At 71.5% G+C, this 57,671-nt stretch carries 52 protein-coding genes and 1 pseudogene (2 of these 53 only partly in view); 13 read left to right on the top strand and 40 right to left on the bottom strand.

From position 1 onward, the window contains the following. Positions 1-395, bottom strand: the 5' portion of a protein-coding gene (locus tag NE234_RS09000) for an aconitate hydratase (protein ID WP_252778425.1). The gene continues 2,416 nt to the left of window position 1, outside the view; only the first 395 of its 2,811 coding nucleotides appear in the window; the start codon lies at positions 393-395; its stop codon lies beyond the left edge, outside the window. A 236-nt stretch (positions 396-631) separates the two neighbouring features. Between NE234_RS09000 and NE234_RS09005 the strand changes: the two genes are divergently transcribed. Together NE234_RS09005 and NE234_RS09010 are read left to right on the top strand one after the other, a co-directional pair. Continuing rightward, complete coding sequence (locus NE234_RS09005) at positions 632-1,234, top strand: PadR family transcriptional regulator (RefSeq protein ID WP_252778426.1); 603 nt, start codon at positions 632-634, stop codon at positions 1,232-1,234. 36 nt (positions 1,235-1,270) lie between these two features. Further along, a complete protein-coding gene (locus NE234_RS09010) occupies positions 1,271-1,798 on the top strand; it encodes a DUF1707 SHOCT-like domain-containing protein (RefSeq protein ID WP_252778427.1) in 528 nt (175 codons plus the stop codon). Positions 1,799-1,937: 139 nt separating this feature from the next. Here NE234_RS09010 and NE234_RS45850 read toward each other — a convergent pair whose 3' ends face one another. The 7 genes and pseudogenes from NE234_RS45850 to NE234_RS09035 all read right to left on the bottom strand — a co-directional run bounded on the left by NE234_RS45850 (position 1,938) and on the right by NE234_RS09035 (position 8,219). Next, a complete protein-coding gene (locus NE234_RS45850) occupies positions 1,938-2,213 on the bottom strand; it encodes a hypothetical protein (RefSeq protein ID WP_406566978.1) in 276 nt (91 codons plus the stop codon). Further along, positions 2,168-2,356 (bottom strand): annotated as a pseudogene (locus NE234_RS45855) (hypothetical protein); the annotation flags it as partial. The gene NE234_RS45850 and the pseudogene NE234_RS45855, both read right to left, overlap by 46 nt. A gap of 12 nt (positions 2,357-2,368) precedes the next feature. Beyond that, positions 2,369-3,568: an RNA-guided endonuclease InsQ/TnpB family protein gene (locus tag NE234_RS09015; protein ID WP_252778428.1), complete on the bottom strand. Its 1,200-nt coding sequence runs from the start codon at positions 3,566-3,568 to the stop codon at positions 2,369-2,371. Between the two features lie 166 nt (positions 3,569-3,734). Then, the gene (locus tag NE234_RS09020; protein ID WP_252778429.1) at positions 3,735-4,901 is read right to left on the bottom strand and encodes an ROK family transcriptional regulator; all 1,167 of its coding nucleotides are present in this window, start codon (positions 4,899-4,901) and stop codon (positions 3,735-3,737) included. Between the two features lie 56 nt (positions 4,902-4,957). Further along, complete coding sequence (locus NE234_RS09025; RefSeq protein ID WP_252778430.1) at positions 4,958-6,271, bottom strand: sugar ABC transporter permease; 1,314 nt, start codon at positions 6,269-6,271, stop codon at positions 4,958-4,960. Positions 6,272-6,278: 7 nt separating this feature from the next. Then, positions 6,279-7,064, bottom strand: a complete 786-nt coding sequence (locus NE234_RS09030; protein ID WP_252778431.1) for an ATP-binding cassette domain-containing protein — start codon at positions 7,062-7,064, stop codon at positions 6,279-6,281. Positions 7,065-7,124: 60 nt separating this feature from the next. Beyond that, entirely contained in the window at positions 7,125-8,219 is a 1,095-nt protein-coding gene (locus NE234_RS09035) for a sugar ABC transporter substrate-binding protein (RefSeq protein WP_252778432.1), read from the bottom strand. A gap of 312 nt (positions 8,220-8,531) precedes the next feature. Between NE234_RS09035 and gndA the strand changes: the two genes are divergently transcribed. Continuing rightward, the gene (gene gndA / locus NE234_RS09040) at positions 8,532-9,956 is read left to right on the top strand and encodes an NADP-dependent phosphogluconate dehydrogenase (protein WP_256528491.1); all 1,425 of its coding nucleotides are present in this window, start codon (positions 8,532-8,534) and stop codon (positions 9,954-9,956) included. Between the two features lie 63 nt (positions 9,957-10,019). Here gndA and NE234_RS09045 read toward each other — a convergent pair whose 3' ends face one another. The 7 genes from NE234_RS09045 to NE234_RS09075 form a co-directional block, all read right to left on the bottom strand. Next, the gene (locus tag NE234_RS09045; protein WP_252778433.1) at positions 10,020-11,177 is read right to left on the bottom strand and encodes a GDSL-type esterase/lipase family protein; all 1,158 of its coding nucleotides are present in this window, start codon (positions 11,175-11,177) and stop codon (positions 10,020-10,022) included. A gap of 195 nt (positions 11,178-11,372) precedes the next feature. Then, entirely contained in the window at positions 11,373-13,967 is a 2,595-nt protein-coding gene (locus NE234_RS09050) for a polynucleotide kinase-phosphatase (RefSeq protein WP_252778434.1), read from the bottom strand. Continuing rightward, positions 13,964-15,403 (bottom strand): 3' terminal RNA ribose 2'-O-methyltransferase Hen1, encoded by a 1,440-nt coding sequence (locus NE234_RS09055; RefSeq protein ID WP_252778435.1) that lies wholly within the window; start codon positions 15,401-15,403, stop codon positions 13,964-13,966. The genes NE234_RS09050 and NE234_RS09055 overlap by 4 nt, the downstream gene beginning before the upstream one ends. Positions 15,404-15,449: 46 nt before the next feature. Further along, a complete protein-coding gene (locus tag NE234_RS09060) occupies positions 15,450-16,172 on the bottom strand; it encodes a hypothetical protein (protein ID WP_252778436.1) in 723 nt (240 codons plus the stop codon). Between the two features lie 105 nt (positions 16,173-16,277). After that, positions 16,278-17,894, bottom strand: a complete 1,617-nt coding sequence (locus tag NE234_RS09065; RefSeq protein ID WP_252778437.1) for a serine/threonine protein kinase — start codon at positions 17,892-17,894, stop codon at positions 16,278-16,280. A 70-nt stretch (positions 17,895-17,964) separates the two neighbouring features. Next, entirely contained in the window at positions 17,965-18,891 is a 927-nt protein-coding gene (locus tag NE234_RS09070; RefSeq protein WP_252778438.1) for an LLM class F420-dependent oxidoreductase, read from the bottom strand. Between the two features lie 45 nt (positions 18,892-18,936). Next, positions 18,937-20,991 carry a hypothetical protein gene (locus NE234_RS09075; RefSeq protein ID WP_252778439.1) on the bottom strand — a complete coding sequence of 685 codons (2,055 nt, stop codon included), beginning with the start codon at positions 20,989-20,991 and terminating at the stop codon, positions 18,937-18,939. Positions 20,992-21,183: 192 nt separating this feature from the next. On the opposite strand from NE234_RS09075, the gene NE234_RS09080 reads away from it, so the two are divergent. After that, positions 21,184-21,399, top strand: a complete 216-nt coding sequence (locus NE234_RS09080) for a hypothetical protein (protein ID WP_252778440.1) — start codon at positions 21,184-21,186, stop codon at positions 21,397-21,399. A 35-nt stretch (positions 21,400-21,434) separates the two neighbouring features. Here the strand turns inward: NE234_RS09080 and NE234_RS09085 are convergent, their stop codons facing one another. The 4 genes from NE234_RS09085 to NE234_RS09100 form a co-directional block, all read right to left on the bottom strand. Beyond that, a complete protein-coding gene (locus tag NE234_RS09085) occupies positions 21,435-21,806 on the bottom strand; it encodes a hypothetical protein (protein ID WP_252778441.1) in 372 nt (123 codons plus the stop codon). Between the two features lie 125 nt (positions 21,807-21,931). Then, entirely contained in the window at positions 21,932-22,387 is a 456-nt protein-coding gene (locus tag NE234_RS09090) for a PaaI family thioesterase (protein WP_252778442.1), read from the bottom strand. Positions 22,388-22,466: 79 nt separating this feature from the next. After that, a complete protein-coding gene (locus NE234_RS09095) occupies positions 22,467-23,720 on the bottom strand; it encodes a class I SAM-dependent RNA methyltransferase (RefSeq protein WP_252778443.1) in 1,254 nt (417 codons plus the stop codon). Next, a complete protein-coding gene (locus NE234_RS09100; protein WP_252778444.1) occupies positions 23,707-25,743 on the bottom strand; it encodes an APC family permease in 2,037 nt (678 codons plus the stop codon). The genes NE234_RS09095 and NE234_RS09100 overlap by 14 nt, the downstream gene beginning before the upstream one ends. A 171-nt stretch (positions 25,744-25,914) precedes the next feature. Here NE234_RS09100 and NE234_RS09105 point away from each other — a divergent pair, with 171 nt between their 5' ends. Both NE234_RS09105 and NE234_RS09110 read left to right on the top strand, forming a co-directional pair. Next, positions 25,915-26,583: a potassium channel family protein gene (locus NE234_RS09105; RefSeq protein WP_252778445.1), complete on the top strand. Its 669-nt coding sequence runs from the start codon at positions 25,915-25,917 to the stop codon at positions 26,581-26,583. Then, positions 26,583-27,242 carry a potassium channel family protein gene (locus NE234_RS09110; RefSeq protein WP_252778446.1) on the top strand — a complete coding sequence of 220 codons (660 nt, stop codon included), beginning with the start codon at positions 26,583-26,585 and terminating at the stop codon, positions 27,240-27,242. The genes NE234_RS09105 and NE234_RS09110 overlap by 1 nt, the downstream gene beginning before the upstream one ends. Positions 27,243-27,254: 12 nt before the next feature. On the opposite strand, the gene NE234_RS09115 is transcribed toward NE234_RS09110, so the two are convergent. The 6 genes from NE234_RS09115 to NE234_RS09140 form a co-directional block, all read right to left on the bottom strand. Continuing rightward, positions 27,255-28,079, bottom strand: a complete 825-nt coding sequence (locus tag NE234_RS09115) for a DUF3159 domain-containing protein (RefSeq protein ID WP_252778447.1) — start codon at positions 28,077-28,079, stop codon at positions 27,255-27,257. Beyond that, positions 28,076-28,483 carry an OB-fold nucleic acid binding domain-containing protein gene (locus NE234_RS09120; protein ID WP_252778448.1) on the bottom strand — a complete coding sequence of 136 codons (408 nt, stop codon included), beginning with the start codon at positions 28,481-28,483 and terminating at the stop codon, positions 28,076-28,078. Before NE234_RS09120 ends, NE234_RS09115 begins: the two co-directional genes overlap by 4 nt. A 55-nt stretch (positions 28,484-28,538) precedes the next feature. After that, positions 28,539-30,527, bottom strand: coding sequence for an APC family permease (locus NE234_RS09125; RefSeq protein WP_252778449.1), 1,989 nt, complete (start codon positions 30,525-30,527; stop codon positions 28,539-28,541). Between the two features lie 137 nt (positions 30,528-30,664). Next, positions 30,665-31,339: a response regulator gene (locus NE234_RS09130; protein ID WP_252778450.1), complete on the bottom strand. Its 675-nt coding sequence runs from the start codon at positions 31,337-31,339 to the stop codon at positions 30,665-30,667. Then, positions 31,336-33,858, bottom strand: coding sequence for a sensor histidine kinase (locus NE234_RS09135; RefSeq protein ID WP_252778451.1), 2,523 nt, complete (start codon positions 33,856-33,858; stop codon positions 31,336-31,338). The genes NE234_RS09130 and NE234_RS09135 overlap by 4 nt, the downstream gene beginning before the upstream one ends. Positions 33,859-34,032: 174 nt before the next feature. Further along, the gene (locus NE234_RS09140) at positions 34,033-34,923 is read right to left on the bottom strand and encodes a LysR substrate-binding domain-containing protein (RefSeq protein WP_252778452.1); all 891 of its coding nucleotides are present in this window, start codon (positions 34,921-34,923) and stop codon (positions 34,033-34,035) included. Positions 34,924-34,994: 71 nt separating this feature from the next. On the opposite strand from NE234_RS09140, the gene NE234_RS09145 reads away from it, so the two are divergent. Next, positions 34,995-36,077 (top strand): YeiH family protein, encoded by a 1,083-nt coding sequence (locus NE234_RS09145; protein ID WP_252778453.1) that lies wholly within the window; start codon positions 34,995-34,997, stop codon positions 36,075-36,077. Positions 36,078-36,201: 124 nt separating this feature from the next. Here the strand turns inward: NE234_RS09145 and NE234_RS09150 are convergent, their stop codons facing one another. The 14 genes from NE234_RS09150 to NE234_RS09215 all read right to left on the bottom strand — a co-directional run bounded on the left by NE234_RS09150 (position 36,202) and on the right by NE234_RS09215 (position 53,448). Beyond that, positions 36,202-37,197, bottom strand: a complete 996-nt coding sequence (locus NE234_RS09150) for a sodium:calcium antiporter (RefSeq protein WP_252778454.1) — start codon at positions 37,195-37,197, stop codon at positions 36,202-36,204. Positions 37,198-37,243: 46 nt separating this feature from the next. Further along, entirely contained in the window at positions 37,244-39,079 is a 1,836-nt protein-coding gene (locus tag NE234_RS09155) for an APC family permease (protein WP_252778455.1), read from the bottom strand. Between the two features lie 90 nt (positions 39,080-39,169). Continuing rightward, positions 39,170-41,776: a sensor histidine kinase gene (locus NE234_RS09160; protein WP_252778456.1), complete on the bottom strand. Its 2,607-nt coding sequence runs from the start codon at positions 41,774-41,776 to the stop codon at positions 39,170-39,172. 73 nt (positions 41,777-41,849) lie between these two features. Next, positions 41,850-42,773 (bottom strand): potassium-transporting ATPase subunit C, encoded by a 924-nt coding sequence (locus tag NE234_RS09165; RefSeq protein ID WP_252778457.1) that lies wholly within the window; start codon positions 42,771-42,773, stop codon positions 41,850-41,852. A 1-nt stretch (position 42,774) separates the two neighbouring features. Then, positions 42,775-44,958, bottom strand: coding sequence for a potassium-transporting ATPase subunit KdpB (gene kdpB, locus NE234_RS09170; protein WP_252778458.1), 2,184 nt, complete (start codon positions 44,956-44,958; stop codon positions 42,775-42,777). Beyond that, positions 44,958-46,619: a potassium-transporting ATPase subunit KdpA gene (gene kdpA, locus NE234_RS09175; protein WP_252778459.1), complete on the bottom strand. Its 1,662-nt coding sequence runs from the start codon at positions 46,617-46,619 to the stop codon at positions 44,958-44,960. The genes kdpB and kdpA overlap by 1 nt, the downstream gene beginning before the upstream one ends. After that, on the bottom strand, positions 46,619-46,708 hold the full coding sequence (kdpF, locus tag NE234_RS09180) for a K(+)-transporting ATPase subunit F (RefSeq protein WP_252778460.1): 90 nt from the start codon (positions 46,706-46,708) through the stop codon (positions 46,619-46,621). The genes kdpA and kdpF overlap by 1 nt, the downstream gene beginning before the upstream one ends. A 72-nt stretch (positions 46,709-46,780) precedes the next feature. Next, a complete protein-coding gene (locus NE234_RS09185) occupies positions 46,781-47,275 on the bottom strand; it encodes a hypothetical protein (protein ID WP_252778461.1) in 495 nt (164 codons plus the stop codon). Positions 47,276-47,463: 188 nt separating this feature from the next. After that, positions 47,464-49,212: an IlvD/Edd family dehydratase gene (locus tag NE234_RS09190; RefSeq protein ID WP_308206863.1), complete on the bottom strand. Its 1,749-nt coding sequence runs from the start codon at positions 49,210-49,212 to the stop codon at positions 47,464-47,466. Between the two features lie 68 nt (positions 49,213-49,280). Further along, entirely contained in the window at positions 49,281-49,736 is a 456-nt protein-coding gene (locus NE234_RS09195; RefSeq protein ID WP_252778463.1) for a VOC family protein, read from the bottom strand. A gap of 85 nt (positions 49,737-49,821) precedes the next feature. After that, positions 49,822-50,394: a Uma2 family endonuclease gene (locus tag NE234_RS09200; RefSeq protein WP_252778464.1), complete on the bottom strand. Its 573-nt coding sequence runs from the start codon at positions 50,392-50,394 to the stop codon at positions 49,822-49,824. 134 nt (positions 50,395-50,528) lie between these two features. Next, positions 50,529-51,353, bottom strand: coding sequence for a DUF3710 domain-containing protein (locus NE234_RS09205; RefSeq protein ID WP_252778465.1), 825 nt, complete (start codon positions 51,351-51,353; stop codon positions 50,529-50,531). A gap of 3 nt (positions 51,354-51,356) precedes the next feature. After that, positions 51,357-51,854 carry a dUTP diphosphatase gene (dut, locus tag NE234_RS09210; protein ID WP_252778466.1) on the bottom strand — a complete coding sequence of 166 codons (498 nt, stop codon included), beginning with the start codon at positions 51,852-51,854 and terminating at the stop codon, positions 51,357-51,359. Positions 51,855-52,158: 304 nt separating this feature from the next. After that, positions 52,159-53,448 carry an AI-2E family transporter gene (locus tag NE234_RS09215; RefSeq protein ID WP_252778467.1) on the bottom strand — a complete coding sequence of 430 codons (1,290 nt, stop codon included), beginning with the start codon at positions 53,446-53,448 and terminating at the stop codon, positions 52,159-52,161. A 300-nt stretch (positions 53,449-53,748) separates the two neighbouring features. Here NE234_RS09215 and NE234_RS09220 point away from each other — a divergent pair, with 300 nt between their 5' ends. The 6 genes from NE234_RS09220 to NE234_RS09245 are packed head-to-tail and all read left to right on the top strand — an operon-like array spanning position 53,749 to position 56,761. After that, positions 53,749-54,360 (top strand): hypothetical protein, encoded by a 612-nt coding sequence (locus NE234_RS09220; protein ID WP_252778468.1) that lies wholly within the window; start codon positions 53,749-53,751, stop codon positions 54,358-54,360. Continuing rightward, complete coding sequence (locus NE234_RS09225) at positions 54,360-54,905, top strand: MauE/DoxX family redox-associated membrane protein (protein WP_252778469.1); 546 nt, start codon at positions 54,360-54,362, stop codon at positions 54,903-54,905. Before NE234_RS09220 ends, NE234_RS09225 begins: the two co-directional genes overlap by 1 nt. Then, a complete protein-coding gene (locus NE234_RS09230) occupies positions 54,902-55,450 on the top strand; it encodes a thioredoxin domain-containing protein (RefSeq protein ID WP_252778470.1) in 549 nt (182 codons plus the stop codon). The genes NE234_RS09225 and NE234_RS09230 overlap by 4 nt, the downstream gene beginning before the upstream one ends. A gap of 23 nt (positions 55,451-55,473) precedes the next feature. Beyond that, a complete protein-coding gene (locus tag NE234_RS09235; protein ID WP_252778471.1) occupies positions 55,474-56,025 on the top strand; it encodes a hypothetical protein in 552 nt (183 codons plus the stop codon). Next, entirely contained in the window at positions 56,009-56,188 is a 180-nt protein-coding gene (locus NE234_RS09240) for a hypothetical protein (protein WP_252778472.1), read from the top strand. The genes NE234_RS09235 and NE234_RS09240 overlap by 17 nt, the downstream gene beginning before the upstream one ends. Positions 56,189-56,206: 18 nt before the next feature. Next, the gene (locus tag NE234_RS09245) at positions 56,207-56,761 is read left to right on the top strand and encodes a hypothetical protein (RefSeq protein ID WP_252778473.1); all 555 of its coding nucleotides are present in this window, start codon (positions 56,207-56,209) and stop codon (positions 56,759-56,761) included. On the opposite strand, the gene valS is transcribed toward NE234_RS09245, so the two are convergent. Then, on the bottom strand, positions 56,752-57,671 hold the end of the coding sequence (valS, locus tag NE234_RS09250; protein WP_252778474.1) for a valine--tRNA ligase. It continues 1,609 nt past the right edge of the window; 920 of the gene's 2,529 nt are visible here — the last part of the coding sequence; its start codon lies beyond the right edge, outside the window — the gene reads right to left on this strand; it ends in the stop codon at positions 56,752-56,754. The genes NE234_RS09245 and valS overlap by 10 nt on opposite strands.

The raw sequence follows: 57,671 nt of genomic DNA on the forward strand, positions 1-57,671 counted from the left end.
AACGGGTTGATCTTCGCAGGGTCGCCGCCGAGGTCCCGGACGGCCTCCCGCATCGTCGCCAGGTCCACGACACACGGAACGCCGGTGAAGTCCTGCATGATCACACGGGCCGGCGTGAACTGGATCTCCTGGTTCGGCTGGGCGTTCGGGTCCCAGGCCGCCAGCGCGCGGATGTGCTCACCGGTGACGTTCGCGCCGTCCTCGGTGCGGAGCAGGTTCTCCAGCAGGACCTTCAGGCTGTACGGGAGGCGCGCCGAACCCTCGACGGCATCCAGCCGAAAGATCTCATAGGACGCCTCGCCGACGCGCAGCGTCTGGCGGCTGCCGAAGCTGTTCAAGTCTTCTCCTCCTCTACGCGCTCCCCGAGCCTGCACGCGCTCACCGAGCGCGATCATCGCTCGTTCGGCGTACGCGGGGATTCATGGGTGGATACGTCAGGATCCTGCCCCAGCCACCCGCTTCCGCGCGCACTGAGGCTCGCCTAACTTCGCCGAGATTTCTCTCGACATCAAGGTATCACGAATATCTCGACATCAAGGTATCGACCCTTCTGCTTGACACCGAGCGTTTCCGATATATCGTTCGAGTATCGCGAACGCTCAAAGATGGTTCTCGGAAGGGAGTACCGAACATGCACAACGCGACATTCGACTCTCCGTGGCAGGCCTGGGCCGCCGCCGGTCGCCGTGGCGGCCGGGGCGGACGTGGCGCGGGCAGGCGCGGCGGTCCGTGGGGTCCCCCCTTCGGCCCGTGGGGCGGCCCGCCGCCCTGGGCCGAAGGCAGGGCGAAGGCCCGGCGCGGCGACGTACGCGCGGCGATCCTGGCCCTGCTCGCCGAGGGGCCGCGCAACGGCTACCAGCTCATCCAGACGATCGAGGAGCGGAGCCACGGCGAGTGGCGGCCGAGCCCCGGCGCCGTCTACCCGGCCCTGCAGCAGCTGACCGACGAGGGGCTGATCGAGGGCGATGAGGGCGAGGGCCGGAAGACGTTCCGCCTCAGCGAGGCCGGCCGCGCGTACGTCGAAGAGCATCCGGAGGAGGTCAGCGCACCCTGGGAGGCGATGACCTCGGACGTCCGCGACGACGTACGGGACCTGTTCAAGACGGCGGCCGGCGCCGGCGGGGCCGTGATGCAGATCGTCCGGACCGGCTCGGAGGCCCAGGTCGCCCAGGCCAAGGAGATCCTGGCGGAGACCCGCCGCCGCCTCTACCACCTGCTCGCCGAGGACGAGTGACCCGGCGCCGGAGCGAGGACGAAAGTAGGTGAGCCGATGAACGGCGAGCTGCGGATCGGGGACGCGGAGCGGGACGCCGTGGCGTCGGCCCTGCACGAGCACTTCGCGCAGGGCCGGTTGGACCGGGAGGAGCTGGACGAGCGGCTGTCGGCGGCGCTCGCCGCCAAGACCGTCGGCGACCTGCGGCAGGTCACCCGGGACCTGCCCGGGAGCCCGGACCCGGTCGCGCCCGTGGCCGCGGCGGGCCGGTCGGCCCGGTCCCGCCGGCACTGGGACCGCCCGCACTGGGACGGTCCCCCTTGGGGCGGGCCGCGGTGGCAGGGGCCGCTCGGGGCCGAGCACTACCGGGGCGGGCCGCCGTGGGCCGGGCATGCGGCGGGGCGGATGGCGTACCGGGGGCACCCGCGGTTCGCGCCGCGCGCCGGCGTGTTCCTCGTCGCGTTCCTCGCGGTCGTGGCCCTGACCCGCGGCTGGTTCCTCGTCCCGATGTTCGCCTTCATCTGGTGCGCGATGGCGTTCACCTGGATCCGGCACGGGCGCCGCCGGCACCGCCTGAGCAGGTGACCGCCCCGCGAGCGGGCGCCGGATGGCGGGACCCCGGTGAGAGGCCCCGCCGGAGACGGGTGGCAGGGTTTCGACAAAGGGACCCCGCCGGAGACGGGGTGACGGGGTCCTCCGTGAGGAGGCCCCGCCACCCGCGCCGTCACTGGGCGGTGACGGCGAACCGGTCGAACTGCGCGTTGATGTACGAGTCCAGCGCCACGCCCGACTGGCCGTGGCCGTAGGTCGCGTCGGTGACGGCGGCGACCTCCTTGCCGTCGATCAGCGCGCCGACCGCCGTGCCCTGGAACCGCAGCGCCAGGCGGTGCCAGGTGCCGGTGCCGAGGGCGGGTCGTGCTGGCCGGTGATCCGGCCAAGCAGTTCGGCGGAGCCGGACTGCTCGAGCAGGACGTCCGTGCTCGTCTCGTAGTCGGTCCAGGAAGCGTCACCGACCAGGGTGAGCGGCGCCGGGACCTTCGTCCACTTGCTGGGCTGCCTGGTGATGACCTGGCGCAGGCACTTGCCGCGGTTGAACGCCGCCGGCCAGTTGTTGACATCCTCTCCCGCCCGGAGGCGGAGGATTCCAACCTGTTCTCACCCAGAGGTGAGAACAGGTTGAGGTTCGCGGCTCACGGCCCCGCCCAGTGGCTGGAGGGCTCCCCGCGCTGTCACGGCATGTCCTGCCGCGATGTCTCTGATGTTCTTTGCCGCGTTCACATCCGCGTGATCGACATGCCCGCAGGCGCGACAACGAAAAACCGCTTGGCTCTCACGGTTTCCCGCAGCGCAGTGCCAACAGGCATGACAGATCTGAGACGTGTACGCGGGGTCGATCTTCTCCACCCGGCCCGGCGCCTTCTGCTCCAAGCGGGTGGCCAGCAAGCCCCAGCCGGCCGCGTGAATGGAGCGGTTGAGTCCCGTTTTGGCCCGCACGTTCGTGCCTGGGACATCGATGGTGCCACGCGCGGACCGCACCATGTTCTTAATTCTCAGGTCCTCCACCCCGATGAGATCGAACCGGCGGGCCAGATCAGTGGAAGTCTGCTCCACCCAGTCCTTACGCCGATCGGTCTCACGCGCCTTCAACCGGCCGATCGCCATCTTGACCTGTGCCCGCCGATTTGACCCAGGCTTCGCGCGCGCCAACTTGCGCTGCAGCCGCCGCATGCGGTCGGACTCGCTCACGCGCAGACCAGGCACGGACAGCCGCTCACCGGTGGACAAGGCGGCCGAGACGGTCACGCCACGATCGATACCGACGACTAGTCCCGCCCCTGGCTTGTCGACGGGTGGCGGGATCACCGCGAATGCAACGTGCCAGCGCCCCGCCCGATCCTGCCTCACCCGAAACGATCTAGCCTCCTCAGGGATTGGACGGGACCAGCGGAACCGCACCCAGCCCACCTTCGGAATCGACACCTCACCGGCCTTGCGGGACAGACGGCGCACATCCCAGTGCTTGCCGCGCTGCCCGACGATGCGAAACCCCTCATGTACACCCGCCTTACGCCACGTCGGCCGCCGATGCGTCCCGGCGAAGAAGTTACTCATGGCGTGGGCGAAGTCCCGCAACGCCTGCTGCTGCACCGTCTGCGACCCCGCCGCCAACCACGCGAACTCTCGCCTCGCCTCGGTCAGCTGGCGAGACTGCTCCGCATAACCCGGCGCGTTCTTGCGGCCCGGCCGCCAATGCTGATGCTGCTCGATTGCCAGATTCCACACAAACCGGGCATGCGAACAGTGGTCCAGCAACGCCCGCTCCTGAACGGGCGTAGGCACAAGCCGGAACCGCATTCCCGCACCTTGACCGCAACTACCGACAAGCGAAGGAGGAAACGGCCGCTTTCCCGGCCGGAAGGCCGGGATCTCCAGACCAAAAGCGAATGAATACCGTCATACGGCCGTCGACGTACTCGTGGTACGTCGAGAGCCTGCACGACGAGCCGATGCCGAGCAGGAGTCAGGCGGCGAGGCTGGTGAGGACCCCGATCGGGTCCTCCAGGAGCGGCGCGAAGGCCAGCTCGGCGGCGCCGATCAGCTGGGCGTCCGAGCCCAGCACGGAGGCCGCCATCCGTACCTGCTCGCGCGGTGCCACGAGGGTCGACCGGGCGACGCTCTCCCGTACGACGTCCTCGGTCAGGGCGAACAGCTCCCCGAGCGGCCCGCCGAGCACGACGATGTCGGGGTTGAAGGTGTTGACGAGCATGCCGACGCCGATCCCGAGCCAGCGGGCCACCCGCGCGGCGGCCGCCACGGCCTTGGGCTCTCCGGCGGCGACCTCGGCCAGCACCGCGCGGTAGACCTCCAGGCCGCCGCTGGCCGGCCGGCCGGCGGCGATCAGCAGGGACTCCACGCCGGTCTCGGTCTCCAGGCAGCCGACCGAGCCGCACCGGCAGAGCCGCCCGTTCGGATTGACGCGCAGGTGCCCGATCTCGCCCGCGTATCCGCCGCGGCCGCGCAGCGGTCGCCCGCCGACGAGGATGCCGCCGCCCAGGCCGATCTCCCCGGAGATCACGACGACGTGCTCGTAACCGACGGCGGCGCCGCGCCAGTGCTCGGCGAGCGCGCCGAGGTCGGCGTCGTTGGCGAGGAAGGCCGGCAGGTCGAGCCGCTCCCCCAGCCGGGCGCCGAGGGGCTGGTCGATCCAGCCGAGGTTCGGGGCGAAGCGCAGGAGTCCGTCGTTCAGGCGGACGACGCCGGGGACGGACAGGCCGACGCCGACGCAGCGGGCGCCGTCCGGCGCCACCTCGCGGAGGAGGCCAGAGGTCTCGACGATCGCGTCGACCGTCGTGTCGAGGTCGCTCCAGTCCCGCCCGGGGTCGGCCTCGACCCGGTCGAGCACGCGCCCGCCGAGTCCGACCCTCGCCACCACCATGTGCCGGACGCCGAGGTCGACGGCGAGGACGTAGGAGGCCTCGGGGCGGGGCACGACCTCCAGTGAGGGCCGGCCGGCCCGCCCCCGAGCGCTCGCGGAGCGCTCGAGGACGAGACCCGCCTCGACCAGTTCGCTGACCAGGTCGCCGATGGTGCTCCGGTTGAGCCCCATCTCCGCGGTCAGCTGGGCCCGGGACCGGCATCCGTGCCGGTGCACCTCCGTCAGGATCGCGCCCAGGTTGTGACGACGCACGTCGTCCTGGGTCGATCCGCGGATGCGCCGCCGTGTCACCGGGCCGCCCACGGAGCTCAGCGGCCGGTCGCGGAGCGCCGGCGCCGGGCCAGAGCGTCGATGCTCGCGGCGAGCAACAGGAACCCACCCGTGATCAGGTAGTTCGCGTACGCCTTCGCACCCAGCAGGCCGAGACCGTTGTCGATGATCGCGATGACCAGACCACCGAGGATCGCGTCACGCGCCTTGCCCTTGCCGCCGAACAGGCTGGTGCCGCCGATGACGGCGGCGCCGACCGCGTACAGCAGCGTGTTGCCGGCACCGGCGTCCGGGGTGACCGAGTTCAGTCGGGAGGCCGCCACGATGCCGCTGATCGCGGCGAGCAGCGAACCGATCATGAACACGGACATCCGGATGCGGTTGACGTTGATGCCGGCCCGTCGGGCCGCCTCGGCGTTGCCGCCGACCGCGTACACGTGACGGCCGTAGGCGGTCCGGCTCAGGACGAACGTGCAGATGATGAGCAGGACCGCGACCAGGGGCACGCCCCAGGGAATGCCGCCGAAGAACGGCGCCAGCGGGGTACGCGCACGGTTCAGGTTGAGGATGTACGCGCCGCCCAGGAGCGCGATCGCGACCAGGACGACCTGGACGACGACGAGCGCCAGGGGCTGGTTGGACAGGCCCTTGGAGTTCTGCCGCTGCCAGCGCAGCAGCCTGACGGCGGCGAACAGGAGGAGGCAGACGATCGCCATCGTCCAGCCCAGCCAGACCGGCATGTACTTGTTGGCCAGCGCGTAGACGACCTTGTCGTGGACGGGAACGGTCCCGCCCTCGCCGATCAGTTTCAGCGCGATGCCCTGCAGGCCGAGGAACAGCGCCAGGGTCACGACGAACGATGGAATGCGCACGATGGCGACCAGCGCGCCGATGGCGGCGCCGATGACCAGACCGGTCACGGCCGCGGCGAGCACCGCGACGTACCAGGGCTGGCCTCCGTCGACCAGGAGCTTGCCCATCACCGCGGCGCACGCGCCGCTCGCGACGCCCGCCGACAGGTCGATCTCGCCGAGGAGCAGGACGAACACCAGGCCCATCGCGAGGATCGTGACGGGCAGCGCCTGCACGAGCAGGTTCGCGATGTTGCCCTTGCTGAGGAACGTCTCCGGGCGCAGCCCGTAGAACAGGATGATCAGGACGACGAGCCCGAACACCGCCGGCAGCGCGCCGAGGTCTCCGGACCGCAGTTTGACGACGTAACCGCTGAGCGCCGAAGACACCGTCTGCTGACGGGTGTCGGCCGAGAAGTCCGAGTCCGCCAGGGTGGCCGTCGCCGCCCGCTTCTCGGGCGCCGGCTCGACCACGTTCGGCTCGGGGGTTTCGGTGGACATGTAAACCTCAGATGCTTTCTGCCGCGGTCGAGGGGGCGAGGCCCAGGTCACCCGAGCGGCCGGTGGTGATCAGCTCGACGACCTGGCTGTGGGTGACCTCGGACCGTTTGACGTCGGCGGCGACGCGGCCGAGGTACAGGCACGTGATCCGGTCCGCCACCTCGAAGACGTCGTTCATGTTGTGCGAGATCAGCACGACGCCGTGGCCGGTCTCCGCGAGACGGCGCACGAGGTCGAGGACCTGCCGGGTCTGCGCGACGCCGAGGGCCGCGGTCGGCTCGTCCAGGATCACGACCTTGGACTCCCACAGCACGGCCTTGGCGATCGCGACGGTCTGCCGCTGGCCGCCGGACAGGCTCGCCACCTGCTGGCGGACCGACTTGACGGTGCGCACCGAGAGCCTGGCCAGCGTCTCGCGGGCGGCCTGCTCCATGCCGGCCTCGTCCAGGACGATGCCCTTCTTGCGCTCCCGGCCGAGGAACATGTTCTGGGCGATGTCGAGGTTGTCGGCCAGGGCGAGGTCCTGGTAGACGATCTCGATCCCGAGGTCGGCGGCGTCGCGGGGGCCGCTGATGCTCACCGGCTTGCCGTTGAACCGCACCTGGCCCGAGTCGATCGGGTGGATGCCGGCGATGCACTTGATCAGCGTGGACTTGCCGGCGCCGTTGTCGCCGACGAGGGCGGTCACCTGTCCGGGGTAGACCGCGAGGTCGATGTCGTGGAGCACATGGATGGCTCCGAAGCTCTTGTTGATCCCCGCCAGCTCGAGGGTCGGGGTTCCGTTGTCAGACAACGCTGCGTACTCCCTAAAAGGCGCGATGGGGCGCCCGGTGACCCGGGCGCCCCTCGTCCCTTACTGAATTCCGGCGGCCTTGCACTTGGCGGCGTAGGCGCCCTTGCAGAGGTCGGCGGCGGTGATGCCGCTGCCGCCGTCGGTGACGACCTGCTTCACGTTGTCCTTGGTGATCAGGACCGGGTTCAGCAGGATCGACGCCACCTGGCGGTGGCCCTGCGGGTCGTTGGAGGTCGCGTTGGTCTGGGGCTTCTGGCCCTTGGCCAGCGCCGTGACGACCTGGACGAGGCTGTCGGCCTCCAGCTTGTTCGGCTTGTAGACCGTCATGCACTGGGTGCCGTCGAGGATGTTCTGCAGGCCCTGGACGGTCGCGTCCTGACCGGTCACCGGGACGTTGCCGGCGTGGTTCTTCTTGAGGATCGAGATCGCGGCGTTGCCGAGGCCGTCGTTGGCGGCGAGGACGCCGTCGACCTTGCCCTTCTGCTGCGTGTAGATCTGCTCGAAGATCGTGGCGGCCTGCTGGTTGTCCCAGTCGGGCACGGCCTGCTCGGCGACCTTGGTGTAGTTGGACACCTTGTCCAGGACCTCGTGCGCGCCCTGCTTGAACAGGGTGGCGTTGTTGTCCGTGGGCGAGCCGTCCAGGTAGACGATGTTCGACTTCTTGTCACCGAGGCACTTCTGCAGGCCCTGGCCCTGGACCCGGCCGACCTGGACGCCGTCGAACGACACGTAGTAGTCGGCGGACCCACCGAGGGTCAGCCGGTCGTAGTCGATCGTCTGGACGCCCTGAGCCTTGGCCTTCTGCTCGATCGCCGCGCCGGAGTTGGAGTCGAGGTTGACGATCGCCAGCATGGTCACGCCGCTGGTGATCATCTGGTCGGCGATCGTCTGCATCCGCTGCTTGTCGCCTTCGGCGTTCTGGATGTCGGCGGGGATGCCGGCGGCCGCGAACTCCTTCTTGAGCACCGGGAGGTCGAAGTTCTCCCAGCGGACGGAGGACTTCGTGTCCGGGAGGATGACGCCGACCTTGGCCTTCGCCTTGGCCGAGCCGCCACCCTTGGAGTCGCTCTTGTTGTCGCTGCCGCCGCAGCCGGCGAGGCCGGCGGTCGCCATGGCCGCGAAAGCGGCGATACAGGCCGTGCGCTTGAAGATCACGTCGACACCTTCTTCGGGGGTCCCCAGGAACGGTTTGTTTGGGCGCACAACGTATTCCGCTGGCCTGAGTTCGTATAGGGGTAGGAAGCCGGAGAAATCCGACGGTTACGACATCGAAATCTTCTCGTCACATAACACTCAGCAGGCGGCGAGTCACTCAGGGCAACCGATTCGGCGAAGCCGTTTTCGGGCATCCCGTGACGCCGCCCTCCGGATCGCTCGCCCGATGGGCGGGAAACTGTTTTCCCAGGTACGCCGCGGAATGCGAGCCGGGCGCGTGGCCGCCGGGGCGGGGCGGTTAGTGTCGGCATCATGGGTAGCCAGATCGGTGTCACCGGGCTCGCCGTCATGGGCCAGAACCTCGCGCGCAACATCGCGCGCCACGGGTTCCCGGTGGCCGTGCACAATCGAACCGAGAGCCGCACCAAGCAGCTCATCGAGCACCACGGCGACGAGGGCGACTTCACGCCCGCCTACTCCCTGGAGGAGTTCGTCGCCGCCCTGGACCGGCCGCGCCGGATCATCATCATGGTCAAGGCGGGCGCGCCCGTCGACGCCGTGATCAAGGACCTCATCCCGCTGCTCGACGCCGGCGACATCATCATCGACGGCGGGAACTCGCACTACGAGGACACCCGGCGCCGCGTCGCCGAGCTCGCCGAGCACGACCTCCACTTCGTCGGCGCCGGGATCTCCGGCGGCGAGGAGGGGGCCCTGAACGGGCCGAGCATCATGCCGGGCGGCCCGCGGGAGGCCTACACCCCCGTCGAGCCGATCCTCACCGCCATCGCCGCGCAGGTGGACGGCACGCCCTGCTGTGCCTACATCGGCCCGGACGGCGCGGGCCACTACGTGAAGATGGCCCACAACGGCATCGAGTACGCCGACATGCAGCTCATCGCGGAGGCGTACGACCTGCTCACGCACGCCGCCGGGCTGAGCGCCCCGGAGATCGCGCGCGTCTTCGAACAGTGGAACGAAGGCGACCTGGAGTCGTTCCTCATCGAGATCACCGCCAAGGTGCTCGCGCACACCGACGAGACCACCGGCGGGCCGCTCGTCGACGTGATCCTGGACGAGGCCGAGCAGAAGGGCACCGGCCGCTGGACCGCCCAGTCGGCGCTGGAGCTCGGCGTCCCGGTGACCGCGATCACCGAGGCGGTGTTCGCCCGCGCCCTGTCCGCCCGCAAGGACGAGCGGACCAAGGCGTCGAAGATCCTGCCGGGTCCGTCCGCCGGGCAGGCGGGAGACGACTTCGTCGACGCGGTGCGCGACGCGCTCTACGCCTCGAAGGTCGTGGCCTACGCGCAGGGCTTCGAGCAGATCCGCGCCGCGTCGAAGGAGTACGACTGGGACGTCCAGCCGGGCACGCTGGCGACGATCTGGCGCGGCGGCTGCATCATCCGCGCCCGGTTCCTCGACCGGATCAAGGACGCCTACGACCGCGACCCGGAGCTGTCCAACCTCCTCCTGGACGACTACTTCCGCGACGCCGTCGCGGGCGCCCAGGACGCCTGGCGGAAGGTCGTGCGCACGGCGGTGGAGCTGGGCGTGCCCACGCCCGCGTTCTCCTCGGCGCTGGCCTACTACGACGGCTTCCGCCGCGAGCGCGGCCCCGCCTCGCTCCTCCAGGGCCTGCGGGACTTCTTCGGCGCGCACACCTACCGCCGCACCGACCGCGAGGGCGTCTTCCACACGCTCTGGTCCGAGGACGGCCGCGAGGTCTCCGCGGACTGAGCCCGGCCGCAGTGGTCCACCCGGCCGCCGGTGTCCGTACGGACGCCGGCGGCCGGTCGCGTGTCAGCGGGCGAACGGGCCGCCGGCGCCGAAGGCGTACGCTGCGAAGCGCTCCCCCATCCGGCGGTACCCGGCCGCGTTCGGGTGCAGCGCGTCGGGCAGGTCGGCGACGTCCGACTCGCCGAACAGCTCACGCCCGTCCAGGTAGTGCAGGTTCGGGTCCGCGGCCGAGCGCTCGCCCACGATCCGGTGCAGGACCTCCCGGATCACCGAGAGGCTCAGGGCGCCCTCGGCGAGCCGCGCCGCGTCGCCCGCCGTGCGGAAGCGCACGGTCCCGTCCTCGATCTCGGGGAAGGTCGGCCCGGGCAGGTCCTCCACCATCGGGCACAGAATCGGCGAGACGACCAGCAGCGGCGTGTCCGGATGGCCCTCGCGCACGGTGTCGAGGAAGCCGTGGACGGCGGGCTCGAAGACCCGCAGCCGCATCGTGTCGCCGTTGACCACGTTGATGCCGAGCTTGAGGCTGATCACGTCGGCGGGCAGGTCGCGGATCGTCCGGGCGGTGAACGGATCGAGCATGGCGTTGCCGGCCAGCCCGAGGTTGAGGACGTTCACGTCGGCGGCGCGCGCGGCGACGACCGGCCAGGTGCCGAGGGGATCGTCCGCCTCCATGCAGTGGCTGATCGAGCTGCCGTGGTGGACCCAGCGCGGCCGGGGATCGGGCTCCGGCGGATGCACCGGCCCGTCCGCGCGCAGCGCGATCAGCTCGACCTGGGCGCTCTGCGGGAGCCAGATCTCGACCTGCTTGCGCCCGGGGGGCAGCGGCCCGAAGCGCACGGTGGCGGGCTCGCCCGGCGTGACGTCCGGGGGCTTGACCCCGGACGGGTCCAGTGCCAGCACGTTGCCGTCGGGCGTGGGGACCCGCTCGGCCGGCACGCCGTCCACGACCAGCGCGAAGACGCCGCCGGGGTTCGGCTCGCCCGTGAAGGCCAGCGTCTTGGTGGTCAGCACGTCGAGTTCCAGCCCCGTCGCCTCGGTGGCGAACACCATCCGGACGCCGGACGGCATGGCCACCACCAGCTCGCAGAACGGGCTCGGGATCTGCGGCCTCGTCCAGCTCGGCAGCCGCCGGGGCCGGAGCCCGGCCGCGGTGCGCTCCAGGTCCAGCGCACCGCGGATCTCGACGGGGCCATCGAGCAGGGGGACGTCGGCAGGTGGCATTCGATCGACCTTTCGTTCCGGGAGGAGCGGCCACCACCGAACGTACGGCCCGGGGGACGCCGCGCGGAAGGTCGCGGAGACGTCGCGTCGAAGGTCACAGGGACGCCGTGCGGGAGGACTTGGAGGCGCCGTGCCGAAGGCCACGGGGACGCGGCGCGGAAGGTCGCGCCCGCGACCTTCCGCGCGTTCCCCTGGTCAGAGGCGGGGGTCGACCGGCTCGGACTCGAGCGCGAGCACGCCGAACACCGCCTGGTGCACCCGCCAGAGCGGCTCTCCGGCCGCGAGCCGGTCGAGGGCCTCCAGGCCGAGGGCGTACTCCCGCATGGCCAGGGACCGCTTGCGGCCCAGCGACCGCTGCCGCAGCCGGTCGAGGTGCTCCGGCTCGGTGTAGTCCGGTCCGTAGATGATCCGCAGGTACTCCCGGCCCCGGCACTTCAGACCGGGCTGTACGAGGCGGCGCTCCCCGTCCGGCCCGGCGGCCGCCGGGCCCGCACCGCCCCCGGCCGGCGGCAGCGGCTTGACGACCATGCCCTCGCCGCCGGCCGCGGTCAGCTCCGTCCACCACGCGACCGCCGCGGCCTCGTCGCCGTTCAGGTCGACGACGTGCGACCGCGTCGGCGCGAACAGCTCCCCGTCGGCGGCGGCCAGCCGGTCGGCGACCTCCAGGTGCCACAGGTGGTCCCGCTCGGCGTACGAACGGCCCTCTCCAGCCAGCACCTGGAACGGGGCCAGGCGCAGCCCCTTCAGCCCCTCCGTCGGCCAGCAGTAGTGCGCGTAGGCGTCCCGGAACAGCTCCGCGTTGGCCGATCGGCGCGCGACGCGGTCCCGCAGCGCCGCCACGTCGAGCCCCCGCGCGGCGGCGCGGTCGAGGACGTCGGCGGCCACCGGCAGGGCGGCGCGGGCCGCCGCGCCGGTCGCGGCGTACTGGGTGCGCAGCAGCTCGACGGCCTTGGCCGACCAGGGCATCAGCTCGCAGTCCAGCACGAGCCACCCGGTCCCGAGCTCGGCGAACAGGCCGCCGGCGGCCGCCCGTACCCGCGCCAGGAACTCCTCGGTCATCGCCGGGTCCGGGAAGAACGCCCGGCCGGTCCGCGTGTACACCGCCCCGGTCGTGCCGTCGTCGGCCCCGAAACGGTCGGCGGCGGTCCGCTCGTCGCGGGCGACGACCACGACGGCGCGCGAGCCCATGTGCTTCTCCTCGCACACGACCCGCGCGACGCCCTGCCGCCGGTACGCCTCGAACGCCTCCGCCGGGTGCTCCAGGTACCCCTCCAGCGCGGACGTCGGCGCGGGGGCCATCGTCGGCGGCAGGTACACGAGCCAGCGGGGGTCGACGCCGAACCGGCTCATGACCTCCAGGGCCGGCCAGACGTTCTCATCGCGGACGTTGACGCGGCCCATGAGCCGGGTCTCGACCGCCTCCCGTACGTCCGTGACGCGCAGCACGCCGGACTCCCGGTGCGAGCCGGGCGCGGCCCCGGCCTCCGGGGCCAGCGGGCGGACCGGCTCGTACCAGACCTCGTGCGCCGGGACCGAGACGAGCCTCTTCTCGGGGTAGCGCAGCGCGGTCAGCCGGCCGCCGAAGACGCAGCCGGTGTCGACGCACAGCGTGTTGTTGATCCACTCCGGCTCGGGCACCGGGGTGTGGCCGTACACGACCATCGCCTCGCCCCGGTAGTCGTTCGCCCACGGGTACCGCACGGGCAGCCCGTACTCGTCGGTCTCCCCGGTCGTCTCGCCGTACAGCGCGAACGACCGTACGCGGCCCGACGCCCGCCCGTGGTAGGCCTCCTTGAGCCCGGCGTGCGCGACGACGAGGCGCCCTCCGTCGAGGACCAGGTGGCTGACGAGGCCGTCCATGAAGGCCAGGGCCGCCTCGCGGAACTCCTCGGGCTCGTTCCCGAGCTGTTCGAGCGACTCGGCGAGCCCGTGGCCGACCGTGACCCTGCGCCCCTTGAGCGCGCGGACGAGCTTGTTCTCGTGGTTGCCGGGGACGCACAGCGCGGTTCCGGCGGCGACCATGCCCATGGCGAGACGGAGCACGCCGGGGGTGTCCGGCCCCCGGTCGACCAGGTCGCCCAGGAAGACGGCGGTCCGGCTCTCGGGGTGCGCGGCCCCCACCGGACGGCCGAGCGGATCGCGCTCGACCACGTAGCCGAGCTCGGCGAGCAGGTCCTCCAGCTCGGCCCGGCAGCCGTGCACGTCACCGATCAGGTCGAACGGGCCGGTGAGGTGCCGCCGGTCCGACCAGGGCTTCTCGTACGTGACGACGGCCCGGTCGATCTCCTCGCCGCGCAGCACGTACGCGCGCTTGAACTCCCGGTGCAGGCCGCGCAGCCCGCGCCGCAGCTCGCGGCGCTGCCGGGGCACGACGTGGTCGGGCAGGTCGCGGTCGGCCCGGGCGGCGTTGCGCTCCATCGCGACGGACTCGGGCACGTCGAGCACGACCGCGACGGCGAGCACGTCGTGCTCCTTGGCGATCCGCACCAGTTGCTCGCGCGAACGCGGCTGCACGTTGGTGGCGTCCACGACGGTGAGCAGGCCTCGCCGCAGGCGCTTGCGCACGATGTAGTGCAGCAGGTCGAAGGCGTCGGCGGTGGCCGACTGGTCGTTCTCGTCGTCCGACACGACGCCTCGGCAGTGGTCGGAGGAGACCACCTGCGTCGGCGCGAAGTGCCGGCGGGCGAAGTGCGACTTGCCGGAGCCCGACACCCCGACCAGCACGACCAGCGCCATCTCCGGGATCCTGAGCTCCGGAACCTCGATCTCCGGACTCTCCAGCTCCGTCATCGGGTGAACACCCCCATCTGGGTCGGCGGGCCGACCTCCGTGTCGTCGTCGCCGACCGGGACGTACCGGACCTGGTAGCCGTACGCCCCGGCGACCCGCGCGGCCCACTCACGGAACTCGGCGCGGGTCCACTCGAACCGGTGGTCCGGGTGCCGGAACCCGGTGAGGCCCTCGTAGCGGACGTTGTGCTCGGCGTTCGGCGTGGTGACGACCACGACGCGGGGCCGGGCGTCGCCGAAGACGACGCGCTCGACGGCGGGCAGCCGTGGCACGTCCACGTGCTCGATGACCTCCATCAGCACCGCCGCGTCGTACCCGTGGAACCGGTCGTCCGCGTACGTGAGCGCCGCGGTGAAGAGGTCCAGGCGCTCCTCCTGAGCCTGCGGGAGGCGGCCGACCCTGAGCCGCCGCTGGGCGATCATGATGGCGCGGGGCGAGACGTCGGTGCCCGCGACGAAGCGGAAGTACGGGTCCTGCAGCAGCCGGGACAGCAGCCTCCCGGAGCCGCAGCCGAGGTCGATGACCCGCTGCGCCTCCTCGGCCCGCAGCACGTCGAGCACCGCCTGGATCCGGCGCTCGGCCAGCGGCACCGGCGGCGTCGCCGCCTCGGTGCCGGCCTCCGGGTCACCCGGCTCGGCCGCGGTCGGATCGGACGCGGCCGGTTCCTCGTCGATCGGGTCGCGGTCGAGCGCGTCGTCCGGGCGGTCGTCGGCGTCGGCGAGCCGGGCCAGCGCCGTACGGACCAGGCCGCGCCGGTTCGCGAGGTACCGGCGGGTGATCCGCCCGCGCTCCGGGTGGGCCGCCAGCCAGCCCTCACCCGCCCGGATGAGCTTGTCGACCTCGTCGGGGGCGATCCAGTAGTGCTTCGAATCGTCGAGGACGGGCAGCAGGACGTACACCTGGTTCAGCGCGTCGGACAGCCTCAGCTCGCCCTCGATCGTGAGGGTGACGTACCGGGACTCGCCCCACTGCGGGAACTCCGGGTCGAGCGGGACCGGCAGCGCCGTCACCCGCCAGCCCAGCGGCTCGAACAGCCGGCGGGCCGCCTCCGGACCGCCCCGGCACGGCAGCGCGGGCAGCGTGATCGCCAGCGGGATCGGCGTGGCCGCCAGTTCCGCGCGGTCCCGGCTCGCGCCGCGCATCGCGGTGCGGAAGACGTTCGCCATCGCCGACGCCAGCAGGGACGACGCGGCGTACGGCCGGTCGTTGACGTACTGCCCGAGGGACAGGTCCGGCGTCTTGCGCGCCTTCGCCAGCTTGATCGGGTCGACGTCGAGGAGCAGCGCCGCGGTGCACCGGTCGGGTGACGCGTCGGGGTAGAAGACGTGCGCGGTCCCGAAGGACTGCGCGAACGTCTGCACCCGCTCCGGGTGCTTGACCAGCAGGTACCCGAGGTCGGTGGCCGGGCGCACGGTCGTCGTGATCGTCAGCAGCACACGGCAGAGTGTCCCGGACGCCCGCCTTCCTCCCCCACTGGTTTTTCTAAGCCGAGACCGCGTGATCGAGGTTGAGCACGTGCGCAGGCACCGTCACCGTGAAGGGCACCTCGTACTCCAGGAAGTCCAGGTGATCGTTACCGGTGTTAGGGGCGACCCGGAGTGGAAACGGCTTTCCGGCCGTCGCCACGAACATGCTCTCGTCGTCCTCTTTGAGGAGGATCGCCGGGCGCCCGTTGACCACCTTGGTACCGCCCTTGGTGACCTCGCCGTCCGCCCCGGGAAAGGCGCCGAACTTCGTGAGGTCGATGAACGGCCCGAACTCCTCGAGTTGCTTCTTGTCCGACGTGAAGAACCACCGGTCGCCCACCACGCGTGCCGCGAACTCGCCCCCCGTGGCGCGCAGCAGCTGGGGGCTGCGGATGTAGAGCCTGCCGTCCTTGGACCGGATCTGCATGGGGATCTGGTGTTTCTTGATCGGCATGGTGATGCTTCCGGTGCTGTAGCCCTGCCCGATCCGCATGTTCATGGTGACCACGCCGTCGTCGGTCGTCACCTTGCCCTTGATGTGGACCGAGCTCGCGTGGGCCAGCGCCTGCCGCGCCGCGCTGAAGATCTCCGCACCCGACTTCTTCGTGATGTCCGCCGCCGGCGGCGTGGGTGTCGTGCGCGGACGCGGGCTTTTCGCGGTGCCGCAGGCCACGGCGCCGCCGAGCACCGACAGCCCCACGAGGACCGCGCCCGCCCGCCGAATGTTGATCGTTTTCACGATTGACCGACGCGCGGTCCCACCGAAGGGTTTACGGACCTTGACCGATCAGGCGGGGCCGATGGCCCGCCCTTTCGGCCGGCGCCAGATGAGCGGCGGGCCTCGTCATCGCCAGACCGCGTTCTGCAGGATCCCCGACAGCTCCGGCATCGAGTCCCTGTCGATGATCAGGACCTGCTGCTCCGGCAGATACCACTCGCGCTGTGAGGGGAAGGAGACGTCCCGGTGGGCGCCCGAATCCTCGCGGCAGGTGTAGGTGTACTCGCTGTAGGTCGCGCTGCGCGAGCCGACGGGGCGTGGCTCGGTCGCCACGGCCTTGTCGGGCGTGACGAGCATGGTGTGAGGCAGGCCGGCGCATGCCACGACCCCGCCGTTGGGGTAGTACATGTGGCCGGGGTGATAGCTTCCCTGAGCGTACGCGCCGGTGCTGATCTGGTCCGGACCCATGATCCAGAAACCGGCGCAGTCGCTGTCCAGGAAGTTCGCCCGGGGGCTGCGGCACGACTGGGGCTGGGTCAGTACGTGAGTTCCCGAGTCTTCGGTGGCGCTGACGGCCCAGCCGGGTCGGAGCGCCAGTCCCAGGTGGCCGAACCACGTGACGTTCTTCGCGGTGGGCGTGGGCGTGGGCGTCGGTCTCCGTGCGCGGCCGGTGCCGGTGTTCCAGGGGACGAGCGTGACGGCGACGGCCACCAGCGCCGCCACGACCACCAGGGCTCCGGCGCCCGCGAGCAGCGCCGTCCTCCCGCCGGACCGTGGTTGGGGCGCGGCCGGACCGCCTGCGGGTCCGTAGGGCCCCGTCCCCGTCCCGTACGGACCCGCCTGGGGCATGGTGACGGGCGGCGCCGCGCCGGGCGGGGATCCGGGGGCCCATCGGAGGGTCGGTCCGGCGACCGTCGGCGCCGGGGCCGGCCCGGAGGACGGCAGCGGCTGCTCGCCGAGAAGCCAGGCCAGGGCCTGCCGCGCCGACGGCCGCCGCGCCGGGTCCTTGTCCAGGCAGATCGCCGCGATCTCCCGCAGCGGCCCCTCGAGGTCGCCGAGATCCGGCGGCGCGTGCTGGATGCGGCTCACCACCGCCCCGAGGTGGTCCTGGCCGAACGGGGCACGGCCCGTGGCCGCGTACACGATCGTCCCGCCCCAGGCGAACATGTCCGCCGCCTGTCCCGGCGGCTCGTTGCGCAGTTGCTCCGGCGCCATGAACGCCGGGGTGCCGGTGATGTGCCCGCTGATGGTCGCGTCGACGACGTACGCCACCCCGAAGTCGATCACCCGGGGCCCGTCGGGCCCCATCAGGACGTTGGCCGGTTTGAAATCTCGGTGGACGACCCCCGCCTGGTGGATGGCGACGAGGGCGGTCGCCGTGCCGATCGCCAGCCGCTGGAGCGCCGACCCGCGCAGCGGATCACCGTCCCCGACCACCTGACGCAGCGACGGTCCGTCGATGAACTCGCTGACGATGAAGGGCACCTCGCCCTCGACGTCGGCCGCGAGGATCCGCGCCGTGCAGAACGGGTCGACCTTCCGCGCGGCGGCCAGTTCCTTGGCGAAGTAACGCCGCTCGCGCGCGTCGCCGGCGGACCGCAGGAGCTTGACGGCCACCCGCTCGCCCGACGGCGACTCACCGAGGCAGACGACTCCCTGGCCGCCCTCCCCGAGGCGGCCGAGCAGGCGGTACCCGCCGACCTCCGTGGGGTCCTGGGCGGTCAACGGCTGCAGAGAGGGCATGCCGGGATTCTGCCTCAAAAAGGCGATCGCCCGGCATACTCCGATGCCGGGCGATCAGGACGTCAGCCGATCACATCTGGGGAAGGACCTCGCTCGCGATGAGCTCGAGATGGTCCAGGTCGTCGAGGTCGAGCACCTGGAGGTACATCCGCTGGGCGCCGATCTCGCGGAACCGCCCGATCTTCTCCACGACCTCGGCCGGGGTCCCGGCCAGGCCGTTCTGACGCAGCTCGTCGACCTTCCGGCCGATCGCCTCCGCCCGGCGCGCGATCTCCGCGTCGTCCCGCCCGCAGCACACCACCTGTGCGGCGGAGAAGGTCATCGACTGGCAGGACCGGCCGCCCTGCTCACAGGCGGCCCGCACGCGCTCGTACGCGGCCTTGGTATCGCGCAGGCCGTTGAACGGGACGTTGTACTCGTCGGCGTACCGCGCGGCCAGCCGGGGCGTCCGCTTCGCACCGACGCCTCCGATGATCACCGGTGGGCGGGGCTGCGCCGGCTTCGGCAGCGCGGGCGAGTCTTCCAGCCGGTAGTACTCGCCGCGGAAGGAGAACGACTTGCCGGTCGGCGTCTCCCACAGCCCCGTCACGATCTGGAGCTGCTCCTCCAGCCGGTCGAAACGCTCGCCCAGGCTCGGGAACGGGATGCCGTACGCGGTGTGCTCCTCCTCGAACCACCCCGTGCCCAGCCCGAGCTCGACGCGTCCTCCGCTCATCTGGTCGACGTTCGCCACGGAGATGGCGAGCGGACCGGGCGACCGGAAGGTCGCGGCGGTCACCAGCGTGCCGAGACGGATCCGCCGGGTCTCCCGGGCCAGTCCGGCCAGGGTGATCCAGGCGTCGGACGGGCCCGGCAGACCGCTGACGTCACCCATCCTCAGGTAATGGTCAGAGCGGAAGAACGCGTCGAAGCCGTACTCCTCGGTGGCCTGGGCGACACGGAGCAGAGTGTCGTAGCTCGCCCCCTGCTGGGGCTCAGTGAAGATCCGCAGAAGCATGGCACCCATCCTGCTACTCCGCAGCCGTCCAATGCACTATTTGGTCTAGACCTCTTCGCCGCGCCGCGTCCGGCCGATCCACACCAGGAGGAGGCCGACGGAGGCGAAACCGAGCGCGGCCAGCGCGACCGTCCCGTACGGGAAGCCGGTGTGCGGCAGGCGGCGGACGCTCGGGTTCGGCCGCGCCGGCATCGGCCGGGCGTTGCGGGTGTGGCAGGCGACGCTGTTGTTCGCCGGGTTGTCGTCCGGCGTTCCGGACGCGACCGTGCTGAGGCAGCGGAGCCTGCCGGGGCGGGCGTGCGGCCGGGCCCGCACGGTCAGCCGGAGCTTGCGGGTCCGGCCCGGCGGGATCGCGCCGAGGGGGCAGACGAATCCCGGTCCCTGCGTCAGGCAGTGGCGGCCCTTACCGATCACGATCGGGATGTCCGCGCCCGCACCGGGCCGCTCCGGCGCGATGCCGGGCCCGATCGGCGCCTCGGCCGGACCGCTGCGATGGATGCCGCTCTCGGCCGGGGCCTCCTTACCGGGCGCACCCGCGACGCGGGCCGGGGACGGCGCACCGCACGGCGGAGCGACGGGGCGGTCGGTGAGGTCCGCAGCCGGGCCGTTCGGCGCGGAGCCGCACGCCGGGACGTCCTGCCGCCCGGCGCAGGCGCCGCACGCCGGGGCGTTCTGCCGGTCCGGCTGCTGTCCCGCCTGCGGTCCCGCGCAGGCGCCGCACGCCGGGACGCCCTGCTGCTCCGCCGGCCGCCCAACGCACGCACCGCACGCCGGCCTCGCGGCCGGAACGTCCGCCGCGGGCGTACGCGGCTCCGGCCGATCCGCCGTCGCGCCTTCCGCCGCCGGTCGCCGCACCGCGCACGCTCCGCAGGTCTGCCCGGCCGGTCGCGGCTCCGCGTCGGGCCGCAGCACCTGCGGCCGATCCGCCGTCGCGCCCTGCGCGCCCGGCTGCTGCGCCGCGCACGCGCCGCACGCCGGCTGCCGTCCCTCCGCTCCGCAGCGGGGAGCGTCGGCCGGATGCGCCTGAGCCGCCGCGCACGGCGGGACGCCGGCCGCCTGGCCGTCCGCGGCCGGCCTGTCCTGGGCGGACCCGCAGAGCGGGTCGGTGGGCTTGAGCGGGGCGACCTTCCCGGCGAGCGGCCGCACGGGATCCGCCGTGGCGGCGCAGGGCCGCGTGCCCGGATCTCCCGTACCGGACCGCGTGCCCGCGACCCCCGTCAGGGGTTGCGACTTCGGTCCGCTCGGCCACGCGTCCGGGTCGTTCGCCACCGAGCTGCGGACGACCACCGCCTCGGCGGTCACGGGGCCCTCGTTGGTCACGGTGATCTCGTAGGGGACCTCTCCCCCCGGCCGTACGGTCTCCGGCAGGTCGTCACCGGTGACCGCCAGGTCGGTGGGCTGCGACGCCGTGACCGGGGGGAAGGCCATCTCCCGCGTCGTGGAGCCCGGTCTGCCGTCCCAGGAGATCCTGGCCGGGCTGGACAGCGTCCGCCCGTTCGGCGTCCTCGGGTCCACCGTCGCGGTGAGGGCGCCGTGCCTGGTCTGCCGGGCGGGGAGGACGCCGATCCGGCAGATGAGATCCCGGCCGTGCCACCCGCACTTCGGCGGCAGGGTGATGATCTTCAGGTCGTGGTTCGGCGTCGTCGTGAGCGTGACGTTCCGCACCGGCGCCGAGCCGGTGTTCGTCACCGAGTACGGCCAGGTGTACGTCCTGCCGGGCACGACGGCGCTCTGCGGCGCCCGGGCGTCGAGGATGATCCTCGGGCGCGGCGGGACGGGCCCCTTCTCGTCGCGCGCTCCCCCCGCCGACCGGTGGTCCCGGCCGGCGGCGTCGCGATTCCGGTCCGACGATGCCCCGTGCCGCGAGGCGGGACCGCGATCGCCGTCCGCGAGCTCGTACTCCCGCCCCCCGGGGCGTGCGTCGCGCTCCCGTCCCGCGGCCCCGTGGTCGTGTGCGCGCGCCGATGGGCCGCCGGGCCCGTCGGCGTGCGCGGGTTCATGCGACGTGAGCTGCGGCATGATCGTGAAGCACGAGACGGCCGCCGCCGCCGCGATGCCCCGGGTTCCGGCACGCGTGGCGCGGCCAGAGAAGTCGATCATCGGTGTCCCCCGTGACGTGCTCGGATGCTTTCGACAACGCCCCGTTGTAACGGACCCCCGGATGGCCACCTAGCAGCGTGTCGGCGTGTCGTCACAATACGTGATGGTAAAAACCTAGGCGATCATGCAGAGATCACGACGCGCCCGGACACACGGCGATAGTTTTCGATCACCCCGACTTAGGAGCCGACCGTGCCCGAGAAGAAGGTCACCGCGGCCGCGATCGCCGGTGCCGTCGTGACCATCGTCGTCTGGATCCTGCGCCTCTCCCACATCGACGTGCCGGCCGAGGTCGCGGCGGCCGCGACCACGTTGCTGTCCGCCGTCGCCGGCTACCTCGCCCCGCACACCCACCGCCCGGACCTGGAGCCGCCGGCGGCGGCCCAGCCTCCTCCCGCCACGCGCTGACCGAGGCCCGGCCCAGGGGAGCCGCCGGCCCGTCCTCACAGGCCCATGCGGTCCTCGCAGGCCGGGCAGGAGGCTTCGAGGTAGCGCACGGGGAGCTGCTCCTCGTTCCACTCGATCGACGCCAGCACTCCGCAGCCGAAGCACACCGCGCACAGGCCGACGCCGGAGAGGGCCTGCCGTACGGCGACCAGCAGCCGGCTGGGCGGCAGGCCGCGGATGACCTCGTCCACCTCGTCGCGCGTGCAGCGGATGCGGATGTGCCCCGTCCCCTCGCACTGCGGGCAGTCCCCCAGCCGCAGCAGAGCGGGGTCCTTCTGGATGGTGACCAGCTCGCCGCTGCCGATGCACATCTGGCACGGCATCACGATCCCCTGGAACGCACCGTCGCCGATGGTCTCGTCGCCCATGCGCGGTCCCCCCTTCACGGCACCCCGTCCACCGGCCGCTCGGTCCGGGCACCGGATCGACCCGACCGGACCCTCACCTGCCAGCTTCCTCCACCGGGAGCCGCGGCACCGCCGGTTTTCCGAGGTCACCCACCACTGGAACCGCGCGAACCTCCCTTATTGGGAGAAGCCGGTTGGCCGAGCAGGGCGTAGACGGTGGTGGCGTGGGCCGCGACGGCGCCGCCTGCGGCCAGCTCGACGTCCGCGAAGGCCAGCGTGCGGCCGATCTTGGTGATCCGCGCCGTGACGACCACGTCGGCGTCCACGACCGGGCGCTGGAAGGTGCTGGACTGCTGCACGGTCGTCATCGGCACGTACGCCCCGCGCGCCGCCGACACGGCGATCACCGTGGCGGTGTCCGCGGCGGCCATCAGCGCCTGGCCGGACAGCGACCCGCCCTCCCGGGCCAGCCTCGGCGACCAGGGCAGGCGCAGCACCGCGACCCGGTCGCCGACCTCCTCGACGACCAGGCCCAGGTCCTGCACCCAGGGCGCGAAGTTCTCCTTCAGGATCGCGTTGCCGTCGGCGGCGCTCAGCGTCATGGCGCCATCATCCCCGACCGGGGGACTCGGGCAAGGCCCTCGTCGAGGCGCGCACGCGCACCTCGACGAGACGCCGGAGTCAGCCCCTGATCAGGGTGGCGACGCACTCCACGTGCTGGGTCATCGGGAAGGCGTCGAACGCGCGCAGCGCGGACAGCGTCCAGCCGTACTCGGAGAAGAACGCCAGGTCGCGGGCCAGGGTGGCCGGATCGCACGAGACGTACGCGATCCGGCGGCCGGCGAGCTCCGCCACGCGCTTGACGACGTCCCGGCCGGCGCCGGTGCGCGGCGGGTCCAGGACGACGAGGTCGGCGCGGTTCAGCGTGGACTTGCCGCGGCCGAACTTGATCTGGTCGAGGACCTGCTCGACCTCGCCGCGTTCCACGGACACGTGCGGGAGGTCGCGGAGGTTGAAGCGGGCGTCGCGGACGGCCTGCCCCTCCGACTCGATCCCGACGACCAGGCCGTCCGAGCCGACCGCCTCGCCGAGCACGCCGGCGAACAGGCCCGCGCCGCAGTACAGGTCGACGGCGATGTCGCCCTTCCGGGGCTCCAGCGTGTCCAGGACGGCCGCGGCGAGCGTCTCGGCGGCACCGGGGTGGACCTGCCAGAATCCGCTGCCGCTGACCTGCCACAGCCGGCCGGCGGCCTCCTCACGGACGAAGGGCGGCTTGTCCTCCCGCTTGCCGCTGACGAGGCGCACGGGCGCGTCCATGCGGGGGACGCGGGCCCGGCCCCGGCTGGACAGGACGGCCAGGCGGTCGCCCGTGCCCGCCGACGCGATCGCCTCGACGCCGGTGGCGCCGGGCCAGCGCTTGCGCTCGATGCCGAGCGCCTCGACCTGCGGGTGGGCGATCAGGCACTCGTCGATGGGCTCGATCTGGTGGGAGCGGTGCTTGCGCAGGCCGATCACGCCGTCGCGGCGGACCGCGAACTGCACCCGGGTCCGCCAGCCGAGGCCGTCCGGGGCGCCCGGCACCTCCTCGACGACGACGTCGCGCTCGATGCCGGCCAGCCGGCGGAGCTGCTCCTGGACGACCTCGGCCTTCAGCCGCCGCTGGGCGGGCAGGGAGGCGTGCTGCCAGTCGCAGCCGCCGCAGCGGCCCGGGCCGGCGAACGGGCAGGGCGCCTGGACCCGGTCCGGAGACGCCTCCAGGATCTCGACGGCGTCGGCGCGCAGGAAGTTCTTGGTCTCCTGGGTCACGCGGGCCCGTACGCGCTCGCCGGGCAGGGTGTGCCGGACGAACACGACGCGCCCGTCGTGCCGGGCAACGCACCAGCCGCCGTTGGCGACCGCTCCGATCTGGAGTTCGATCAGCTCAGACGATTCCACCGGCGGCACGGGTCCCCTCCGATTCGACTTCTTGCTCTGGGCCGTACGGGCGGCGTACGGAACCGGGGGCCGGCGGCTCGAACCGGCCCTTCAGACGGTCGGACGAGGCGAGCTGCCAGGGCACGCTCGTGACCATCACACCGGGCTGGAACAGCAGGCGCGTCTTCAGCCGGAGCGCGCTCTGGTTGTGCAGCAGGTGCTCCCACCAGCGTCCCACGACGTACTCGGGCAGGAACACGGTGACCACGTCGCGGGGGCTGCGCCGCCGGACGCTCTTGACGTACTCCAGGATGGGCCGCGTGATCTCTCGGTACGGCGAGTCGAGGATCTTCAGCGGCACGGGCAGCTCCTGCGCGTCCCACTCCTCCTGGAGCCGCTGCGACTCCTCGGGGTCCACCGCGACGGTCACCGCCTCCAGCGTCGAGGGGCGGGTGGCCCGCGCGTACGCGAGCGCCCGCATCGTCGGACGGTGGATCTTGGAGACGAGGACGATGGCGTGGTTCCGGGAGGGCAGCGCGACGTCCTCCCCGGTGACGGCGAGCTCGGCGGCGACCCGGTCGTAGTGCCGCCGGATGCCCCGCATCATGAGGAACAGCACCGACATGGCGACGCAGGCGATCCACGCGCCGAGCAGGAACTTGGTGACCAGCACCACGACCAGCACGATCGCGGTGATGATCCCGCCGAACGTGTTGATGGCCCGCGACATCTTCATCCGCCGCCGGGCGGCCGGGTCGGTCTCGGTCCGCAGCAGGCGGTTCCAGTGCCGGACCATGCCGGTCTGGCTGACGGTGAAGGACACGAACACGCCGACGATGTACAGCTGGATCAGCGACGTGACCGAGGCGTCGTAGGCGTAGATCAGCACGCCGGCCAGCGCGCCCAGGATGATGATGCCGTTGCTGAACGCCAGCCGGTCGCCGCGGGTGTGCAGCTGGCGGGGCAGGTAGCGGTTCTGCGCGAGCACCGAGCCGAGCACGGGGAAGCCGTTGAAGGCGGTGTTGGCGGCCAGCACGAGGATCAGCGCGGTCATCGTCGTGAGGTACGCGAAGCCCAGCGGGAAGTTGCTGAACACGGTGTGCGCGACCTGCGCGATCACCGGGTCCGGCGAGACCTCCTTGCCCGTCCGGTCCAGGATGCGGGCGCCCATCGCCGGGTCGCCGAACTTGGTCTTCGTGATGTACGCCAGCGCGACGATGCCGCCGAACATGGAGGCCGCGATCGCTCCGAGCAGCAGCAGCGTGGCCGCGGCGTTCTTCCCCTTGGGCTTACGGAAGGCGGGCACGCCGTTGCTGATCGCCTCGACGCCGGTCAGCGCCGCGCAGCCGGAGGAGAAGGCCCGCAGCAGCAGGAAGACGAGCGCGAAGCCGCTGACGCCGACCGCCGTGCCGTGGATCGTCATGTCGGCGGTCGCGGCCCGCAGGTGCGCGCCGAACGCCATGCGCGTGAAGCCCCAGATCAGCATCAGGAAGACGCCGAACATGAACAGGTAGGTCGGGATGGCGAACGCGACGCCCGACTCCCGGATCCCCCGGAGATTCATGATCGTCAAGATGGCGACGATGAGGAGTGCGGCGAGGACCTTGTGCGGCTGCAGGAAGTGCAGGAGCGCGGCGAGGTTCTCGATCCCCGACGACACCGAGACGGCGACCGTCAGGACGTAGTCGACCATGAGGGCGCTGGCCACCACGATGCCGGCGTTACTGCCCAGGTTGGTCGTGGCGACCTCGAAGTCGCCGCCGCCGCTGGTGTAGGCGCGGACGTTCTGGCGGTAGGACGCGACCACGGTGAGCATGATCACGATGACCGCCCCCGCCACCCAGGGCGTGAAGTGGTACGTCGCGAGCCCCGCGAGGCCGAGGGCGATCAGGATCTCCTGCGGGGCGTACGCCACCGACGACAGCGCGTCACTGGCGAACACCGGGAGGGCGATCGTCTTGGGGAGTGTCTGCTCGTGCGCTTGGGCGCTGCGAAGCGCCCGGCCGAGCAGAAGCCTCTTGACGAGGTCTGGAGCCTTCGACACGACAGGTAAGGCTAGTCGTTCCTCCGACCGTGAGATCCCCCTCGCCCGGGGGATGAATGCAAGTGCCGCCCTTAAGACGGGTCAGGAAGTGCTCCGCGCACCCGGGGCTGTGTAGGTTTCATCAGGTCAAGCGGAGCCAAGCGGACGGCACCGGCGCCGGGAAGGACGACCGTGCATATCGTGATCATGGGTTGCGGGCGAGTGGGATCCACCCTCGCCCACATCCTGGAGGACAAAGGCCATACCGTGGCCATCATCGATCAGAGCCCCGAGGCGTTCCGCCGGCTGCGCGGCGGCTTCAAGGGGCGCCGGATCACCGGCTTCGGATTCGACCGCGACGTGCTGGTCGAGGCCGGGATCGAGCAGGCCTCCGCTTTCGTCGCCGTCAGCAGCGGCGACAACTCCAACATCATCTCGGCCCGCGTCGCCCGTGAGACCTTCGGGGTGGAGAACGTCGTCGCGCGGATCTACGACCCCCGGCGGGCGGAGGTCTACCAGCGGCTCGGCATCCCGACCGTCGCGACCGTCCGCTGGACCGCGGACCAGATGATCCGGCGGCTGCTGCCCGAGGGCGTGTCCTCGCTGTGGCGGGACCCGACCGGCGAGGTGGTGCTGGCCGAGGTGCAGTCGGACCCGAAGTGGATCGGCGCCAAGGTCTCGGCGCTGGAGGAGGCGGCCAAGACGCGCGTCGCGTTCCTGTCCCGCATGGGCGAGGCGCTGGTGCCCACCGGCGACACCGTCATCCAGGACGGCGACGTCGTCCACGTGATGGCGGCGTCCTCCGACATCGAACGCATCAACGACGCCGTGTCCCAGCGGCCCGAGCAGAGGGTGGAGTAATGCGGGTCGCCATCGCCGGAGCGGGCGCCGTGGGCCGCTCCATCGCCCAGGAGCTCCTCGAGAACGGCCACGAGGTCCTGCTCATCGACAAGAACCCCCGGTCGATCAAGGTCGAGGCGGTGCCGCGCGCCGAGTGGCTGCTCGCGGACGCCTGCGAGATCGCCTCCCTCGACGACGCGGGCCTGGAGCGCTGCCACGTCGTCGTCGCGGCGAGCGGCGACGACAAGGTCAACCTGGTCGTCTCGCTGCTCGCCAAGACCGAGTACGGCGTCCCCCGCGTCGTCGCGCGGATCAACCACCCCAAGAACGAATGGCTCTTCAACGAGTCCTGGGGCGTCGACGTCGCGGTCTCCACGCCCCGCCTGCTGTCCGCGCTGGTCGAGGAGGCCGTCAGCGTCGGCGACCTGGTCCGGCTGATGACCTTCCGGCAGGGTGAGGCGAACCTCGTCGAGCTGACCCTGCCCGAGGACGCCCCGCTCGCCGGTCAGCTGGTCGGCTCGGTGACCTGGCCGCGCGACACCGCGCTCGTGGCGATCCTGCGGGAGGGCCGGGTGCTGGTGCCCAGCCCGGACGACACCCTCGAGGCCGGGGACGAGCTGATGTTCGTCGCCAGCCAGGACGTCGAGGACGAGCTCGGCGACCTGCTGTCAGCGCACTGACCCGCGCCGGGGTCAGGACTCCTGAGCGCCCGTGGCCGTCTCCATCGGGGTACGGCCACGGGCCAGCAGCCAGGCCATGACGGCCAGCGCCGCCACCTGGAGCGGCCAGCCCATCACGACCTTGGCCGCGCCGAGCCAGCCGACGTGCCCCGCCAGGTAGAGGGGGTACTGCACGGCGACCCGCACCAGGCACGGGATCAGCAGCAGCCAGGTGAGCCGGGAGCACAGCCGGACGATGTCGCGGTCGCGGTGCCAGGCGGTCGGGTCGCCGGTGACCGACCCGATCAGGAACCCGACGACGGGCCACCGGACGGCGATCGACAGCAGCATCGCCGCGGCGTAGCCCGCGTTGTAGAGGATGCCGGGCAGGAACGCGTCGGCGGCCTTGCCCGAGCGCAGCGCGAAGAACGCCGCGATCGCGATGCCGAAGACGCTGTTGAGCACGAACTGGACCGTCGAACGCTGAACCAGGCGCACGGCCAGCAGGACGACGGCGAGCCCGGCTCCGAGGATCAGGGACGCCTTGAGCTGGTGGCTCACGATCCAGGAGACGGTGAAGCCGATCGTCGGGATCGCCGCCTCCACGACGCCGCGCGGGCCGCCGAGCGCCTTGGAGAGCTGCTTGCGGACGGCCTCCTCGACGGTGTCGTACGCGGCCCGCCGCGCCTCGCCGTGAGCCTCGGCGCCGGCCTCGTCATGAGTCCCCGCGAGGGCGTCCGCGCCGCGGTGGTCCTCCGTGGGCGCGTCCGCGCCGCCGGCCTCGCCCACGGCCCGTTCCTGGACGGGGGCCTTCCCGCCCTCGTCGTCCGTCGCCTCGGCGCGGCGTCGCTCGGTCATGATCCTCCCCGCAGCTCGTACCGCGGGTTGAACATCACCTTGCGGCCGTCCTGGACGCTGACCAGGCCCTCCGCGCGCACCAGCCGACCGGGCTCGATCCCGGCGATGCGCCGCCGGCCGAGCCACACCAGACTGATCATGTCCGAGCCGTCGTACAGCTCGGCCTCCAGTGCGGGCGCGCCGCCCCTCGGTCGGAGAGTCACGGTACGTAGCGTACCCGCCACGCAGGCGCGTCGGCGTACGGCGCACTTCCTGATCGGAGTGGCGCCCTCCTCGCCGGTGGTCTTCTGCAGCTCTTCGGCCTCGAGCTCCGCCTTGGTCGAGGTCAGGCGACGCAGGAAGCCGCGCAGACCCCGAGCGCCCTGTGCGTTCTCCTGCGCCGTTCCGGCAGGCACTTCCTCCATGATTCGCAAGCGTAAGCCATCCCCTGACGGAACAGACCACCGCGAAAGGATTAACTCACGCTGCACCAGGACGTATCCGGGTACGTGCCGCGAATTCGCCGCTTTCCGTGTGCCGGGCGAGCGCCGCCTCCGCCGAGCCGAGCTGCCACGGCACGCTGGTGACCATCACGCCGGGCCGGAACAGCAGGCGTGCCTTGAGCCGGAGGGCGCTCTGGTTGTGCAGGAGGTGCTCCCACCAGCGGCCGACGACGTACTCGGGAAGGAAGACGGACACCACGTCACGGGGGCTCTTGAGCCGGATCCGGGTCACATGGTCGAGCACCGGCCCGGTGATGTCACGGTACGGCGAGTCGAGGATCGTCAGCGGCACGGGGATGTCGCGCTCGGCCCACTCCCGCTCCAGCCGGTCGGCCTCCTCCTGGCTGGTCGCCACGCTGAGTGCGGTCAGCGTGTTGGGCCTCGTCGCCCGGGCGAAGGCCAGCGCCCGCAGAGTGGGGGTGTGCACCTTGGACACGAGCACGACGGCATGGATCCGGCTGGGCAGCGGGACGCCTTCATCGCCCGGCTCGAGTTCGACCGCGACCCGCCGGTAGTGCCGCTGGATCCCCTTCATCATCAGGAACACCAACGGCATGGTCACCACGACGATCCACGCGCCGTGCATGAACTTGGTGAACAGCACGATCACCAGGACCAGGCCGGTGAGGAGGGCGCCGACGAGGTTGATCGCTCGCGAGCGGTGGATGGCGCGCCGGCCCGCCGCATCGGTGATCCGGCGCAGTTCATCGCCCCAGTGCCTGACCATTCCGCTCTGGCTCAGGGTGAAGGAGACGAACACCCCGATGATGTAGAGCTGGATGAGCCTCGTGGTGCTGGCGTCGAACGCCCAGATCAGCGCGCCGGCCAGCAGGGACAGGATCACGATGCCGTTGCTGAACACCAGCCGGTCGCCGCGCCGTGCGAACTGCCGGGGCAGATACCCGTCGCCGCCCAGGATCGAGGCCAGGATCGGGAACCCGTTGAACGCGGTGTTGGCGGCCAGCACGAGGACCGCCGCGGTGAATGCCTGCACTAGGAAGAAGAACACCGAGCCGTGCCCGAAGACCGCCGCGCCGAGCTGGGCGATGACCGTCTTCTGCTCGTATCCGGGCGGCGCGCCGATCAGCTGCGCCGGGCTCTCGGCCATGTGCACGTGAGCGGCCAACGCGAGGATCGTGATGCCGCTGAACATGGTCACGGCCAGCAGCCCCATGATCGTCAGCGTGGCCGCCGCGTTGCGGCTCTTCGGCGGCTTGAAGTTGGGGACTCCGTTGCTCACAGCCTCGACACCGGTCAGCGCCGTGCATCCCTGAGCGAAGGCGCGCAGGGCGAGCAGGACGGCCGCCGCCCCGATCGAGCCGTGCGCGGCATGCACGCCGATCCCTGCCGACTCGGCCGCCGGCGCGTGCCCGACCAGCATCCGTACGAGGCCGACGGCGAGCATGAGGAAGATGCTGACCACGAAGCCGTAGGTGGGGATGGCGAACGCCGTCCCCGACTCCTTGACCCCGCGCAGGTTCATCACGGCCAGCACGGCGATCAATACGAGCGAGATGCCCACGGCGTGCGGGCCGAGCGCGGGGAACGCGGAGACGATGTTCGCGACGCCCGCCGCGACGGAGACCGCGACGGTCATGACATAGTCGATCAGCAGCGCGCTCGCCGCCACCAAAGAGGCGTTCTCACCGAGGTTCGCCCGGCTGACCGCGTACGCTCCGCCGCCGTTGGGGTAGGCGTGACAGGTCTGCCGGTACGACGCGGTGACCACCAGGAGCAGGAAGACCACGCCTGCGCCCACCCACCAGGACAGGGTGAGCATCGCCAGACCGCCGAGGCTGAGCGCGAGCAGGATCTCCTCGGTGGCGTATGCGACGGAGGACAGGGGGTCGCTGCAGAAGACGGGGAGGGCCAGCTTCTTGGGTAGCAGCGTCTCCCCCATCTGCCCGGTCCGGAGCGGCCTGCCGACGAGGAAGCGTTTCGGGAGATGCAACACGGCTTGCTTCACGATTGCCAGCAAACCGGCCTGGGCGGCACGAATCGGATATTCCTAACGCCGCCCTAACGCCCCCGCTCCGCTTCTTAACGACTTCCTAACGCGGTCACGCGCGTCGGCGAGAACGAGGACCTCAGCGCGGCCGGGGGTCAACGTTCGAAGCGGTAGCCCATGCCCGGTTCCGTGATCAGGTGGCGGGGGCGGGACGGGTCCTTCTCCAGCTTCCGGCGCAACTGGGCAAGGTAGACCCGCAGGTAGCCGGTCTCGTTCTCGTACGAGGGCCCCCACACCTCGCGAAGCAGCTGCTGCTGGCTGACCAGCCGTCCCGCGTTGCGCACGAGCACCTCGAGCACGTGCCACTCGGTCGGCGTGAGACGGACGTCGGCGCCGTCCCGGCCGACCTTCTTGGCGGCCAGGTCGACGGTGAAGTCGTCGGTGACGACGACGGCGGCCTCCTCGGCGGGGGCGGCCCTGCGCACGGCGGCGCGCAGCCGGGCCAGCAGCTCGTCCATGCCGAACGGCTTGGTCACGTAGTCGTCCGCGCCGACGTCGAGCGTCTCGACCTTCTCCTCGGAGGCGTGCCGCGCCGACAAAACGATGATCGGCACGCTCGTCCAGCCGCGCAGCCCCTTGATCACCTCGGCGCCCTCCATATCCGGCAGGCCCAGGTCCAGGACGACGACGTCGGGATGGCGGCGTGCCGCCAGATCGAGGGCGGTACGGCCGTCGGGCGCCGCGTCCACCTCGTAGCCGCGAGCCCGCAGGTTGATGCGGAGCGCGCGGACGATCTGCGGCTCGTCGTCCACGACGAGTACTCGGGTCACCATTCCCCCTTGCCTTCTCCCACTGCGGGGCTCGCCCCGGTCGGCAGTGAGAACACCATGGTCAATCCGCCCCCGGGGGTGTCCTCGGCGTGCAGGTCACCTCCAACGGCCTCGGCGAAACCGCGCGCGACCGCAAGCCCCAGCCCGACTCCACTGCCGCGCGGCCGGTCGCCGAGCCGCTGGAACGGCTCGAACATCCGGCTCTTGGCGGAGTCGGGGACACCCGGCCCCCGGTCGGTCACCCGTAGTTCCACCATCCCGCCGTGCTCGCTCGCCGTCACCCGGACCGGCTCGGGGCCGCCGTGCCGTACCGCGTTCTCGACGACGTTGGCCAGGGAACGCTCCAAAAGCCCGGGGTCGGCCACGACGGGCGGCAGGTCGTCCGGCACCTCGATCTTGACCTGGTCGCCCGGAACGTTCGCCAGCGCCGGCTGGATCACCTCATCCAAGGCCACCGTGCGGGCGAGCGGGTTGACGACGCCGGTCTGCAGGCGGCTCATGTCGAGCAGGTTGGCGACCAGGCCGTCGAGGCGGTCCGCGGACTCCTCGATCGTGGCCAGCAACTCGGCCTCGTCGTCGGCATCCCAGCGCACCTCCGGCGAGCGGAGGCTGCTCACACTCGCCTTGATCGACGCCAGGGGGGTACGCAGGTCGTGGGAGACGGCGGCGAGCAGCGCCGTGCGGATCCGGTTGCCCTCCGCGAGCCGCCGGGCCTCCTTCGCCTCCTCGGCCAGGCGCTGGCGGTCCAGGGCCGCGGCCGCCTGGTAGGCGAAGGCGGCGAGCACGCGGCGGTCGGCGGCCGGCAGCACCCGGCCGTCGAGCGCCAGCGTCAAGGTGTCACTGACCTGAACGGTGACGTCCGCGTCCCCGGGCCGCCCACAGGTCTCCGTGCCCGCCGACGCCACGGGTGCCCACCCGTCGCCGGAGCGTTCGAGCAGCGTGACCGAGGACAGCCCGAACGTCTCCCGGACCCGTTCGAGCAGCTCGGGCAGGGCGTCCTCGCCACGCAGCACGCTCGTCGCGAGCATGCTGAGCGTGGTCGCCTCCGAACGCGCCCGCGCCGCCTGCGAGCTGCGCCGCGCCGCGAGGTCCACGACGGTCGATACGGCGACCGCCACGGTCACGAACACGAGAAGCGCCAGCGCGTTCTCCAGGTGGGCCACGGTGAGGGTGTGGACCGGCGGCGTGAAGAACCAGTTGACGAGCAGGAACCCGGCGACGGCGGCGACGATCGCGGGCCACAGCCCGCCGACCAGCGCCACTCCGACGGCCAGCGCGAGGAAGAAGAGCAGCTCGGTCGGAAGCCCGAGGTGACGGACGGACGCCGACAGCACCGCGGTCAGCGCCGGCGGGCCGAACAGCGCGAGCAGCCAGCCGGCCGTCCGTCGTCCGCGCCCCAGCGAGGTGGGCGGAACGGCCGCCGGTCCCCTGCCCTTGCCGGCGTAGTCATGGGTGACGATGTGCACGTCCACGTCGTCGGACGCACGGGCGACGGTCGTGCCGACGCCGGGTCCGAAGGCGTACTGCCAACGGTTCCGCCGGCTCGACCCGAGCACGATCTGCGTGGCGTTCGCCGCGCGGGCGAACTCGAGCAGTGCCTTGGGCACGTCGTCACCGGTGACCTGGTGGTAGGAGCCGCCCAAGCCCTCCACCAGCGCACGCTGCCGGGCGAGCGCCTCCGGAGACCCGTCTCTGAGGCCCTTTCCCCGCGCGACGTGCACCGCCACGAGGTCGGCCCGGCCGGCGCGGGCGGCGATCCGGGCGGCGCGGCGGATCAGCACGTCGCCCTCCGGACCGCCGGTCAGCGCGACCACGATCCGCTCCCGGGCCTCCCAGGTATCGGTGATGCCCTTCTCATCGCGGTAACGGGCGAGCGCGTCGTCGACCCGGTCCGCCAGCCAGAGCAGCGCGAGTTCCCGCAGCGCGGTGAGGTTGCCGACGCGGAAGTAGCTGGCCAGCTCCGCGTCGATCCTTTCCGGCGCGTACAGGGTGCCGTGGGCCAGGCGGCGGCGCAGGGACTCCGGGGCCATGTCGACCAGTTCGATCTGATCGGCGCGCCGGACGACCTCGTCGGGAACCGTCTCGGTGGGCCGTACCTCGGTGATGCGCTCGACGACGTCGGTGAGCGACTCCAGGTGCTGGACGTTGACGGTGGAGATCACGTCGATGCCCGCCTCGAGGAGCTCCTCGACGTCCTGCCAGCGCTTCTCGTTGCGAACCCCTGGGACGTTGGTGTGGGCCAGCTCGTCGACCAGCACCCCTTCGGGGCGGCGCGCGAGGATCGCGTCGACGTCCATCTCGGTGACCGCCCGGTCGCGGTGGACGGTCTCGCGGCCGGGCACGGTCTCCAGGCCGTCGAGCAGCGCAACGGTGCGGGCGCGGCCGTACGTCTCGACGTAGCCCACGACGAGGTCGGCGCCGCGTTCGAGCCGCCGGTGCGCCTCGCCGAGCATGGCGTACGTCTTGCCGACTCCGGGCGCCGCCCCGAGGTAGATCTTGAGCCTGCCCCGCGTCGCCATCTGCCTCACCCCCTTCCCTGCATTGTGTCCCCGGATGACGGTGTTCGAGACGGTCGGATCAGTACGCAGGCAGTCAACGCGCGAAGAGGGCGTCGTCCACCACCGTTGACGGATCCTTCGCGGCGGCCGGCACCGCCTTAACGCGGTTCTAACAGGCGGAACCGGGCGCGCCGCTCAGGAGCGGGCGACCCGCAGCAGGCGGAGGGCGGGCTCGGGAAGCGCTCGGCCTCGTGGCCACACCGCCCGCAGGACGCGCTCGAACCGCGTCTCGGTGGGCACCTCGACGAGCCGTCCGGCCCTGATCTCGTCGGCGACCACCAGGGCGCTGAGCACGGCCGGTGCCGTGCCCGCGACGGCGGCGGCCCGCAGCGGCGCGGTGGCGCCGAGTTCGAGCGCCGGCTCGGCCGGGCCTCCGTACGGAGCGAGCGCCGCCTCGAACGTCTCACGGGTGCCCGAACCGGCCTCGCGCAGGAGCAGCGGCGTGGCCGCCAGTTCGACCGGGCGCAGCGGCCGGCGTCTGCGGGCCCACGGATGCTCCGGGGCCACGACGACGACGAGGCGGTCCCGGCCGACGGCCCGGCTGTGCAGGTCGCGGGGCGCGCCACGGCCCTCGATGAATCCCAGGTCAGCCTCGTCCGTTCGGAGCCGTTCGATGACGTGGGTGCTGTTGGTGACGTTCAGCTCGACGTGCACGCCAGGGGCGGCCTCCCGGAGCGCCACGAGCCATCCGGGGACGAGGTGCTCGGCGATCGTGAGACTGGCCGACACTCGGAGCCGGTCCGCCTGCCGGGAGCGCAGCGCGGCGACGCCCTCGACGAGCGCGTTCGCCTGGACGAGGACGGCGCGCGCCCAGTCGGTGACCACCGAACCGGCCGGGGTGAGCCGGGAACCGCTGGTCGAGCGCACGAGGAGCCGCACGCCCAGCCGCCGCTCGAGTGTGCGCATCCGCGCGCTCGCCGAGGGCTGGCTGATCCCCTGCCGGGCGGCGGCCTGGCCGAGGCTTCCGGTCTCGGCGACGGCTACCAGCAGTTGCAGTGCTTCCAAGTCGGGCAGCCCGGGGCTCATAGGGGAACTCTATGACCTGCCATGAGATTGCCTGCTACTGGAGGGGCCGTGTGGCACCGATGCTTGGGATCATGTCGATCTCGATCCGCCCTGTCGCTGATCACGCGGAGGACATCGCGCCGCCCCTCGCGCCGCCCTCCGGCCCGGCCCGAATCCGGCGTGGCCGGGCGCTCGCGCCCGGCCTGGCCGCCGCCGCCCTCGCCGTCGCGGCGTCCTACGCCGTGCACCGCGCGACGGGCACGCTGCCGATGCTCACCGTCGCACTGATGCTCGGCGTGCTCGCCGCGAACCTGGGCCTCCTGCCCGCGGCGACGCGGCCCGGCCTCCGCTTCTCCGCGACCAGGTTCATGCGCGCCGGAGTGGTGCTCCTGGGGCTGCAGGTCTCGTTCGGCGACATCCTCGCGCTAGGGGCGCGCACGATCGTCATGGTGATCGCCGTGCTGGTGGTGACGTTCACCGGGACCCAGTGGCTGGGCCGTCGGCTCGGCCTGTCCGACCGTCTCTCCCTGCTCGTGGCGGCCGGCTTCTCCATCTGCGGCGCGTCGGCCGTCGCCGCGGTCGACGGCGCGCTCGGCACCCGTCCGGGCGACCCGGACGCGGAGCGCGAGACGGCGACAGCCGTCGGGCTCGTCACGCTGTGCGGCAGCCTGGCCATCGTCGTGATGCCGCCCGTCGCCCGCCTGCTCGGCCTTTCGGCCTACGACGCGGGCCGCTGGATCGGGGCGAGCGTGCACGATGTGGGCCAGGTCGTCGCCACGGCCACCATCGCCGGTTCGGCCGCGCTCGTTCCGGCGGTCGCGGTGAAGCTCGTCCGGGTGGTCATGCTCGCGCCGATCGCCACCGGAGTCGCCCTGCGGACCCGCCGGGGCTCCCTGGCGGCCGAGCATCGCCGGCCCCCGCTGCTGCCGCTGTTCGTGCTCGGATTCCTGGGCACGATGGCGCTCCGCTCGGCGGTGAGCGTTCCGCCCGGCGCCCTGGCCGCCGCGAACACCGCGCGGGACGTGCTCTTCGCGGCGGCGCTGTTCGGCCTCGGCAGCGCCGTGCGTCTGCGGGAGCTCCTGCGGACCGGTCACCGCGCCCTCGTGCTCGGCCTGACGTCCTGGGCGCTCATCGCCGGAATCTCCTATGGAGGCGTCCTGCTCACCTCCCGGTAGCGCGGTGGCCGCGAACGTACGCCGAGCCGCCCCGCGGTCGCACCGTGAGCGTGCCCACGCGCGAGCGGCGACCCGGAACGGAGCGGGGATCCGGCGGCTCATCCGGCTCTTCCAGGCGCACGGGTCACGTGAGCGCGAGGATGGAAACGGTCGCTCCGGCGTACAGTCCGGTCCAGCAGCCGATGAGCGGCCCGGAGAAACGACCGGTGCGCCGTACGGCGATCACGGCGAGGACCGCCCCGGTGAGCGCGGCGATCGCGGCCACTCGTGCGGGTGCGGTCAGGCGCCAGTCGGTGAACGCCATGCCGACCGCGACGGGCATCATCGGCTGGAAGACCATGGCGCCGGTGATGTTGCCCAGGGCAAGGGTGTCCTTGCCCTGGCGGATCCAGAGCACGCTGTTGATCTTCTCCGGCAGCTCGGTCGCCAGCGGTGCGACCAGGATGGTCAGTACCAGGGCGTTGGTTCCAACCGCCCGCGCGAGATGCTCGATGACGGTGACGAACACCTCCGCGCCGCCGACCAGCAGGCCGACACCCGCGATGGTCTGCGCCAGGATCCGGTACGCGGCCGGCGGAGCGTCCCCGGCGCGGTCGAAGTACAGGGGACCTGGAGGATCGTCCGCACCGCCCTGCCGCCTGGCCCGGGCGATCGTCGTGGTCAGGTACGCCCCGTACGCGACGACCAGCAGCAACGCTCCGATGAGGTGCACCGGCCGGCCGTGGATGTTCCCGATGACGATGGCGGCCGACAGCGTGCCGAGGAAGATGAGCAGGTCGCGGCTCATCGCGGGCCGATCGATCCGGAGACCGGCGCCCTGCCGCCGCGCGCGGTAGAGCAGTGCCGCGAGGCCGCACAGCGCCATCGCCAGGGTCCCGAGCAGGAAGGGCGCGCCGACGATCGCCCCGATCGCGATCGGGTCCCCCCGCTCGCCGCGGACGATCGCGACGACGGGAACGAGGGACTCGGGCATCGCCGTCGCCACGGCGGCCAGCACACTGCCGACCGCTCCATGGCCGAGGTCGAGACGTAGTCCCGCCCATTCCACCGCGTTGGTGAAGACGAGCGCCCCGGCCACCAGCATGGCGAAGCCGGCCACGAGCAGCACACCATCGAGCATGGAAGACCCTTCGATCGTCGGTACGTGAGCCGGAACCCGTCGCCGGTCAGGGCACGGCGTTGCGGACGTGGCTGATCGGGCTGAGGCGGAAGCGCAGCCGGCAGACCACCGCGTCGGTGTCGCGGCGCAGCGCGTGCGCGAGGACGGCACCACGCTGGTTCTGCAGCACCCGCTGCCAGGCGTGCGCCGGTTCCACCTCAGGGATCAGGACGAACACGTGCGGCTCGTCGACGCTCCGAACGTAGTCGACGATCGGCTCGACCAAGCGCCGGTGAGCGTCGCTGATCAGGGTCAGATTGACGTCCGGGGCCCAGCGCTCCCACGCCTCGATGAATTCCTTGACGTCCTCCGGGTCGTCAGGGTGGGTGACGCGCAGCGCGACGACGCGCTCGCCGATGGACAGCGCCGCCGACATGGCCTCCTGGGCGAGCCGGTTGACCGCGCCGATGGGCACGATCACGAGGGCGCGCCTCGGGCGCGGACGGTTCGGGACCCGGTCCATCTCCAGGCGATCCGCGATGCGGCAGTACGCACGGTTGATGATCGCCATCAGCGCGACCAGGAGCGGCAGCGCGATGACGATCAGCCAACCCCCCTCGGTGAACTTGGTGGCGGTCACAATGATCGCGGCGATCCCGGTGAACAGGGCGCCGAGGCCGTTCAGCGCGGCACGCGGACGCCATCCGGCCGGCCGCTCGGTCCACCACCGCCGCACCATGCCCGCTTGGGAGAGGGTGAAGCCGACGAAGACGCCGATGGCGAACAGCGGCACGAGCGTGTTCATGTCGCCATTCGTGCCGATGAGCAGCAGGGCGGCGGTGACGGTCAGGAAGAAGATGCCGTAGCGGTGGACCTGCCGTTCGGCACGCAGGGCGAACAGGTGCGGCAGGTTGTGGTCGTTGGCCAGGAGCTGCGCCAGGACGGGCATGCCGCCGAAAGAGGTGTTGGCGGCCAGGGCCAGGAGCAGCACCGTGGCGAACTGGACGACGTAGTACCCGATCCCGTGCCCGAAGGAGCCCGCGGTGACCTGGGAGAGGACCGTCACGCCGTGGACGGGGTGAATGTGGAACTTCACGATCAGCGCGGCGATGCCGATCAGCATGAGCCCGAGGATCGCGCCGAGCGCGACCTCGGCGCGCTGGGCCCGCCTGACCCGGGGAGCGCGGAAACCGGGCACGGCGTTGGCGATCGCCTCGACGCCCGTCAGCGCCGCGCACCCGTTGGAGAAGGCCCGCAGCAGGAGGAGTAGACCGACTGCGCGCAGGGTATGCGCCTGGGCGGTGGCGTGCTCGACCGACACGGGATGGTCACGGAACAACCCGACGACGATCACCGCGGCGATGGAGAAGACGAAGACCGCGGTGGGCGTGACGAAGAGCCGGGCGCTGTGCGCGATGCCCCGCAGGTTGACGGCGGTGACGAGCACCAGGACCGCCAGGCACAGCCAGACGGTGTACGGCAGGAGGCCGGGCAACGCGGAGGTGAGGGCCGCCACGCCCGCGGCGATCGAGACCGCCACGTTCAGCACGTAGTCGACGACCAGCGACGCGGCCGCCACCAGCGACGATCTGCGACCGAGGTGGGTCTTCGCCACGCCATAGGCCCCGCCTCCCTCCGGGAATGCCGCGATCACCTGGCGGTACGACAGGGTCAGGACGCCCAGCAGCCCGGCGATGGCCAGCGTGACGGGCAGGGTGTAACCCAGCCCGCTCGCGCCGGCGGCGGCCAGGACGACGACGATCGCCTCCGGCCCGTACGCCACGGACGCCATGGCGTCCAGCGACAGCGCGGCGAGCCCGCCGATGACCGACAGCCGGTGTCGCTCGGCGTCCTCGGCCGGTCCGGGCCGGTGGGTGCTCTTACGTTCGGACAGCAGTGACATGCGCGCCTTCAGGGCTGGAAGCGGTGGCCCGTTCCGGGCTCGGTGAGCGGATGCCGATCCGCGGATCGTCGTCGACGACGAGGACGCGTGTCATCGAGCCCGCCTCTCCCGCAGCGCGTCGACGTGGGAGGTCAGCGCCGGGTCCGCCAGGTCGGGTGAGGCGGCGGGCAACGTGATGATCATGGTGAGACCTCCCCCGGGCGTCTCCTCGATGGCCAGAGTGCCGTCCATGGCCTCGACAAGCCCGCGTGACAGGGCCAGACCGAGCCCGACGCCGGTCCCGTTGTCACGGTCACCGAGCCGCTGGAACGGCTGGAAGACGCGATCCCGTTCCTCCGGGGGGATGCCGGGCCCGCGGTCGATGACTCGCAGTTCGAGGTGGCCGGCGTGGGCGCTGGCCGTGATCAGGACCGGCTCGCCGGGCGGGCTGTGGTGCACCGCGTTGGAGATCAGATTGACCAGCACGCGTTCGAGCAGCACCGGATCGGCCAGCGCGTCGATCAGGTCGTCGGGGACCTGGAGCCGCACGTCGGAGGCGTCGAGTTCGTCGACGGCGTACGGGACGATCTCCTCAACGGGGACGGACCGGACCGACACGCCGAGGGCTCCCGCCTGCAGCCGGCTCATGTCGAGCAGGTTGGCGACGAGACGGTCGAGCCGCACGAGGGACTCATCCGCGGTGGCGAGGAGTTCGTCGCGCTCCTGCTCGGACCAGTGGACGTCGTCGGTGCGCAGGCTCTCCACCGCCGCCTTGGCGGAGGCCAGCGGCGAACGCAGGTCGTGGCTGACCGCCGTGAGCAGCGCGGTCCGGAGACGGTCGGCCTCGGCCAGCGGCCGGGCCTGCTCGGCCTCCTCGGCGAGGCGCTCCTGGCGCAGGGTGACGGCGGCCTGGGCGGCGAACGCCTCGAGCACGCGCTGGTCGGCGGCCGAAGGAGTGCGACCCCGCAGGACCAGTGCCAGACCGTCGTCGACCGGAATGTCGGCGTCGCCCTCGTCGGGAGTGCACACCGGTTCCCCTCCGACGGTGGCGATGATGCGCCAGCAGTCCGGATCGCGCTGGCGATTCGGGGTCAGCGCCGCCTCCGGGCGGCGTTCCAGCAGCGTCACCGTGGTGAGGGCGAAGGTCACCCGGAGGCGTTCGAGCAGGTCGTTCAGCGCGCTCTGGTGCCGACGGCCCACGTTCCAGCCGCGGAGCACGCTGCCGGCGAGGTCTGACAGCAGTTCCGCGTCCGCGCTCGCGCGGGCCGCCTCGCGGGTGCGCCGCGCGGCGATCTCCACCACCGCGCTGACCGCGACACCCACGAGGACGTACGCGACGAGCGCGAGGACGTTCTCATGCTGGTTGATCGTGAACTCGTACAGCGGCGGCGTGAAGTAGTAGTTCAGCAGCAGGGAGCCGACGATCGCGGCGAACAACGCGGGATAGATCCCGCCGGCCAGCGCGACCGCGACCACGGCGATGATGAAGACCAGGATGTCGCTGGCCATGGACAGCTGTCCGCGCAGGTTGGCCAGCAACAGAGTGAGGAGCGGCAGGCCGGCGGCGGCCAGCACGAATCCCGCGGCCTGGCGGCGGCGGGTGATCGCGCCGGCGCGGCGGGTCCGCAACCTGTTCTTTCCCGCCTCTTCATGGGTGACCATGTGGACGTCGATCGGCCCGGACAGAGCCGTGGTGGTGACGCCGACACCGCGGGAGAACAGCTGGGCGAACCGGCCGCGCCGGGATGCGCCGAGGACGAGCTGGGTGGCGTTGACGCCGCGGGCGAAGTCGAGCAGCGCCTGGGGGATGTCGTCGCCGACGACCTGGTGGTAGGTGCCGCCCAGGCTCTCAACCAGCGCCCGCTGGCGGGCCAGGTTCGCCGGGCTCGCGCCGGTCAGCCCGTCACCGGCGGTGACGTGCACGGCGAACAGATCGGCGCCCTTGGCCCGGTCGGCGATGCGGGCCGCCCGCCGGACGAGTGTGTCGCCCTCAGGGCCGCCGGTGAGCGCGACCACGACGCGCTCCCGCGCCTCCCACGTCGTGTGGATGCCGTGGTCGGCTCGGTAACGGTCGAGCTGGTCGTCGACCTTGTCGGCCAGCCACAGCAGGGCGAGTTCGCGCAGCGCGGTGAGGTTGCCGACGCGGAAGTAGTTCGCCAGCGCGGCGTCGATCTTCTCCGGCTGGTAGACGTTGCCGTGCGCCAGCCGGCGGCGCAGCGCCTCCGGCGCCATGTCGACCAGCTCGACCTGATCGGCACGCCGGACGACCTCATCGGGCACCGTCTCCCGCTGCGGAATACCCGTGATCTGCTCGACCACGTCGTTGACCGAGTCGAGATGCTGGATGTTGACCGTGGTGACCACGTCGATGCCGGCCTCGAGGATCTCCTCGATGTCCTGCCAGCGCTTCTCGTTACGCGATCCCGGGATGTTCGTGTGCGCGAGCTCGTCGATCAGCGCGACCCTGGGGGCCCGGGCGATGACGGCGTCGGCGTCGAGCTCGGTGAACGTCGTTCCCCGGTACTCCATGGTCTTGCGGGGAACGGTCTCCAAACCCTCCAGCAGCTCGATGGTGCGGGGCCGGCCGTGGCACTCGACGTAGCCGAGTACCACGTCGGTGCCGCGGTCGCGGCGTCGGTGCCCCTCGGACAGCATGGCGTAGGTCTTACCGACACCCGGTGCGGCGCCGAGATAGACGCGCAAGCGCCCCCGGGTCATCCCGCCTCACCTCCTCATCTGCGGGGGCCGGCGTGTCGTGCGCTCCCACGCACGGCACGCCGGACGCCCACGGTCATCCACGGAACGGGTACTTCTCGTCGAGCTCGACGTTGAGCTGCAGGACGTTGACGCGAGGCTCGCCGATGAAGCCGAGCGTGCGGCCGTCCTCGTTGTCCTTGATCGCGGACAGGACCTGCGCCTCGGTGATCCCGCGAGCCTTCGCCACCCGGGCGGCCTGCAGCCGCGCGTAAGCGGGAGAGATGTTAGGGTCCAGGCCGCTTCCGCTGGCGGTGACCGCGTCCGCGGGCACCTGCGGGGCGGCCGGGGCGGTGCCGCGGATCGGCACGATCTCGCCTGCGGAGTAGTCCTCTCCGGCCTTGGCGCACTCGACGACGATGCCCTTGTAAGTGGTCAGGAACGGCTTGGTCACGACGCCGCACTGCTCGTTGACGCTGACGACGCGGGTGGGGCGGGTCACGTGGCCCGAGCGGTCGCGGGGGCCGATGACCGACAGGACCGCGCCGACGCCGCCCCGGGTGCAGAACGGGCGGGCGCCGCTGACGCCCTCGAGCTCGCCGACCGCCTTGCTGCGGGAGCACACCTGGGTGAGCAGGCTGTCCCGGGCGGTCTTGGCGGCGATCTCGTCGGCCTTCTTGGCCGGGTTCTTCGGGAGGGTGTCGACGATGTCCTCCGGGCCGAGGTTGCTCGCGGACGTTGAGGTCGGGTCGTAGCCGGTGCCAGCGTTGGACGGGCGGCTCTGGACGTACTGCTTGAGCGGGTTCCCGTCCTTGTCGGTGAAGTCCTGGCCGATGAGGCGGCTGCCGACGACCTTGCCGTCCGCACCCTTGATCATCGAGCCCTCGGCCCGGCCGTGCAGGCCGGGGATGAGGGCGACGGCCCAGACCGCGAGCGGGTAGATCACCCCCACGATCACCGTCAGGACGAGCAGGGCGCGGACCGCGGCGAGATGCTGGCGGATCCAGATAGGCAGGCGCATGTCAGGACATCCCCGGAAGGAACATGATGAGTAGATCGATGAGCTTGATGCCGATGAACGGCGCGATGATGCCGCCGAGCCCATAGACGTACAGGTTGCGGGTCAGCAGCTTCGACGCGCTGCTCGGGCGGTACTTCACGCCGCGCAGGGCGAGCGGGATCAGCGCGACGATGATGATCGCGTTGAAGATGACGGCCGACAGGATCGCCGACTGCGGGCTGTGCAGCCGCATGAGGTTGAGCTTGTCGAGCCCGGGGTACACCGCCGCGAACATCGCGGGGATGATCGCGAAGTACTTGGCGATGTCGTTGGCGATCGAGAAGGTCGTCAGCGCGCCTCGGGTGATCAGCAGCTGTTTGCCGATTTCGACGATCTCGATGAGCTTCGTCGGGTTGGAATCGAGGTCGACCATGTTGCCGGCCTCCTTGGCGGCCGACGTTCCGGTGTTCATGGCCACGCCGACGTCGGCCTGGGCGAGCGCGGGCGCGTCGTTGGTGCCGTCGCCGGTCATCGCGACGAGCTTGCCGCCCTCCTGCTCCCTCTTGATCAGCGCCATCTTGTCCTCGGGCTTGGCCTCGGCGAGGAAGTCGTCCACGCCGGCCTCGTCCGCGATGGCCTTCGCCGTCAGCGGGTTGTCACCCGTGATCATGACGGTGCGGATGCCCATCCGGCGCATCTCGTCGAAGCGCTCGCGCATCCCGGCCTTGACGACGTCCTTCAGGTGGATGACACCGAGCACGTGGGCAGTCGTCACGCCGTTGTCGCGGACGACCTCACCGACCACGAGGGGCGTGCCGCCGCTGGCCGAGATCCCGTCCACGATGTGGCCGACCTCGTCCGTCGGGTGGCCACCATTGTCACGGACCCACTTCATCACCGCGGTCGCCGCGCCCTTGCGCAGCATCCGGTCGCGGCCCGGCGTGCCGTCGCCGTCCAGGTCGACCCCGGACATCCGGGTCTGGGCGGTGAACTCGATCCACGTCGCGTGCGACAATTCGCCCGGCGTGCGCTCCCGCAGACCGTACGTCGTCTTGGCGAACACGACAATCGAGCGGCCTTCCGGGGTCTCGTCGGCGAGGCTTGACAGCTGGGCGGCGTCGGCGAGCGCCTGCTCGCTCACACCGTCCACCGGGGTGAACTCGGCCGCCTGCCGGTTGCCGAGCGTGATGGTGCCGGTCTTGTCCAGCAGCAGCGTGTTGACGTCACCGGCCGCCTCGACGGCGCGGCCGCTCATGGCGAGGACGTTGCGCTGCACGAGCCGGTCCATGCCGGCGATGCCGATCGCGCTCAGCAGCGCGCCGATCGTCGTCGGGATGAGGCAGACCAGCAGCGAGACCATGACGATGCCGGTGACGCCCTGCGCGTTCAGCGCGAGCGAGTCCGGCACCCCGGGCTGGTTCGCCTTAGAGAAGATCGCGAGCGGCTGCAGGGTCGCGACCGCCATCACGAAGATGATCGTCAGCGAGGCCAGCAGGATGTTGAGGGCGATCTCATTCGGGGTCTTCTGCCGGTTGGCACCCTCGACCAGCGCGATCATCTTGTCAATGAAGCTCTCGCCGGGCTTCTGGGTGATCTTGACGATGATCTGGTCGGACAGCACCTTGGTGCCGCCGGTGACCGCGGACCGGTCACCCCCGGACTCGCGGATGACCGGCGCCGACTCCCCGGTGATCGCCGACTCGTCGACGCTGGCGATGCCCTCGACGACGTCTCCGTCGCCGGGAATGATGCCGCCGGCCTCGACGATCACATGGTCGCCCTGCTGGAGTTGCGGCGCGGGCACCGGCTCTTCCCGGATCGGGCTCCCGGACCTCCAGTCGATCAGGCGGCGGGCCATCGTGTCGGTCTTGGCCTTGCGCAGCGTGTCGGCCTGGGCCTTGCCTCGGCCCTCGGCCACCGCCTCGGCCAGGTTGGCGAAGATCACGGTCAGCCAGAGCCAGACCACGATCAGCCAGGCAAACCAGTCGGGCTTCGCCACCGCCAGAATCGTCGACCACACGGCGCCGATCTCGACGATGAACATGACCGGGTTGCGCCACATCGTGCGCGGATCCAGCTTCTTGGCGGCGTCCGGCAGCGACGTGAGCAGTTGTTTGGGATCCAGGAGACCGCCCTGGACACGCCCGCCCGAGGGCTTCGGTGGTTCCGGAGCCTTGATGGGAGCTTCGGTGACCTGTGCAGACATCAGTGGATTCCTTCGGCCAACGGCCCGAGCGCGAGCGCCGGGAGGAACGTCAGTGCGACGAGGACCACCGTCACGCCGGCGACCATGCCGACGAACTGCGGACGGTGGGTGGGCAGGGTGCCCTCCGACGCGGGGGTATGTCCCTGGCGGGCGAGAGACCCGGCCAGACCCAACACGAAGATCATCGGCAGGAACCGCCCGAAGACCATCGCGAGACCCAGCGCGGTGTCGTACCAGGTCGTGTTCACCGTGATCCCGGCGAACGCCGACCCGTTGTTGTTGGACGCCGACGTGAAGGCGTAGAGCACCTCGCTGAGCCCGTGCGGGCCGCTGTTGGCCATGCCCGCCCGCTCACCGGGCAGGGCCATCGCGAACGCGGTACCGACGAGCACGCAGATCGGCGTGATCAGGAAGTAGGTCGCCGCGAACTTGATCTCGCGGCTGCCGATCTTCTTGCCGAGATACTCGGGGGTGCGGCCGACCATGAGACCGGCGACGAACACCGTGATCACCGCGAGGATCAGCATGCCGTACAGGCCTGAGCCCGTGCCGCCCGGCGCGACCTCGCCCAGCATCATGTTGAACATCGTCATCATGCCGCCGAGGCTGGTGTAGCTATCGTGAAAGGAGTCGACCGCGCCGGTCGAGGTCAGGGTGGTGGCGTCCGCGAACGTCGCGGAGTTCGCCACCCCGAACCGCGTCTCCACGCCCTCCATGGACGAGCCGATCGCCGTCGGGATCGTGCCGTGGTGCGAGAGCTGGAAGTACGACATCAGTGTCACGCTGATGATCGCCAGAGTGGCCATCACCGACACGATCGCGTAGCCCTGCTTGTTGCTGCCGACCATCCGCCCGAACGTCCGGGGCAGGCTGAAGCTGATGACCAGAATGAAGAAGATCTCCAGCCAGTTCGTCCACACCGCCGGGTTCTCGAACGGGTGGGCGGAGTTGGCGTTGTAGAACCCGCCGCCGTTGGTGCCGAGCTCCTTGATGGCCTCCTGGCTCGCCACCGGGCCGCCGGTGATCGACTGCTTGGCACCCGCGAGGGTCTGGATCGTGTGCGGGTCATGGAAGTTCTGCACCGCGCCGCCGATCACGAGGACGATCGCGCCGACGAACGCGATCGGCAGCAGGATCCGCAGCGTGCCGCGGACCAGGTCGACCCAGAAGTTGCCGAGGTGCTCGGTCCGCTTGCGCGCGAAGCCGCGGACCAGGGCGATCGCCACCGCGATGCCGACGGCGGCGGACACGAAGTTCTGCACCGCCAGGCCGGCCATCTGCACGAGATGGCCCATGGTCGACTCGCCGGAGTACGACTGCCAGTTCGTGTTGGTCGTGAAGCTGATGGCGGTGTTCCACGCCTGGTGCGTCATCACCGGCTTGAATCCCAGGCTCAGCATCAGATGGTTCTGAACCCGCTGCAGGCCGTACAGGAACAGGACCGACACGACGGAGAACGCCAGCACGCTCCGGGCGTACGCCGCCCAGGTCTGCTCGGCCTCCGGATGCGCTCCGATCAGGCGAAAGACGAAGCGCTCGACCCGTGAATGCCGCGTACCGGTGTAGACCCGGTACATGTAGTCGCCCAGTGGCCGGTAGACCAGGGCCAGAGCGAGCACGAGGGACGCCGTGAAGACGATCCCCGCGACCGTCATGCTCATCAGAAACGCTCCGGGAACAGTAGGGCGGCCACCAGGAACACGGACAGGAGCACGGCCAGGATCAGCCCGACCAGGTTCTCCAGGCTCAAAGCCGCTCGACCGCCTTCACGACCAGGCCGAACAGGGCGAAGATCGCCACGGTCAGCAGGATGTATACGAGGTCAGCCATCTCTCTCGGTTTCTCTCTTCGGTCGACGAAGGTGGCCGCCGTCCCGGCGAGCGCCGTCCTGGGTTCCGACCGTGATCGGCAGGTCGGTCTCGACGGTCGGAACCGCTCGAAGGCCGGTCGCGTGAAGGTGGAAGTCGGCCCACACCGGGTCGGCCCGCCGGTACCGGCGGAGGGCGTCACTGACCGCGCGCGCTGAGGCCACCAGAACCGCACCGAGGACGAGCACCACCGCCCTGGCGACGTCGTCACTCCCTGTGATTCCGATGTACCCGAACCGATGCACGTCGAAGCCGGTCACGCACATCCACGCGATCGCGCCGATGGCCGCGCCGTCGGCGACTCGGCCCTGCCATGACCACGCCATGACGGCCACCGCGACCGCCGCGAACGCGACCTGCCACGGCAGCCCCGCCAGTACGACGGCCAGGGCGAAGACGCAGGCGCTGCCGCCGGCCAGTGACCAGGCGGAGATCTCCAGGCGCGTCATCGCATCCTCCTTGAGCATGCCGGCGGCATGCCCGCCGGTCCCCTTCGTCGGGGTACGGCAGGAGTAAACGCCTGTTTTCGGCCGTTTCGGCCGTCATTGACAGGCCCTTAGCGCGCTCCTTACGCGCCTTAACGGACTTCTAACGGGCCGCCGTTCACCGGCCTCATCAGGGCCGGGATGAGAGACGGTCAGTGCGACTCGCGGGCCACCGCGTCGCCCGAGGAACCCACCAGGAAGTCCAGGTCGGCGCCGGTGTCCGCGCCCATGACGGTGTCGACGTAGAGCCGCTCCCAGCCGCGCAGGGGGCGGGCCACGCTCTCCAGCAGCGCCCGTGAGGGCTCCCTGCCGTCGAGCTCCTCCTGCGGGATGTCCACGTCGATCCGGCGGTTCTCCACGTCGAGGACGATCGGGTCGCCGGTCCGGACCCGGTCCAGCGGGCCGCCCGCCGCGGCCTCGGGCGAGACGTGCAGGACCACGGTGCCGTACGCGGTGCCGCTCATGCGGCCGTCGCAGACCCGGACCATGTCGCGGACGCCCTTCTTGAGGAGCTTCTCGGGCAGCGGCATGTTCGAGACCTCCGGCATGCCCGGGTAGCCCTTCGGGCCGCAGCCGCGCAGGACGAGCACGGAGTCCTCGTCGACGTCGAGATTCGGGTCGTCCAGGCGGGCGTGGAGGTCCTCGATCGAGTCGAACACGACCGCCCGGCCCCGGTGGCGCATCAGGCGCGGGGAGGCCGCGGCCGGCTTGATGATGGCGCCGTCGGGCGCGAGGTTGCCGCGCAGCACGGCGATCCCGGCGGCGGGCTGCAACGGCGCCTCACGGGTGCGGATGACCTCCGGGTCCCAGATCTCCGCCTCGCCGAGATGATCCACGAGGGGCCGCCCGGTGACGGTGAGCGCCTCCGGGTCGAGCAGATCCCGGACCTGGCGGAGGACGGCGTTCAGGCCGCCCGCACGGTGGAGGTCCTCCATCAGGAAGCGGCCGGCGGGCTGCAGGTTCACGAGCAGCGGGACGTCCGCGCCGATCCGGTCGAAGTCGTCCAGGGTGAGGGGGACGCCGAGGCGGCCGGCGATGGCGAGGAGGTGGACGACCGCGTTGGTCGAGCCGCCGAGCGCCGCGAGCGCCACGATGGCGTTCCGGAACGAGCCGGCCGACAGCACGTCGCTGGGCCTGCGCCCCTCCCGTACCATCTCGACGGCCAGCCGGCCGGTCTCGTGCGACTGGGCGAGCAGGCGGCTGTCCGGCGCGGGCAGTCCCGCCGTGCCGGGCAGCGTGGTGCCGAGCGCCTCGGCGAGCAGGCCCATCGTCGAAGCCGTGCCCATCGTGTTGCAGTGACCCCGGCTGCGGATCATGCAGGACTCCGACTCGAGGAAGTCGCGCTCGGAGAGCTGGCCGGCGCGTACCTCCTCGCTGAGGCGCCACACGTCGGTGCCGCAGCCGAGCGGCACCCCGCGGAACGTGCCGGACAGCATCGGCCCGCCGGGCACCACGACGGCGGGCAGGTCGACCGAGGCCGCCGCCATCAGCAGGGACGGGATGGTCTTGTCGCAGCCGCCGAGCAGGACGACGCCGTCGATCGGGTTGCCGCGCAGCATCTCCTCCGTCGCCATCGCGGCCATGTTGCGCCACAGCATCGCGGTCGGGCGCAACTGCGTCTCGCCCAGGGACACGACGGGCAGGTTGAGCGGCACGCCCCCGGCCTCCCATACGCCCTGCTTCACGCTCTCCGCCACCTCGTTCAGGTGGCTATTGCAGGGCGTCAGGTCGGAGGCGGTGTTGGCGATGGCGATCTGCGGACGCCCGTCGAAGGCGTGACCGGGCAGGCCCCGGCGCATCCAGGCACGGTGGATGTAAGCGTTGCGATCCTGACCCGAATACCACTGGGAGCTGCGCAGACCCGGCATTGTTCCATCCCTTCGAACGGCGACCCATGGCATGGAAGCACACGGGGCCGCTCGACGTCACCCTCCGTACGGGTCGTACCCGGGCCGGCGGCGCCGGGCGGTCAGGAGTTCTCTCCCCACAGCCGGCGTACGGTCTCGAAGACCTTCTGGTTGTGGGAGATCTCGACGACGTTGCCGTCCGGGTCCTTCAGCGCGCAGATGTAGCCGACCGGGCCGGGCATGTCGCGCGGCTCCCAGTGCAGGCACCCGAGCTCCCGTGCGCGGTCGGCGAGCGCGTCGACGTCCTCGCGCCGCGGCACCTCGATGCCCAGGTGCGCGAACGGGGTGAGCAGCCCCAGCCTGCCGCCCTTGTCCTCGTTGAACGAAACAAGGACCAGCACGAACGGCGTCTCGACCTGCTTGTCGTTGGACAGCCACGCGCTCTCACCGGCGGCGTCCTGGAAACGCTCGACGACCACCAGGGGCGTCAGCGTGGTGTAGAACTCGATCGCCTGGTCGAGGTCCCCGGTCGGCAGCGCGACATGCGTCCAGCGGGCCTGCGTCAGAGCCGTCCCCATGGAGTCCTCCCGAGCACCGTCGCGGACGTGACCGTCCTCCCAGGCTACGAACCCACCCGTCCTCGGTCCACGGCCCGGCGGAACCTCAGCGACGGGGCCCGACGAGCTCGGCCGGGTCGAAGCTCAGCTCGAACGGCTCGGCCAGCTTCAGCATCTCCCCCGCGTGCGCGTCGGCGATCTTCGCGTACCCACGCCCCCGCAACTCGGCGACGGTGACCTGGACGATGCCGGAGAGCTCGACCTCCATGAAGAAGGGAACGCCGCCCTCTGCGTAGCGCTGGGACTTCCATGCGCGCCCGAACGCCGTGTTACCGGGGCTGAGGATCTCGGCCACCATCGTCACGTCGGCGGCGTTCATGGACGAGCCGTCATCGGAGAGCGCGGCAACCGATGCGACCATGACGTCCGGGATCAGAAGATCGGCTCCGAGTTGCAGATTGACTTCGCGGTTCGCCGCGGTCCCAGGCGGGGCCGCGGCGTCAAAGAGCCTTTCCAACTGCTTGGCGGCCCATTGATGCGGTTTCGGAGGCACGGGGGATACCACCAGTCTTCCTTCGATGAGCTCCTGGCGCATGCCGTTCTCCGGCAGGGCCAGCACCTCCTCGATCGTCCAGCTCGTGCGGTAATGATCGGGCGGCATGGCAAACGCCTCCGTCATCGGTGGATCACCTCCGTACACGTCGCCAGTCTCGCACGCCTACGCCATCACTGTACGCATCGATGCGATTACAGATCCCGAAAACGCGAAATCCCGCCCCCGGCCAGGTGCCGGGGGCGGGATCCGGGGTTCGGTCAGCGGACCTCGGTGATCTCCGGGCCGCGCTCAAAAGGGTTGAACGGGGACCTCTCATCGCCGCCGTCCTCCTGTACCGGCCCGCCCGCCTGCTGCGCACCGGCCGGCAGGGACAGCGCCAGCAGTTCGCGGGGCGGCATCGGGTCGTCGCCACGGACGACCACGATGTTGGCGAAGATCTCCTCGACGGCCCGGGCCTGCTCCGGGTCCTGCAGGGCGGCGCCCTGCACGACGCCGCGCAGGAACCAGCGCGGGCCGTCGACGCCGAGGAAGCGGACCGGCTGCCAGCCGTAGCCCTGCTCCGCGACCTCCGGCGGGACCTGGTCCTTCAGCTCCTCCGGGATGGCGACCGGGACCATGGCGTGCAGCTCGGTGCCGAACGGCCCCTCCGCCTCCTGGGTCTCCCCCTGCGCCTGCTTGATCTCCTCGGCGATCTCCTCGCGGAGCTCGTCCCACAGGCCGCTCTTCTTCGGCGCGGCGAAGGCCTGCAGCTGCAGGCCGCTCTCACCGGTCACGACGGTGACGGCGACGAAATTCCCGCCGACGAGGTTGCCCTGCGCGTCCTGCTCGGCGTCCTCGATGTTGAGCTGGTGCTCGATCCCCTCGGCGATGGGCACCCGGATCGCACCGAAGTCGACGCGCTCGATCTCGGGGATCGAGTCGGCCGCGGCGTCCCAGGGGCCGCCGTGGGACACTGCCGCGCGCTCCTGCTCTCCCTCGGACCCGGCCTCTTCGGCCTCGGACTCCTCGGCCGCGACGGTCTCCTCGTCGGTCGGCTCGAGGTTCTTCTCGGGCTCCTCGTCCCGACGACGGCGTCGAAACACGACTCACGCTCCTTCGTTGTGATGTACGGCCGCGTCCGCGGCGCGGCTCCCCACGGCTCCTGCGTACCCGCCCGTGGATCCGAAACCACCGTCTCCGCGCGCCGATCCCGGCAGGACCTGGACCTCATGGAAGACGGCCCGCTCGACACGCTGGATGACCAGTTGCGCGATGCGGTCGCCGCGCGTGAGCCGCACGGTGTGCTCGGTGTCGGTGTTCAGCAGGGTGACCTTGATCTCTCCCCGGTAGCCCGCGTCGACGGTGCCGGGCGCGTTCACGATCGTCACTCCCAATTTAGCCGCCAGCCCGGAACGCGGGTGAACGAAGGCGGCGTAGCCGTCGGGGATGGCGATCGCGATCCCGGTCGGCACGAGCGCGCGGGCCCCGGGCGGCAGCTCGACGTCCACGGTGGTGACCAGGTCGGCCCCCGCGTCGCCCGGATGGGCGTACGACGGCGCGGGCAGGCCGGGATCCAGCCGCTGGATGAGAACGTCCACAGTCAAGGGCTCCACCTCGTCACGATCTGATGGCGGCGCTCGCCTCGGCGCGCGTCACAGGCCGTGACACTACCGCCTGCGCGACCCTGCGCCGGTGAGCGCGGCGCGGCCGGTCACGGCCCCGCCGAGCGGACTCCGCCGGGGGCGCGGCACCACCGGCCCCGCTCCGCCGGGCGGACGCCGCACGCGAGCCTGGCACGATCGGCCCCGCTCCGCCGGGCGGACGCCGCACGCGAGCCTGGCACGATCGGCCCGGCTCCGCCGGGCGGAGCCGTACGCCGGCGGGTGTGACGGGTCCGCGCGGCGGCGTTCAGGAGGCGTCCGAGGACCGGTCCTGCGCGTCGTCCTCGGCCTGGGCGTCTCGCGGATCCCCGTGGCCGCCCTGGTCCCCGTCGGAACCGTCCGCCCGCCGGTCGGCGGGCGGATCGGCGGGCTCCTCCTCCGCCGTGGCGGTCCTGCCGTCCGCCGGCGAGTCGCCGGACCGCGCGCCCTCCCTGGCGTCCTTCCGCCACCGGGACAGCAGGCCGGCTCGGGTGGGCCGCTCGGTCGACGTCGCGTCGTCCTCGCCGCGCAGCGCGGGCCAGGCCCGGTAGATGACGGCCGCCGTGGGGACCGCGACGGCGGCGCCGGGGATGCCGCCGACGACCGCGCCGACCGAGATGGCGATGATGATCGCCAGAGGGTGGAAGCGCACCCATCGGCCGACGACGAGCGGCTGCAGGACGTGGCCCTCGAGCTGCTGCTCCAGGATCAGGATGCCGAGGAAGACCAGGGCGGCGACGAAGCCCTTGAAGCTGAAGACGACGAGGACCGCGAGCGCCCCGGCGACCAGGATCCCGACGATCGGGATGAAGCTTCCGAAGAACACGATCACGGCGAGCGGCGCCACGAGCGGCACGCCCATGATCATCAGGGTCACGGCGATGACGATCGCGTGGATGAGCGCGACGATCACCGTGCCGTGGACGTACTGCGACAGCGTCTCCCAGGCGGCGCGGCCGGCGCGGTCGATGCGGTCGCGGTGCCGCCCCGTCCCGCCGATGAGCCAGCGCCAGATCCCCGGCCCGTCCTTCAGCAGGAAGAACGTCACGAAGAACATGAAGACCAGCGCCGCGAGCAGCTCCCCGGCGACCGTGGCACCGGTGAAGGCCGTGCTGAGCAGCTTGCCGCGCTGCTGCTGGATCTGGTTGAGCAGCTGGTCGACGGCCGACTGGAGCTGGGAGTTCTTCAGGTGCAGCGGCCCGGTGACCAGCCAGTGCTGGACGTCGGTCGCCGTCCGCTGGATGCGGTTGACCAGGTGCGGGAACTGGTCGTTGGCCTGGATCCCGACGAAGGTGCCCACGCCGCCGAGCACCCCGAGGGCCAGGAGCATCGTCAGCCAGGTCGCGGCGAGCGGCGGCATCCGCCGCGCCAGCCGTCCGGTGACGGGGTACAGCAGGGCGCACAGCAGCAGCGCGATCGCGCACGGCAGCACGACGATGCGCAGTTTGTCGAGGATGCGGGCGACCGCGTAGATCACGACCCCGATGACGATCAGCCGCCAGCAGAACGATGCCACGGTCGCCAGCGTCCGCGGCACTCCCGGATCCCGATCGCTCACTGTCCTCCTCCGGACGACGCCCTACCCGCACCGCCGTCGCCGACTCTTCACCGAACCGACGTCTTCATCACCCGGCGAGTGCACCGCGAAGAGCGATTGGCCACATTCGGGCATCGCCGCGCCGGTATCTGGTCAACGAGCCCAAATGCTCTTACCTTGTGCTAACCACGACTTTCGGCGGCGCCGGTCGGTCGAACGGGGAAGGGCTGCGTCATGGGGCACAAGGTCGTACATAGGGCATTGGACGGTTACCGATTCTCCATTTCCGGCGATCATGATCTTACTCTCCCTTTCACCTCCGTGACGCGGTACGCCGTGGACGGAAGGATCTACGAGCTGACCTCCGGTGACCGCAACGCCGCCTCGGCGTGGGCCGAGGATCTCGGCATTCGTCACTTCGACGATGAATTCTCCGTTCAAGGCGGCCGACTCCGCACGACGCGGGTCACCCATTATGACGAACGCGTCGGCCTGGAAGACCACCTTCTCGCCGTGATGTGGCAGGGCAGCAATTATTCGCTGTTCGTACCCCTGTACAGCGCCCGGGCGTCCGACGCCGTACGCCTTTTCCAGGTTCTGCGGATCACCGAGCACCAGGACGGCATCGCGGTCGCGTCCCGCGATCCCAAGCGCGCGGGCATCGCCGAGCCCGCCGACGTGGCCAAGGAGATCCCGGGGATCGGCCTGCTGGAGATCACCGCGCTGACCAGGACGACCGCGCGGAGGCTCCCGGCGTGGGCGGGCGCGAAGGTGCCGAGCGGTGAGCTCTTCCGCGACACGCTCGACGATGACACGCCGTACTTCCTGCTCGCCACGTCATCCGCGATGGTGACCGTGCTGCCGCACGAGTCCCGCCAGGCCACGGCGGTGGCGAACCAGCTCGGCGGGCTGCGCGTCGAGACCGTCGCCTGATGGCGGCGATGCTGGCCGGCGTGTCGGCCGGGACGGTGGCGTTGATCCTCCTGGCGGGCTTCGCGGGGCATCTGCTGCATCCGCGCGTCCTGCCCGCGGCCTTGACGGCGCACCGCACGGTGCCCGGCCTGTTGATCTGGCCGGTGGCCGTCGCGGTCGGCGCCCTGGAGGGTCTGTTCGGGGCGGTGACCGGGTACGCGCTGCTGGCCGGACGGCCACGGGCGCTGACGGTCGGGGCCACCGGCAGCGCCCTGCTGTTCGCGGCCTACGCGCTGTACGGGCTGTACGTCCTGCGCACCCGGCCGGGCATCGGAAGCGTGCCGTGCGGCTGCTCGGCCGACGACACCCCGATGAGCGGCTGGGTGGCCGGGCGGGCGGCGGCGCTCGCGCTGGCGTCGGTGACGGCATCGGCCGGGGCGGGCTCGGCCGCCGCCTCCCACGGCGTGCACGTCGCGATCGTGGCCCTGTCGTCCGTAACCTTCGCGGTGCTGCTGTGGTCGCTCCCGCCGGCCATGGCCGACCCCGAAAGGAGCGTCGCCCGATGAGCTTCGAGACCACGGCCCTGCTGGTGACCTGGGTGGCCATCGTCCTGCTCGCCCTCGTGGTCGCCGGACTGGTCCGGCAGGTGCACCACCTGACCAGGGCACCGCGCACGCCCGAGGTCGGCCTGACCACGGGCATGCCCGCGCCGGACCTCGACCGGCTCGCGCCCGAGCCGGGCCGCCCGACTCTTCTGCTGTTCCTCGGCGCGGAGTGCCCCGCCTGCCACAGCGTCTTCGAGGAGGCGCTGGGCCAGACCCAGGCCCCGCCGACGCGCGCGCTGTTCTTCGACGACGCCCTCGACGTCACCCCGCCGGACAACATGCTCGTCCTGGCGGACCAGGGTGATCTGTTCCAGACCTACCAGGTGCCCGCCACGCCGTACGCCGTGCTCGTCGGCGCGGACGGGCGGATCCGGACGGCCGAGCCGGTCGGCTCGGTCCGCGCGCTGCACGCGCTCATCGTGCAGGCCGGCGGCCGGGTCGTCGACTCCGAGGCGCCCGGTGAGCCGGCGCCGGCGATCACCGACGCGGACACCGCATCCGTGTGAGGAGAGGACGGGGAGGATGCCCGATGCTCGAACTCGATGACATTCCCATGCTGAGCGGCCCACGGCCCGAGGGCGCCCGGCGGACCGCCCGGCGGGTGCCGCACGCGACGGCCGAGGGCGTGGCGCGGCGGTCCATGCTGGGCGGAGCGCTGGCCGCCGGCACCGCCGTGGGCCTGTCCGCGCTCGGGGTGTTCGCCCCGGCGCGCAAGGCGCTCGCCGCCGGTTACAGCCTGACGCCGGGCTACTACGACATCTACGGCAAGTGCCCGGCGTACGCCGACCCGTTCGACTGCTCCCCGGGCTGCGGGCCGAGCACCGTCCTGTCGAGCGCGTGCCGGACGAGCGGCAAGTACACGGGGTACCACAAGTCCGGGGTGTCCGACCCGGGACGTTACAAGCTCCGCCCCAACCAGTGCTACGCGGGCAAGTACGACGGCTGGATCTGGGCGTACGCCCACAAGTGCGGGAATTGCACCAAGTCGGTGACCTGGCGCTGCCACGACGGCTGGAAGAAGAGCGCGGCCGGGCACTGGTACAAGACCGTCTGCCGGTGGGCCCTTGCCTGCGCCAAGTGAGACCCTTCCGGCCGGCCGCCTGCGCCGGGGACTGACCGAGCCGCTGCTGCCGTTCGCCGCGCTGGCCCTGCTGGCCGTCGCGGCGGCGGCCGCGCAGCAGACGGTGCTGTGCTGGGCCTCGGTCGGCGCGCTGGCCGGCTACTCCCTGTCCGGCTCCGTTTGAACGCGTAACAGCGACTTCGTGCTGTTCTCGCCGGGTCGGCGGGCCAACGTACGGCAGGGCGAGGTCCTGGCCGTCTTCTCCCTCGGGCTGCTCCTCGGGGGCACGCTCAGCGCCACCGTGCTGTGGCTGCTGTCCGGCTTCGCGGCGCCGCTGCCCCGGACGGTGCGGATCGGGGCGCTCCTGGTGATCGCGGTGGCGGGCGTCGCCCGCGAGGCGGGCTGGATCCGCGTGCCGCTCCCCCAGAACGCCCGGCAGATCCCCCGCGAGGTGCTGCAGTACCGCGTCCGGCGGGGCTCGCTGCAGTTCGGCTTCGAGCTGGGCACGGGCGTGCGCACGTACGTCTCGGCGAGCGCGCCGTACGTCGTCGCGCTCGGGCTCGTGCTCGCGCACCAGGGGCCGCTCGCGACGATCCTGACCGGCACCGCCTTCGGCGCCGGCCGGGCGGTCACCGCGACCGCCCGGTACGCCAGCCGGAACGACGAGTGGGACGACCGCCGGGTCGCCCGGATGCCGATCCTGACCAACGCGATCGGCGTGGCCGTCCTGGCCGCCCTCGGCCTGCTCTACGTCTGAGGGGCCAGCGTCACGTCGACGACGAAGCCCTCCTGGGGCTCCGCGTCGAGCGTCAGGTCGGCGATCCGCCCGGCGGCCCGCAGGTCGGCCACGGCGAGGCGGGAGACGTTCGCGCCGCGGACCACGGCCCGCTCGACGTCGGCGCGCATCGAGACCTTCGCCGTCGACTTGGCCTTGCGTACCTGCCGGAGCACGTCCGCGGTGGCGGCGAGGACCGCCGCGTCACCGTCCGCCGGGGCCTCGACGACCGGCCAGGCCGCCCGGTGCACGGAGCCGTCCCGCCACCACGACCAGACCTCCTCGGTCACGTAGGGCAGGATCGGCGCGAACAGCCGGAGGACCACCGACAGCGCCTCCCGCAGCGCGGCACGGGCGGACACCGCCTCCGGGCCGGGCTCGCCGTCCGGCGCGCCGTAGGCGCGGGCCTTGACCAGCTCCAGGTAGTCGTCGCACAGGTCCCAGAAGAACCGCTCGGTGCGTTCGAGGGCCCGGGTGTAGTCGTACGCCTCGAAGGCGGCCGTCGCCTCGCGGACGGTGTCGGCCAGCGCCGCCAGCATCGCCAGGTCCAGCGGCTCGGTCACGGCCGCGTCCGCCGGGACGTCGCCGAGGCCGAGCACGAACTTCGACGCGTTGAGGATCTTGATGGCCAGCCGGCGGCCGATCTTGATCTGGCCCGTGTCGAACGCCGTGTCCGTGCCGAGCCGCCCGCTGGCCGCCCAATAGCGCACCGCGTCGGCGCCATGCTGGACGAGCAGGTCCATCGGCGTGACGACGTTGCCCTTGGACTTGGACATCTTCTTGCGGTCCGGGTCGAGGATCCAGCCGGACAGCGCGGTGTCGGTCCAGGGCAGCGAGTCGTGCTCCAGGTGGGCCCGCACGACCGTGGAGAACAGCCAGGTGCGGATGATGT

This window comes from Actinoallomurus rhizosphaericola (assembly GCF_024055675.1).
In the GTDB taxonomy this organism is placed as follows: domain Bacteria; phylum Actinomycetota; class Actinomycetes; order Streptosporangiales; family Streptosporangiaceae; genus Actinoallomurus; species Actinoallomurus soli.

Excerpts from the sequence above, each read along its gene's own strand:
- NE234_RS09195 (WP_252778463.1), bottom strand. The coding sequence starts at position 49,736 with ATGGGGACGGCTCTGACGCAGGCCCGCTGGACGCATGTCGCGCTGCCG.
- NE234_RS09135 (WP_252778451.1), bottom strand. The coding sequence starts at position 33,858 with ATGGCGACGCGGGGCAGGCTCAAGATCTACCTCGGGGCGGCGCCCGGA.
- kdpA (WP_252778459.1), bottom strand. The coding sequence starts at position 46,619 with ATGAGCATGACGGTCGCGGGGATCGTCTTCACGGCGTCCCTCGTGCTC.
- NE234_RS09010 (WP_252778427.1), top strand. The coding sequence starts at position 1,271 with ATGAACGGCGAGCTGCGGATCGGGGACGCGGAGCGGGACGCCGTGGCG.
- NE234_RS09165 (WP_252778457.1), bottom strand. The coding sequence starts at position 42,773 with ATGCGCCTGCCTATCTGGATCCGCCAGCATCTCGCCGCGGTCCGCGCC.
- NE234_RS09155 (WP_252778455.1), bottom strand. The coding sequence starts at position 39,079 with ATGTCACTGCTGTCCGAACGTAAGAGCACCCACCGGCCCGGACCGGCC.
- NE234_RS09185 (WP_252778461.1), bottom strand. The coding sequence starts at position 47,275 with ATGACGCGCCTGGAGATCTCCGCCTGGTCACTGGCCGGCGGCAGCGCC.
- NE234_RS09120 (WP_252778448.1), bottom strand. The coding sequence starts at position 28,483 with ATGGAGGAAGTGCCTGCCGGAACGGCGCAGGAGAACGCACAGGGCGCT.
- NE234_RS09005 (WP_252778426.1), top strand. The coding sequence starts at position 632 with ATGCACAACGCGACATTCGACTCTCCGTGGCAGGCCTGGGCCGCCGCC.
- NE234_RS09145 (WP_252778453.1), top strand. The coding sequence starts at position 34,995 with ATGTCGATCTCGATCCGCCCTGTCGCTGATCACGCGGAGGACATCGCG.
- NE234_RS09160 (WP_252778456.1), bottom strand. The coding sequence starts at position 41,776 with ATGACCCGGGGGCGCTTGCGCGTCTATCTCGGCGCCGCACCGGGTGTC.
- NE234_RS09225 (WP_252778469.1), top strand. The coding sequence starts at position 54,360 with ATGGCGGCGATGCTGGCCGGCGTGTCGGCCGGGACGGTGGCGTTGATC.
- NE234_RS09025 (WP_252778430.1), bottom strand. The coding sequence starts at position 6,271 with ATGTCCACCGAAACCCCCGAGCCGAACGTGGTCGAGCCGGCGCCCGAG.
- NE234_RS09065 (WP_252778437.1), bottom strand. The coding sequence starts at position 17,894 with ATGCCCTCTCTGCAGCCGTTGACCGCCCAGGACCCCACGGAGGTCGGC.
- NE234_RS09050 (WP_252778434.1), bottom strand. The coding sequence starts at position 13,967 with ATGACGGAGCTGGAGAGTCCGGAGATCGAGGTTCCGGAGCTCAGGATC.
- NE234_RS09230 (WP_252778470.1), top strand. The coding sequence starts at position 54,902 with ATGAGCTTCGAGACCACGGCCCTGCTGGTGACCTGGGTGGCCATCGTC.
- NE234_RS09115 (WP_252778447.1), bottom strand. The coding sequence starts at position 28,079 with ATGACCGAGCGACGCCGCGCCGAGGCGACGGACGACGAGGGCGGGAAG.
- NE234_RS09110 (WP_252778446.1), top strand. The coding sequence starts at position 26,583 with ATGCGGGTCGCCATCGCCGGAGCGGGCGCCGTGGGCCGCTCCATCGCC.
- NE234_RS09015 (WP_252778428.1), bottom strand. The coding sequence starts at position 3,568 with ATGCGGTTCCGGCTTGTGCCTACGCCCGTTCAGGAGCGGGCGTTGCTG.
- NE234_RS09235 (WP_252778471.1), top strand. The coding sequence starts at position 55,474 with ATGCTCGAACTCGATGACATTCCCATGCTGAGCGGCCCACGGCCCGAG.
- NE234_RS09140 (WP_252778452.1), bottom strand. The coding sequence starts at position 34,923 with ATGAGCCCCGGGCTGCCCGACTTGGAAGCACTGCAACTGCTGGTAGCC.
- NE234_RS09075 (WP_252778439.1), bottom strand. The coding sequence starts at position 20,991 with ATGATCGACTTCTCTGGCCGCGCCACGCGTGCCGGAACCCGGGGCATC.
- NE234_RS09150 (WP_252778454.1), bottom strand. The coding sequence starts at position 37,197 with ATGCTCGATGGTGTGCTGCTCGTGGCCGGCTTCGCCATGCTGGTGGCC.
- NE234_RS09090 (WP_252778442.1), bottom strand. The coding sequence starts at position 22,387 with ATGACGCTGAGCGCCGCCGACGGCAACGCGATCCTGAAGGAGAACTTC.
- NE234_RS09045 (WP_252778433.1), bottom strand. The coding sequence starts at position 11,177 with ATGCCACCTGCCGACGTCCCCCTGCTCGATGGCCCCGTCGAGATCCGC.
- NE234_RS09070 (WP_252778438.1), bottom strand. The coding sequence starts at position 18,891 with ATGCTTCTGCGGATCTTCACTGAGCCCCAGCAGGGGGCGAGCTACGAC.
- NE234_RS09190 (WP_308206863.1), bottom strand. The coding sequence starts at position 49,212 with ATGCCATGGGTCGCCGTTCGAAGGGATGGAACAATGCCGGGTCTGCGC.
- kdpB (WP_252778458.1), bottom strand. The coding sequence starts at position 44,958 with ATGTCTGCACAGGTCACCGAAGCTCCCATCAAGGCTCCGGAACCACCG.
- NE234_RS09085 (WP_252778441.1), bottom strand. The coding sequence starts at position 21,806 with ATGGGCGACGAGACCATCGGCGACGGTGCGTTCCAGGGGATCGTGATG.
- gndA (WP_256528491.1), top strand. The coding sequence starts at position 8,532 with ATGGGTAGCCAGATCGGTGTCACCGGGCTCGCCGTCATGGGCCAGAAC.
- NE234_RS09200 (WP_252778464.1), bottom strand. The coding sequence starts at position 50,394 with ATGACGGAGGCGTTTGCCATGCCGCCCGATCATTACCGCACGAGCTGG.